Annotated in this window: 51 protein-coding genes and 1 pseudogene (1 of these 52 only partly in view); 27 read left to right on the forward strand and 25 right to left on the reverse strand. The window is 71.3% G+C overall.

Annotated elements, in window-relative coordinates:
* The first annotated feature begins 497 nt into the window (after positions 1-497).
* The 3 genes from ACH4VO_RS06265 (at position 498) to ACH4VO_RS06275 (ending at position 3048) form a co-directional block, all read left to right on the forward strand.
* Positions 498-1532, forward strand: a complete 1035-nt coding sequence (locus ACH4VO_RS06265) for an alkylhydroperoxidase (protein ID WP_360989381.1) — start codon at positions 498-500, stop codon at positions 1530-1532.
* A gap of 414 nt (positions 1533-1946) precedes the next feature.
* On the forward strand, positions 1947-2510 hold the full coding sequence (locus ACH4VO_RS06270) for a hypothetical protein (RefSeq protein WP_360989378.1): 564 nt from the start codon (positions 1947-1949) through the stop codon (positions 2508-2510).
* Between the two features lie 4 nt (positions 2511-2514).
* On the forward strand, positions 2515-3048 hold the full coding sequence (locus ACH4VO_RS06275; RefSeq protein ID WP_360989375.1) for a hypothetical protein: 534 nt from the start codon (positions 2515-2517) through the stop codon (positions 3046-3048).
* Between the two features lie 683 nt (positions 3049-3731).
* On the opposite strand, the gene ACH4VO_RS06280 is transcribed toward ACH4VO_RS06275, so the two are convergent.
* Positions 3732-4346 carry a dihydrofolate reductase family protein gene (locus ACH4VO_RS06280; RefSeq protein ID WP_360989373.1) on the reverse strand — a complete coding sequence of 205 codons (615 nt, stop codon included), beginning with the start codon at positions 4344-4346 and terminating at the stop codon, positions 3732-3734.
* Positions 4347-4777: 431 nt separating this feature from the next.
* Between ACH4VO_RS06280 and ACH4VO_RS06285 the strand changes: the two genes are divergently transcribed.
* Complete coding sequence (locus ACH4VO_RS06285; protein WP_360989370.1) at positions 4778-6667, forward strand: ABC transporter ATP-binding protein; 1890 nt, start codon at positions 4778-4780, stop codon at positions 6665-6667.
* Between the two features lie 462 nt (positions 6668-7129).
* On the opposite strand, the gene ACH4VO_RS06290 is transcribed toward ACH4VO_RS06285, so the two are convergent.
* Positions 7130-8674, reverse strand: coding sequence for an MFS transporter (locus ACH4VO_RS06290; RefSeq protein WP_360989367.1), 1545 nt, complete (start codon positions 8672-8674; stop codon positions 7130-7132).
* Complete coding sequence (locus ACH4VO_RS06295; protein ID WP_360989363.1) at positions 8671-9516, reverse strand: alpha/beta hydrolase; 846 nt, start codon at positions 9514-9516, stop codon at positions 8671-8673. The genes ACH4VO_RS06290 and ACH4VO_RS06295 overlap by 4 nt, the downstream gene beginning before the upstream one ends.
* Before the next feature lie 92 nt (positions 9517-9608).
* On the opposite strand from ACH4VO_RS06295, the gene ACH4VO_RS06300 reads away from it, so the two are divergent.
* From ACH4VO_RS06300 to ACH4VO_RS06315, 4 genes and pseudogenes are all read left to right on the forward strand, one after another.
* Entirely contained in the window at positions 9609-10586 is a 978-nt protein-coding gene (locus tag ACH4VO_RS06300) for a LysR family transcriptional regulator (protein WP_360989360.1), read from the forward strand.
* Between the two features lie 463 nt (positions 10587-11049).
* Positions 11050-11259, forward strand: coding sequence for a hypothetical protein (locus tag ACH4VO_RS06305; protein WP_360989357.1), 210 nt, complete (start codon positions 11050-11052; stop codon positions 11257-11259).
* Positions 11256-12023, forward strand: a complete 768-nt coding sequence (locus ACH4VO_RS06310) for a restriction endonuclease (protein WP_360989355.1) — start codon at positions 11256-11258, stop codon at positions 12021-12023. The genes ACH4VO_RS06305 and ACH4VO_RS06310 overlap by 4 nt, the downstream gene beginning before the upstream one ends.
* 1243 nt (positions 12024-13266) lie before the next feature.
* Positions 13267-13707: pseudogene (locus ACH4VO_RS06315) on the forward strand (dihydrofolate reductase family protein); the annotation flags it as partial.
* Positions 13708-13776: 69 nt separating this feature from the next.
* On the opposite strand, the gene ACH4VO_RS06320 reads toward ACH4VO_RS06315, so the two are convergent.
* A complete protein-coding gene (locus ACH4VO_RS06320; protein ID WP_360989352.1) occupies positions 13777-14079 on the reverse strand; it encodes a helix-turn-helix transcriptional regulator in 303 nt (100 codons plus the stop codon).
* A 65-nt stretch (positions 14080-14144) separates the two neighbouring features.
* Between ACH4VO_RS06320 and map the strand changes: the two genes are divergently transcribed.
* Positions 14145-14927 carry a type I methionyl aminopeptidase gene (gene map / locus ACH4VO_RS06325; RefSeq protein ID WP_360989350.1) on the forward strand — a complete coding sequence of 261 codons (783 nt, stop codon included), beginning with the start codon at positions 14145-14147 and terminating at the stop codon, positions 14925-14927.
* Positions 14928-15198: 271 nt separating this feature from the next.
* Here map and ACH4VO_RS06330 read toward each other — a convergent pair whose 3' ends face one another.
* Positions 15199-15633, reverse strand: coding sequence for a VOC family protein (locus ACH4VO_RS06330; RefSeq protein ID WP_360989347.1), 435 nt, complete (start codon positions 15631-15633; stop codon positions 15199-15201).
* A gap of 258 nt (positions 15634-15891) precedes the next feature.
* Entirely contained in the window at positions 15892-16290 is a 399-nt protein-coding gene (locus ACH4VO_RS06335) for a VOC family protein (RefSeq protein WP_360989345.1), read from the reverse strand.
* A gap of 90 nt (positions 16291-16380) precedes the next feature.
* On the opposite strand from ACH4VO_RS06335, the gene ACH4VO_RS06340 reads away from it, so the two are divergent.
* The 5 genes from ACH4VO_RS06340 to ACH4VO_RS06360 all read left to right on the forward strand — a co-directional run bounded on the left by ACH4VO_RS06340 (position 16381) and on the right by ACH4VO_RS06360 (position 23664).
* Positions 16381-17379, forward strand: coding sequence for a YafY family protein (locus tag ACH4VO_RS06340; RefSeq protein ID WP_360989342.1), 999 nt, complete (start codon positions 16381-16383; stop codon positions 17377-17379).
* A gap of 62 nt (positions 17380-17441) precedes the next feature.
* On the forward strand, positions 17442-18329 hold the full coding sequence (locus ACH4VO_RS06345) for an NAD-dependent protein deacetylase (protein WP_360989339.1): 888 nt from the start codon (positions 17442-17444) through the stop codon (positions 18327-18329).
* Between the two features lie 129 nt (positions 18330-18458).
* Positions 18459-20468, forward strand: coding sequence for a DUF4139 domain-containing protein (locus ACH4VO_RS06350; protein WP_360989336.1), 2010 nt, complete (start codon positions 18459-18461; stop codon positions 20466-20468).
* A gap of 7 nt (positions 20469-20475) precedes the next feature.
* Positions 20476-22056, forward strand: coding sequence for a mucoidy inhibitor MuiA family protein (locus ACH4VO_RS06355; RefSeq protein WP_360989334.1), 1581 nt, complete (start codon positions 20476-20478; stop codon positions 22054-22056).
* A 282-nt stretch (positions 22057-22338) separates the two neighbouring features.
* Entirely contained in the window at positions 22339-23664 is a 1326-nt protein-coding gene (locus tag ACH4VO_RS06360) for an ROK family protein (RefSeq protein ID WP_360989331.1), read from the forward strand.
* Positions 23665-24097: 433 nt separating this feature from the next.
* On the opposite strand, the gene ACH4VO_RS06365 is transcribed toward ACH4VO_RS06360, so the two are convergent.
* The 4 genes from ACH4VO_RS06365 to ACH4VO_RS06380 all read right to left on the reverse strand — a co-directional run bounded on the left by ACH4VO_RS06365 (position 24098) and on the right by ACH4VO_RS06380 (position 27090).
* Positions 24098-25138, reverse strand: coding sequence for an NAD(P)-dependent alcohol dehydrogenase (locus ACH4VO_RS06365; protein WP_360989328.1), 1041 nt, complete (start codon positions 25136-25138; stop codon positions 24098-24100).
* A 66-nt stretch (positions 25139-25204) separates the two neighbouring features.
* Positions 25205-25981: an SDR family NAD(P)-dependent oxidoreductase gene (locus tag ACH4VO_RS06370; RefSeq protein ID WP_360989325.1), complete on the reverse strand. Its 777-nt coding sequence runs from the start codon at positions 25979-25981 to the stop codon at positions 25205-25207.
* Positions 25978-26649 (reverse strand): TetR family transcriptional regulator, encoded by a 672-nt coding sequence (locus tag ACH4VO_RS06375; protein WP_360989322.1) that lies wholly within the window; start codon positions 26647-26649, stop codon positions 25978-25980. The genes ACH4VO_RS06370 and ACH4VO_RS06375 overlap by 4 nt, the downstream gene beginning before the upstream one ends.
* Before the next feature lie 123 nt (positions 26650-26772).
* Positions 26773-27090 carry a hypothetical protein gene (locus ACH4VO_RS06380; RefSeq protein WP_360989319.1) on the reverse strand — a complete coding sequence of 106 codons (318 nt, stop codon included), beginning with the start codon at positions 27088-27090 and terminating at the stop codon, positions 26773-26775.
* A 272-nt stretch (positions 27091-27362) separates the two neighbouring features.
* Between ACH4VO_RS06380 and ACH4VO_RS06385 the strand changes: the two genes are divergently transcribed.
* On the forward strand, positions 27363-27785 hold the full coding sequence (locus tag ACH4VO_RS06385; RefSeq protein ID WP_360989317.1) for a PPOX class F420-dependent oxidoreductase: 423 nt from the start codon (positions 27363-27365) through the stop codon (positions 27783-27785).
* Between the two features lie 256 nt (positions 27786-28041).
* Here the strand turns inward: ACH4VO_RS06385 and ACH4VO_RS06390 are convergent, their stop codons facing one another.
* The 4 genes from ACH4VO_RS06390 to ACH4VO_RS06405 form a co-directional block, all read right to left on the reverse strand.
* Positions 28042-28809: an NPP1 family protein gene (locus tag ACH4VO_RS06390; protein ID WP_360989315.1), complete on the reverse strand. Its 768-nt coding sequence runs from the start codon at positions 28807-28809 to the stop codon at positions 28042-28044.
* A 145-nt stretch (positions 28810-28954) separates the two neighbouring features.
* Complete coding sequence (locus ACH4VO_RS06395) at positions 28955-30091, reverse strand: hypothetical protein (protein WP_360989312.1); 1137 nt, start codon at positions 30089-30091, stop codon at positions 28955-28957.
* A gap of 225 nt (positions 30092-30316) precedes the next feature.
* Positions 30317-31138 carry a PepSY domain-containing protein gene (locus ACH4VO_RS06400; protein WP_360989309.1) on the reverse strand — a complete coding sequence of 274 codons (822 nt, stop codon included), beginning with the start codon at positions 31136-31138 and terminating at the stop codon, positions 30317-30319.
* 209 nt (positions 31139-31347) lie between these two features.
* Positions 31348-31599: a DUF5133 domain-containing protein gene (locus tag ACH4VO_RS06405; RefSeq protein ID WP_360989306.1), complete on the reverse strand. Its 252-nt coding sequence runs from the start codon at positions 31597-31599 to the stop codon at positions 31348-31350.
* A gap of 304 nt (positions 31600-31903) precedes the next feature.
* Here ACH4VO_RS06405 and ACH4VO_RS06410 point away from each other — a divergent pair, with 304 nt between their 5' ends.
* From ACH4VO_RS06410 to ACH4VO_RS06435, 6 genes are all read left to right on the forward strand, one after another.
* Positions 31904-32149 (forward strand): DUF6296 family protein, encoded by a 246-nt coding sequence (locus ACH4VO_RS06410; protein ID WP_069173790.1) that lies wholly within the window; start codon positions 31904-31906, stop codon positions 32147-32149.
* A 167-nt stretch (positions 32150-32316) separates the two neighbouring features.
* Positions 32317-33078: a DeoR/GlpR family DNA-binding transcription regulator gene (locus ACH4VO_RS06415; protein ID WP_360989412.1), complete on the forward strand. Its 762-nt coding sequence runs from the start codon at positions 32317-32319 to the stop codon at positions 33076-33078.
* A complete protein-coding gene (gene pfkB / locus ACH4VO_RS06420; protein WP_360989302.1) occupies positions 33075-34022 on the forward strand; it encodes a 1-phosphofructokinase in 948 nt (315 codons plus the stop codon). The genes ACH4VO_RS06415 and pfkB overlap by 4 nt, the downstream gene beginning before the upstream one ends.
* A 94-nt stretch (positions 34023-34116) precedes the next feature.
* Positions 34117-36162 carry a fructose-specific PTS transporter subunit EIIC gene (locus ACH4VO_RS06425; protein ID WP_360989299.1) on the forward strand — a complete coding sequence of 682 codons (2046 nt, stop codon included), beginning with the start codon at positions 34117-34119 and terminating at the stop codon, positions 36160-36162.
* A gap of 59 nt (positions 36163-36221) precedes the next feature.
* Entirely contained in the window at positions 36222-36494 is a 273-nt protein-coding gene (locus ACH4VO_RS06430; protein ID WP_360989297.1) for an HPr family phosphocarrier protein, read from the forward strand.
* Positions 36495-36496: 2 nt separating this feature from the next.
* Complete coding sequence (locus ACH4VO_RS06435; RefSeq protein WP_360989293.1) at positions 36497-36928, forward strand: protein phosphatase; 432 nt, start codon at positions 36497-36499, stop codon at positions 36926-36928.
* 111 nt (positions 36929-37039) lie between these two features.
* Here ACH4VO_RS06435 and ACH4VO_RS06440 read toward each other — a convergent pair whose 3' ends face one another.
* Positions 37040-37327 (reverse strand): hypothetical protein, encoded by a 288-nt coding sequence (locus ACH4VO_RS06440; RefSeq protein WP_360989291.1) that lies wholly within the window; start codon positions 37325-37327, stop codon positions 37040-37042.
* Between the two features lie 140 nt (positions 37328-37467).
* Positions 37468-37899 carry a DUF2000 domain-containing protein gene (locus ACH4VO_RS06445; protein ID WP_360989288.1) on the reverse strand — a complete coding sequence of 144 codons (432 nt, stop codon included), beginning with the start codon at positions 37897-37899 and terminating at the stop codon, positions 37468-37470.
* An 87-nt stretch (positions 37900-37986) separates the two neighbouring features.
* Between ACH4VO_RS06445 and ACH4VO_RS06450 the strand changes: the two genes are divergently transcribed.
* On the forward strand, positions 37987-38832 hold the full coding sequence (locus ACH4VO_RS06450) for an AraC family transcriptional regulator (protein WP_360989285.1): 846 nt from the start codon (positions 37987-37989) through the stop codon (positions 38830-38832).
* On the opposite strand, the gene ACH4VO_RS06455 is transcribed toward ACH4VO_RS06450, so the two are convergent.
* From ACH4VO_RS06455 to ACH4VO_RS06465, 3 genes are all read right to left on the reverse strand, one after another.
* Positions 38793-39302 carry a DUF664 domain-containing protein gene (locus tag ACH4VO_RS06455; RefSeq protein ID WP_360989283.1) on the reverse strand — a complete coding sequence of 170 codons (510 nt, stop codon included), beginning with the start codon at positions 39300-39302 and terminating at the stop codon, positions 38793-38795. The two genes, ACH4VO_RS06450 and ACH4VO_RS06455, sit on opposite strands and share 40 nt — an antisense overlap.
* 106 nt (positions 39303-39408) lie before the next feature.
* Entirely contained in the window at positions 39409-40128 is a 720-nt protein-coding gene (locus ACH4VO_RS06460) for a DUF4230 domain-containing protein (protein WP_360989281.1), read from the reverse strand.
* Between the two features lie 260 nt (positions 40129-40388).
* Complete coding sequence (locus tag ACH4VO_RS06465; RefSeq protein WP_360989279.1) at positions 40389-43334, reverse strand: glycoside hydrolase family 48 protein; 2946 nt, start codon at positions 43332-43334, stop codon at positions 40389-40391.
* Between the two features lie 597 nt (positions 43335-43931).
* Here ACH4VO_RS06465 and ACH4VO_RS06470 point away from each other — a divergent pair.
* A complete protein-coding gene (locus ACH4VO_RS06470) occupies positions 43932-44264 on the forward strand; it encodes a hypothetical protein (RefSeq protein ID WP_360989276.1) in 333 nt (110 codons plus the stop codon).
* Between the two features lie 13 nt (positions 44265-44277).
* Positions 44278-46020: a glycoside hydrolase family 6 protein gene (locus tag ACH4VO_RS06475; protein WP_360989273.1), complete on the forward strand. Its 1743-nt coding sequence runs from the start codon at positions 44278-44280 to the stop codon at positions 46018-46020.
* Positions 46021-46141: 121 nt separating this feature from the next.
* Here the strand turns inward: ACH4VO_RS06475 and ACH4VO_RS06480 are convergent, their stop codons facing one another.
* Positions 46142-46846, reverse strand: coding sequence for a VanZ family protein (locus ACH4VO_RS06480; RefSeq protein ID WP_360989409.1), 705 nt, complete (start codon positions 46844-46846; stop codon positions 46142-46144).
* Between the two features lie 99 nt (positions 46847-46945).
* Between ACH4VO_RS06480 and ACH4VO_RS06485 the strand changes: the two genes are divergently transcribed.
* Entirely contained in the window at positions 46946-47446 is a 501-nt protein-coding gene (locus tag ACH4VO_RS06485; RefSeq protein ID WP_360989271.1) for a tetratricopeptide repeat protein, read from the forward strand.
* 263 nt (positions 47447-47709) lie between these two features.
* On the opposite strand, the gene rpmG is transcribed toward ACH4VO_RS06485, so the two are convergent.
* A complete protein-coding gene (gene rpmG, locus ACH4VO_RS06490; RefSeq protein ID WP_360989268.1) occupies positions 47710-47874 on the reverse strand; it encodes a 50S ribosomal protein L33 in 165 nt (54 codons plus the stop codon).
* A gap of 513 nt (positions 47875-48387) precedes the next feature.
* On the opposite strand from rpmG, the gene ACH4VO_RS06495 reads away from it, so the two are divergent.
* Positions 48388-49833 carry a SpoIIE family protein phosphatase gene (locus ACH4VO_RS06495; RefSeq protein WP_360989266.1) on the forward strand — a complete coding sequence of 482 codons (1446 nt, stop codon included), beginning with the start codon at positions 48388-48390 and terminating at the stop codon, positions 49831-49833.
* Positions 49834-50000: 167 nt separating this feature from the next.
* Here ACH4VO_RS06495 and ACH4VO_RS06500 read toward each other — a convergent pair whose 3' ends face one another.
* Positions 50001-51494 carry a hypothetical protein gene (locus tag ACH4VO_RS06500; RefSeq protein ID WP_360989263.1) on the reverse strand — a complete coding sequence of 498 codons (1494 nt, stop codon included), beginning with the start codon at positions 51492-51494 and terminating at the stop codon, positions 50001-50003.
* A gap of 231 nt (positions 51495-51725) precedes the next feature.
* Between ACH4VO_RS06500 and ACH4VO_RS06505 the strand changes: the two genes are divergently transcribed.
* Positions 51726-52862 carry an aminoglycoside phosphotransferase family protein gene (locus ACH4VO_RS06505; RefSeq protein WP_360989260.1) on the forward strand — a complete coding sequence of 379 codons (1137 nt, stop codon included), beginning with the start codon at positions 51726-51728 and terminating at the stop codon, positions 52860-52862.
* Between the two features lie 105 nt (positions 52863-52967).
* On the opposite strand, the gene ACH4VO_RS06510 is transcribed toward ACH4VO_RS06505, so the two are convergent.
* The 3 genes from ACH4VO_RS06510 to ACH4VO_RS06520 all read right to left on the reverse strand — a co-directional run.
* Positions 52968-54302 carry a peptidoglycan recognition family protein gene (locus ACH4VO_RS06510; protein WP_360989257.1) on the reverse strand — a complete coding sequence of 445 codons (1335 nt, stop codon included), beginning with the start codon at positions 54300-54302 and terminating at the stop codon, positions 52968-52970.
* Positions 54303-55279: 977 nt separating this feature from the next.
* Positions 55280-55780: a hypothetical protein gene (locus ACH4VO_RS06515; protein WP_056787776.1), complete on the reverse strand. Its 501-nt coding sequence runs from the start codon at positions 55778-55780 to the stop codon at positions 55280-55282.
* 57 nt (positions 55781-55837) lie between these two features.
* On the reverse strand, positions 55838-56202 hold the 3' portion of the coding sequence (locus ACH4VO_RS06520) for an ACT domain-containing protein (protein WP_360989254.1). The gene runs 37 nt beyond the window's last position; only the last 365 of its 402 coding nucleotides appear in the window; the start codon falls outside the window, past its right edge; the stop codon is at positions 55838-55840.

Here is a 56202-nt window from a genome sequence, read left to right on the forward strand (position 1 = left end):
ACGGGACGGACTGGGCGGACCCCACGGGCCGCACCGACAGAAGAGACCACACGGAGCGCACCGGCCGGAGGGACCACACGGGGCGCACCGGCCGGGTGCACGGCCCAGAACGGAGAGACGGGGTGGGTCAAGGGACCGGCGCCGGCAAGAGGCAACCCACGGACGCCACCCGACATCTTCCCCGGACACCGGCCGCAACAGTTCCCATCCCGAAGCCGCCGGCCGGCACCGCCCCTGGTGTGCCACCCACGCCGCCCGGCCCATACACGGCCTCCAGCGCCCGCAAGACGGCCACCGCGCTGGCCGGTCTGCTGGCGCAGCAGCTGGGGCTGTCTCCCGCCAACCCCACGCCGGGCAACCACACCGAACCTCCCCCGGGCCGGGCCCGGGGCCCGGCCGGCGGACCGGGGCGCCCCGCACGGGCCGGACAGGAGAAACCCGAGACGAGCCGTCCATGGGAAGGAAACCCGCATGGAACAGGACAAGGAGCAATCACGATGAGGCCGCTCGTGCGGGCCGTACTGCGGGGCTCCCTGCGGCAGGTACGGTACGTGGACGTGATCCCCCCGCGCCGCGCCCGGGGCCTGGTGGCGCAGGTATATCACCACACCGAACGGGACTTCGGGGTGCTCGCACCGCCCGTGGCCCTGCACTCGCCGGCTCCCGCGTCCCTGGCTGCGACCTGGCTGATGCTGCGTGAAACACTGCTCGTGGACGGGTCGGTGAGCCGTACGGCGAAGGAAACAGTCGCCACCGAAGTCTCACGCGCCAACAACTGCCCGTACTGTGTCGGCGTGCACCAAGCGGTCCTGGGCACACTACCGCCTCAGGGGCCTCTCTCCCGGCTCGCCGAGTGGGCCGCGACGACCGGACGGCCGGACCCGGCCGGCTCCCCCCGCAGCGCTCCCGGTCTCCCGTTCACACACGCACAGGCACCCGAACTTTACGGCGTCGCGGTGACGTTCCACTACATCAACCGCATGGTGACCCTCTTCCTGGCCGACTCCCCCATGCCCGGCAGGACACCGGCCCCCCTACGCGGACCCATCATGCACACCACCGCCCTGGCCATGCGCCCCGCCACCCCGGGCCCGCTCCCGCCGGGCGGCTCGCTCGGCCTGCTACCCCCCGCACCCCTACCCCCCGCCCTACGGTGGGCCCAGAGCAGCCCCCACATCGCGCAAGCATTCGCGCGGGCCTACGCCGCCATCGAACACGGAGCGCGCTGGATACCACCCCTGGTACGAGAACGCGTACACACCCGCCTCACACACTGGGACGGGTCCGTACCCGCGCTCGGCCGGGGATGGCTCGACGAAGCCCTGACAGCCCTACCGGCCACAGACGTCCCCACCGCCCGCCTCGCGTTACTGACCGCCTTCGCACCCCATCAAACACTCCCCCAGGACATCACCGCGTTCACACACCGCTACCCCACCGACCGTGCCCTCATCGAGCTCACATCCTGGGCCGCACTGACCACCGCCCTCCACATCGGCACCCGCATCCACAGACCCCACCCACAGCAATGACACAACCACCCCACCGGCCTCACACCACGAAAACACACCCTGACAACACCCCCACCGGAGCCCAAGGGCCCGGGACCACGGAAGCACAGGGATACAGAAGTACGGGGTACGGGGGCCCGGGAGCACGGGGATACGGAAGTGCGGGGCACGGGAGGACGGGAGCACCCAGGGGGCGGTCAACCGCGGGCGGATGCCCCCCTCCGCGGGCCCCCGCCCGCAACCCACGTGAGCACCCCAAGAACCGGCCACACCAGCCCCTTTCACCCCCGACTCCAGACAACGGACACTCCCGGCACCACACCCCCAACACCCCACGAAAACCCGAACCCGCCCTCAAGAGCACGCAGGAAGAAGCCCCCACCCCCACATACCTGATGTGATGAGCCCCCGTTCCCTGACCGTGGAGGTCCCACCATGGCCACCAGCACGGCAACGCCACCACGCACACTCCGGCGCGGGATCGACTCCCTCAACAGCCGCCACCACCAACTCGGCCTGCGCATCTTCCTGCTCATCGTGATCGCACACTGGGCGGAACACCTCGTCCAGGCCTACCAGATCTACATCATGGGCTGGCCCATCCCCCAAGCCCGCGGCGTACTCGGCATCCCCTTCCCCTGGCTCATCACCTCGGAATGGATGCACTACGGCTACGCCCTGATCATGATGATCGGCCTGCTCCTCCTACGCCCCGCCTTCACCGGCCGCTCAGGCACCTGGTGGAAAACCTCACTCGCCATCCAGACATGGCACCACCTCGAACACCTCCTCCTCCTGATCCAAGCCCTCACCGGCGCCCACCTCCTCGGCAAAACCGCCCCCACCAGCCTGATCCAACTCCTCATACCCCGCGTAGAACTCCACCTCTTCTACAACACCCTCGTCACCATCCCCATGATCGCAGCGATGTACTACCACACCCGCACCAACCGGCCCGACAACACCACCGCACCCTGCACCTGCACACCCAAAAACTGAACCCATGACCACCCACACCCCACAACCCTCCAAATACATCACCCTCCTCCTCCTCCTCACCGGAATCCTGCTCTTCTGGACAACCGTGCCCAACCTCGGCGACGCCGCCCGAGCCGCCACCGCAGACGGGCCACGGGGCACCTTCACCGCAACCCGCCTCGTGTGCGCGGGTCACGCCGGGCACACCACCTGCGAGTGGTCGGGAACCTTCCGGTCCACCGACAACACCGTGTATGACAAGGACGTCAAGCTCTACGGCAGTGACCGGGACACATTCACAGCAGGACAGACAGCTCCCGCAGTCGACGTCGGCAATCCAGGACGGGTCTACGACCCCACCGGATCCCATACGTGGATCGTCACCGTGATACTGGTAATACTCGCCTACACACTCCTCGCAGTCACCGCCCACCGGCACCTCGTGCCCCCCGGGCAACGCACCCACCACAGCACCCGCGCCACCCCCACATCCTCGCCACCACCGACAACACCACCGGGTGTTGCTCCCGCAGCAGGTCGCGAACCAGGTCTGCGGTGATGTCGATCTCGGTGTCGGTCATGCGAAGCACAGTTCCGCGCCGGCAGGAGGCACGGCTGTCGCATTCCGGAACACTCGCTGTGATTCCCTCCGGCACCATCAATACGCTCACAGAGAGCAGCAGATCAGAGGCTCTGGGAGATCCAGCCTCCGTGTGCGGAGAAGTGCAGAGGAACCCGCATCCGCTACCCGATGCTCAGCGTCGACCCGAAGGCGCTGTCCCGTCCTGGCAGAGAGGCTCGGCATGTGGGGCTGAGCCCTCAAGCGACGAAGAGGGCCGCGAGATCGCCCGGCTCCGGTCCGAGCTCCACGAACTGTGCAATGCGGTATCGACGGTATCGACGCGCCCTACCGGGCGACGCTGAAGCGGGACGAGGTGGTGCGGGAGCGGAGGGGGCTCAAGCACGCCCTCGAGTACGCTCGAGGAGACGGCGGCCTCAGCCCGATGCCCGACCCCGGCGGGATGTCCACCCTCGAGAAAGGGCAGGTCATGTGCCGGGCGAGTGGGGCAACTCCGTCACGGACGGCAGCTTGCTGGAGGCCGCTGACACGGACGTCCCGGACTCACGAAGATCCGGCAGGCCGGCCGACCCCCGGCGGGACTCGCTCTTCACGCACCGCATCGGCGCAGCCCTTCCACAGGCGGCCACTACGGTGACGACACATGGCAGCAACGCTCGTTATCACTGCTCCTCATAACTGTCGTATGCGGGCTTCCCGTTCGGCCTGTAGACGCCGAGGATCGTGCCACCCTTCGTCGTCGTGACACTGACCGGCTCCAGCGCAGTGGGCATCGCTCCGTCGGCGAACAGGCGCTTGCCGGTGCCGATGATCACCGGATGGATGGTCAGCCGGTACTCGTCGACGAGGCCGTGCCGCATAAGGGTCTGGGCGAAGTCGCCGCTGCCGACGACGCTGATGTTGCCGCCGTCGGACACCTTCAGCTTGCGTACGGCGTCGACGGCGTCGCCCTCCAGCAGCGTGGAGTTCTGCCAAGGGACGGATGCCAGGGTCCGGGACGCCACGTACTTGCGCATGCTGTTCATCCGATCGGTGAACGGGTTGCCGGGATCGGCGGTCGGCCAGTACGACGCGAAGATCTCGTACGTCTTGCGGCCGAGCAGCATCGCGTCGGACCGCTCGTACCACCCGGCGACGGCCGTGCCGACCTCGTCGTCGGTCACCGGTTTCTGCCAGCCGCCGTACTCGAAACCGCTCTCGGTGTCCTCGTCCGGACCGCCCGGCGCCTGCATGACACCGTCCAGCGTCAGGAACGTGCACATGATGATCTCGCGCATGGTGCGCTCCCTTCGTCGACAGGTAGACCCCGCCGGCGCCAAGAACTCATCGGCGGTACTTTCTGCGGCGCGGGCCGCAGTGACTGGCTGCCGAGCCACTGTCCCTGCGGGAGAGGGCGGTCAGGAGGAAGGGCGGGCGGCGGGTGGCGCCCGGCACAGCCGACGGGTGGCTGGTCCCGCTCTCGCCCCCAGAGACCGGACCAGTCCGCTCCGGCGGCGGCCTCCGCGGCAGCCGCGAGCCTCGTCGTCGGCGTTTCGGCCAACCTCTCTTCCTCGCTCGCCCGTTGCGGCGGACGGGTCCATGCATCCCCCACCTGCCGACGCGCGCTCCATATCGGGATTCCGGACCCGACCGAAACACATGCGTTCGATACCGCGGCGTAATCGTTGAGCCTCACGACCACGCCGCACGACCGTCCAGGGGGACCACGTTGACCTCAGCCACGACGAACGAGCAGCAGCCCACCGCGCCGCCACCACCGCCTCCTGCGGAGATCACCTACAGCGGGCAGTACTCCGTCAATCCGCTCGCCGAGGTCTCCTTCCGGCGGATGTGCGCGCATATCCCTGCCGTGCTCGGACGGATCGCGCAGCTGTCGTGGCGGACCGACCGGCGGGCCGTTCAACTCCTGCTCGGCTGCCAGGTGGCCACAGGCGTTTCGGGCGCCGTCGTACTGGCCGCAACCGCCCGGGCCATGGCACCGGTCCTCGGCGACGGCACTGCCTCCGAGCGACTGCGCAGCGCCCTTCCGGCCCTGTTGGTGGTGGCGCTCGCTGCTGCGCTGGTACGGATGACGGGGGCGGTGGCCACGTACGCGGAGCGGCGGATCACTCCCCGGCTGACGACGGAGACGGACTCCGCGTTGGTCGCGGCGGTGTGCCGGGTGGAGGCATCGGCGTACGCGGAGGACGGCTTCTCGGACCGGCACGAGGCGGCCGAGATGGGGGTGATCCGCACGCACGTCATGGTCACCGACGCTCAGCGGTTCCTGTCCGCCCTGATCCGCATGGTCACCGCCGGTGGCGTGCTGTCGGTGCTGAACCCGTGGATGCTGCCTCCGCTGCTGCTCGCGGTGTTGCCTGCCGGTGTCGGCGCCGTGCTGACCGCCCGGGTCGACTACGAGATCCACTACGCCAACATCGCCGACCGCAACGTGCGCGGCATGATGCGCTGGTGGGCGACCGAGTCGAAGTACGGTGACGAGGTCCGCGCCAACTCGATGACGGACTACCTCATCTACTGGTACCGGGCCCTGTCCGACCGGTGTGACCGGCGCACCCTGGCCGCCGCGCCGCGAACCCTGCGGATCGCCCTGCTCTCCGCGCTGGCCGGTGGCGTCTTCCTCATCGCGACCTGGGGCGCGCTGGCGTGGCTGGTGGTGTCCGGCCGGATCGAGCTCGCGATCGCAGCCACGGCCGTCATCGCCGTGCAGACCACACTCGCCGCGCTGTCCCAGGTGGTCGTCAACGGCGCTGCGGTCTTCCACACCAGCCTGTACCTGAGCGACATGCAAGCCTTCCTCGACGACGCCGCCGCCCGCGCACCGAGACGCGGCCCCCGCGCGCACGCAGCGCCGACCGAGGAGATCCGGCTCGAGGAAGTCGCCTACCAGTACCCGGGCAAGGACAAGCCCGCCGTGGACGGTGTCTCCCTGACACTGCGGCGCGGCCAGATCCTCGCCATCGTCGGCGCGAACGGATCCGGGAAGTCCACGCTCACCCGGCTGCTGACCGGGATCTACCTGCCGGACAAGGGCAGCGTCACGTGGAACGGCACCGACCTCGCCGAGGTGGACCCCGCCACGGTGTGGGCGGACACCGGGCTCGTGCCGCAGATCTTCGCGCAGTGGCCGCTGCGGGTCCGCGAGAACGTCACCCTCGGCCAGCCCCGCACCCACGACGACGGTCCCGTGTGGGAGGCCATCGAAGCGGTCGGTCTGCGCGAGGCCGTCGACGACCTCCCCGCGGGCCTGGACACCCTGCTGGCCCGCGATGTCTTCGGCGGCTCGGAGCTTTCCGGCGGCCAGTGGCAGCGCGTGGCCTGTTCGAGGGCACTGTACCGTCGCCCGGGGCTATTGATCTTGGATGAGCCGACTTCTCAGATGGATCCGCGCGGTGAACACCAGATCTTCGAGCAGATCAAGGCCATCGCCGCGGACCGCATCACCATCGTGGTCACGCACCGCCTGGAGAACACCAAGATCGCCGACCACATCATCGTGATGGAGCACGGCCGCATCACCGAGCAGGGCCGCTACGATGACCTCGTCCACGCCGGCGGAACCTTCGCCGAACTCCTGGAACTTTCCCAGGACCGCTGATCTCTCGGCGGCATCGGGGACCGGTCGCTGGGCTCTGCGCCAAGCCGTATGCGGCCCCGCCTTCCAGAGCCGGACGCAGTCCATCGGCCCCGCGCTCACCGCCGGGCCCCTACCGCTCGCCACCGCGACCACCGGCGGCCTGGCCCCGCCCCTGACGTCCGGGCCGCCCTCGCCATCGGCGTGCTTCTCCATCACCCCCGCCCAAGCCGAGATCCTCACCGCGGGCTGATCGGCCACCCACACCGCTGAGCTCGGCGTACTACCGTGCTACACCCTGCGGCCCCTGACCCCACCCCCCTCCCCTCGGCGATCGCCGTCTGATGGAGAACCCGGTGACCACTGAGCATGCCGGTAGTTCCGGCTCTCGCGAGGTGCGCGACGGAGGCCCTACCGGCATCGTGGCGGGCGCGACTGACCGGGGAGAGGAGCAGAACCAGTGTCTGGGCGAGGCGTTCAGATCCCTCAGGGGGTGTCCGTTCGCGACGCAGGGGTCAACGTGCCCACATCGGCATCCTCAATCACGGCGGCGGCTTGTGATGTCACTCGCCGCTTTTCCTTCAACTCAAGGAAGACAGAAAGACGCCCTTGTCGGAGTTCCTTCATGCGTCTCACCTGGGTACCCCTTCCGCTGTGGCTGCTTCGGCCGGTTGTGGGCTCGGTGCCAGGCCGGTCCCGGAGCCGGAGGCTGATCAGTGCGGTGATCGTGAAGACTGCGACCTGGTAGAGCATGGCGTGCCGGAACGCGGTGTCCGCATCGACGGCGGGGGCGTAGTAGGCGAGTCCGGCCGCGGTCACTCCGACGGATCCGCCGAGCTGCTGTGCGGTGGGCAGCAGTCCGGAGACCGAACCGGCGGCGGGGCCGTGCACCTCGGCCAGGATCAGGGTGAACACCGAAGCGGTGAAGGCGCCGAACGCGGCTCCCCCGACGGCCAGCACGGGCAGTGCTGCCTGGCGTCCCGGCGCCGAGCCGACGAGCGAGGCCAACGCGAGGCACATGACGGCCAGGACCAGGGACGCGACGGTGAGCACCTTCGGCCCGTGCCGGCGGGTGAGAGCGGGCGCGGCTCTGCTGCCGCCCACGGCGGCGGCAGCGAACGGTGCCGACGTCAGCGCGGCCGCCAGGGCCGAGTACCCGACGGCGGACTGAAGGTGGAGGAAGAGGAGATAGGTGAAGGAGGGCACCCCCGTGTTGAACATGAACACCAGCAACGTGCCCCTCCGCGCCGGCCGATCACGCAGCACCGCGGGGTGGATCAGCGGGTCGGGCCGGTGGGGGAGGCTCCGGACGAAGTGAGCGACAGCGGCCACGGCCACGGCGAAACCGGCCCATGTCCACCAGGGCCAGCCTGCTTCCCGCCCCAGCGCCAGAGGGAGGACCAGCGCGCCGGCTCCCACGATGACGAGCGACGCACCCCACGTGTCGACACGTACGCCCTCCGTACCGCGGGTGCGAGGCAGCGCGGTCGCTCCGGCCAGCGAGGCGAGCGCCACCGGCACGGTGAGGAGCATCACCGGCCGCCAGCCGAGGCCGAAGAGATCGGCACTGAGTACGAGGCCGCCGAGCAGCGGCCCGGCCAGTGACGCGACGGCCATGGTGGCGCCGTACAGGCCGAGGGCACGCGGCCGGCGCGCCGCGGGGGTGACGGCCTGGATGAGCGACAGGACCTGAGGGGCGACCAGGCCGCTGCCCGCGCCCTGCACCAGCCGGGCCGTGATCAGCGATGCGGCGTCGGGGGCACACGCGCCGGCCACCGAGCCTGCGGTGAAGACCACGGTGCCCGCCATGAACAGCCGTCGGTAGCCGTACCGTTCGCCCAGCCGTGCGGCGGGGATGAGCAGGCACGCGTACGTCACGGTGTATCCGGCGAGAACCAGTTGCACGGCGCCCGGACCGGTGCCGAGGCCGGCCTGTATCGCCGGTGCGGCCACCTGGGCGACAGTGACGTTGAGCAGTTGCACGAAAGTCGCGCTGAGCACCACCGGCAGCACGAGGCGTCCGCCGCTCACGGCAGCAGAGCCGCGGCGAGCTCACGGGGCCGGGCGGCGAACGGGCTGTGGCTGCCCGGGAGGGTGCGCACGGTGAACGGGTTGCCGGGCATGGCCCGGTCGGCTTCCGCGATCATCAGATCCTGCACGGCCGTCGGCAGGGCCCGGTCGTCCGCGCAGCGCAGGAAGGTCCGCGGAATGCGCCCCCACCGCTGGGCAGTCAGGATGACCGGGGTGGTGGGGATCGCCAGCGGTAGATCGGGGCTCAGTGCCGAGCGCCAGCGGTCGAAGCGGTCCGGAGCGGTGTCGTGGTAGTGGGTCTGCCGCAGTTCCTCGATGTATGCGGGGTCCTGCGAGAGCGGGTTGATCCGCACGGCGCCCAGTTCCCCGGGGTCGCCGAGGTTCAGACTCCGGCCCCGTGCCGTGGCGTTCTCGGACGAGCCGAGGTAGTCGGAGAACCGGGGCCGTCCAGCGGGTACGAAGGCTGAGAGGTAGACGATCTCGTTGACGAGTTCGGGTGCGCGCTCGGCGGCCAGTGACGCGGGGCCGCCGCCCGCGCTGTGCGCGACGAGCACCACACGACGGTGGTGGCGGGCGTGGCGCAGCGTGTCCAGCACGGCCTCGGCGCTGTCGTCCATCGTCACGGTGGCGAGCGCGGACTTCTCGGTCACGAGGCCCGGCTGGCCCGGCTGGAGGTATCCGCTGGGCAGTGGAGCGTCGAAGCCGTGCCCCGGCAGGTCGGTTGCCATGCTCGCGGCGCCGAGTGCGGCGAGCGCGCGCTGCGTCGCCGCCCACTGCCCGGAGCCGTGCCAGGCTCCGTGCACGAAGACGAAGACGGTGTCGGTGGAGGAAGGAGCAGTCATGAGCGCATTCCATGCGACCAGGCCGCGATCATCCAGTGAAAGATCTGACAAGCTGGCCTGCGATACCTGTGAGATATGGCCGGGAGGCTGACATGGAGGCGCGGCACCTGCGGTACGCACTGACCCTCGCCGAGCACGCACACTTCGGCAGGGCGGCCGGTGCGCTGGGCATCGCGCAGCCTCCGCTGTCCAAGCAGATCGCCGACCTCGAACGGGAAGTCGGCGCCCGCTTGTTCGATCGCACGCGCCAAGGAGTGTTCCCGACAGCAGCGGGCGCGGCCTTCCTGTCCCGGGCGCGCAGAGCGCTCGACGAGATCGCGGCGGCCTCGGTCGACGCGGCCAGGGCAGCGCGTGGCGAGACGGGACGGCTGCGCCTGGGGTTCATTGCCTCGGCGCTGCTCGAACCCCTGCCGGACGTCCTCGGCCGGTTCGGCCGCGAACGGCCCGACGTACGGCTGGAACTGCACGAGATGGCGACCAGCCGCAGCACCGCCGCGCTCGTCGCCGGCGAACTGGACGTGGCGATCGGTCTCGGGCGGCCGGGGGGTGTCGGGGCCGAGAAGTTGGTATCGGTCCCGATCGGACACGACCACCTGGTCGCGGTCGTGAGCAGCACGCACCCGTACGCGGGTCAGCCGTCGGTGGCCGTGGACCGGCTGCGGCGACAGCCGCTGATCGTTGCGCCGGGGGAGGACGAACCCGCCGTCGTGACCGGTCTGCGGGCCCTTCTGGGCAAGGACTCCCCGGCACTCTCCGGCGCGACCGTCGCGAGGGACATCCACACCATCATCGGTCTCGCCGCCTGCGGGGTGGGCGTCGGTCTGGGGCCCTCCCGCATGCTGGCCGCTCCACGACGGGGCACGTGGTTCTGCGAGGTGACCCCGCGCACACCTCTTCCCGATCTGGTCCTGTCCTTCCTTGCCCGGGACCGTTCCCCGGCACTGAACGCTTTCCTCGATGTCATCCGCAAGAGCTGTCCCGAGGTCGGTGCCGCGCTCGACCACCGGCTCGGCCCACTCGGGCCACAAGAAGACGGCGCCCACGGCTCGCCCCCTACCGTCGAGCCGTAGTCGGCTCGACGGTTCTGCACGGTCTCGGCAGCCGCCTGCTCGGGCAGGTTCGGACAGAGCTGCTGGACGCCCGGCACAGCAGCCCAGTCACGCCGCCGCACGCTACGGGCGACGCCCCGCACCACTTCGGCAGCACTCGCCGGTCAGCCGGCCGAGGAGGCACGAGCGAGGGGCTGACCCACCGAGGACCTCCTGCCTCGCGACCTGGATGACCACGCTCCACCATCGCCCACCGGCTCCTCACCGCCTGATTCCAGGCCCGCTCTGCCCGGACGGGTCCGCTCGCCGGACCGGAGGGGGAACGGGTGTCCGGATCGTAACCGGACAGCGCCCGGCGAGGTTCTCGCCAAGGTTCGCCGACCGACTGCGGCCCGGGTGCGCAGTCGGTTGCACTGGTCTCCGGCCGCTTCGGAGAGGCCGGGCAGGTGTGCAGGACACGAGCGCGGGCGGGAGCGGATTTCGCATGATGACGATCAACGTGGGGGTGCTGCTCGCGGTCATCGTGGTGATGCGGCTACGCCGCAGAACCCAGGCCAGAAGCCGCGTCGAGGAACGCAACACCGCGCTCTTCGTCCTGGCCCTGGGCATCGTGATCGCGCCGACCCCGCTGGGCCAGGGCATCTTCGACGTGATCAAACAGCTGGTGAGCGGCGTCTCGCAGGCCGGCACATGAGCCCGCGCCCCCGGCCGGGCACGCGCCGCCCCCCTGCCACCCTCCGGCGCCGTACCTCCCCCGCCTCCCGACGCCGAGCCGCGCCGCGACGTCGTACGGCTCCCCACCGCCGCAGGCGGGCCTCCGGCTGGGAGCGGGCCGGCCTGCTCCTCCTGGTGCTCGCCGTGGTGTGGAGCCTGCTCGTCGGCACGCTGCGGTGGCTGGTCGCACACCCCTGGGCACCGATCGTGCTGCTGCTGATCGCGGCGACGGCCGGTGGGGTGTGGGCACACCGGCGCCGGGAGACCGCCCGCTGGAATCAGGTGCGGGAGCGAGGCCTGCGCTACGCGCTGCCGCAGATCGACGCCCTGCACCACCAGCAGTTCGAGGAAGCGGTACGGGATCTGATGCGCCGTGACGGCTGCCGTCGGGCTGTCCGGGTCGGTGGCGCCGGTGACAACGGCGCCGATGTGAAAGCCACGGATCCCTTCGGCCGCCTGTGGGTGATCCAATGCAAGCACCGCAAGGCCGGACTCGCCGGCTCTGCGGTCGGGACCCCGGATGTGCACGTCCTCAACGGCACCGGCAGGCCCGTCCACAACGGCGACGTCGTCGTGCTGGTCACCAACGGCCGCTTCACGGGCAAAGCCGTCGCCTTCGCCCGCTCCCAGGAACTCCAGCTGGTCGACCGCCACCTGCTCGCCCAGTGGGCCGCCGGCTCCACTCCGCTGTGGGAGCTCCTGGGCACGGTCCCCTCCCTTCGCCGTCCCGCTTCCGGATCCTGATCCTGATCCCTGCCGGGCACGGCGGCGTCAGGTGGCCCGACGTGCCGGCGCCACGGCCCGACAGCTGATGTGTTCAGCCGAGCACCGACCACACCATCAGGACCCCTACCGACTCCACAAGCAACACGAGTGACCCGTATCCGAGGATCTGACCGGCAGACCAGACACGATGACCCGCGTCCGCGCGCACAACCACTCCGTGCGCAGCGAGCAGCGCCGGTAAGGCGAGGCAGTAGCAGGCTGACGCGTACAGCAACCAGTCACGGACGCCCTGCCACGAACTGACCACGGGTGTGCGTTGGCAGAAGGCCACGACCAACAGCGACAGACTCCCGCATCGCGGCGTCCGTCAGGTCGCCGTCCTGGACCCGGGAGCATCAAAACCCGGCCTTCTCTGTGCGGCGCCCGGGTCCGGCAGGAAGGGCCCGCCCGGCCGCACCCTCCCTGTTTCGTTCGACGACGAATACCTCACCATCGAACACGCAAGAATCTACGGTGACGGGAGTAGACATTGGGGAGTGGTGTGGTTATGGTTTCTCTCGTAACGGAGATCGAGCAAGGCCCGGCAGAGATGAACTGCCGTCCAGCAGTGCGCAGTTGAAGTGTGCAGGACGGTGCGGTGGTGGAGTTCCGAAGCCATAGCGGTTGCAGGACGGCGACGGAGCTGACGACCGGACCGGGGGCCCCGTAGTCATCAGGGGGCCCCACGAGCAGTACGGCAGTACCAGCAGCGCGGTTCTCAGCGGCACCCCCGGTAAAGGCGTTCGACCGCGTGCGCGCGTACCGGGAAGTTCGGCAGTGGGGTTCCAAGCCAGAGCAGACGCAGGACGGGCAACGGGGCTGGCTGCCGGAAGTGGCGCCGTACGAGATGTACGAAGCCACCAGCAGTGCGCAGTTCCCCTTCGGTAAGTGATCAGTACAGAGGGAAGAACGGAGGAAGTGAGCGCCATCAGGATCGCCCGGACGGAATACTGAGTCCGGGTACCGCAGGACATCGATAGCGAGGTGGTCTCCGGTCACGCAACCGCGATCCCCGCACCCCCGACAGCCAGCCGGTCGGGTCTGCGGAAACAGAAGGCCGGCGCAGCAACGGGGCCGGCAGATGGTGTAGCAGTTCCTTCGGGGCCCTGGTGCCGACACGGCGCCAGGGCCCCTCCATGTGTCCCGCGACGCACGTCAGCCTGCGGCTGCACTCGGCGGGCAGGATCACCCGAGGGGACCGCCCGCTCGAGCGCCGTAGTCCTCGGGCGCCGTAGTCCTCGGCCGCCGGCTCTTCGACGGGCCGGGCAGCTGGGACGACACGACCGGCTACGGCGCAGGCGAGGCCGCCAAGCCCCCCTTCGCCGTAGTGACGAGTTCGCCACCCGAAACGGTACGGCTCACCGGCCTCGACTGGACGTTCGTCACCACCGGCCTGGCCGATGCCGTCAGCGCCGCACGGCTGCGCGCCGAGGCGGCGTCGCCGAACGGCGGTGAGGATCTCGACGTCGTCCTCATGGGCGGCGGCGCCACGGTCGGCTCCGCGCTCGACGCCGGACTGGTCGACGTACTGTCCCTGCACCTCGCGCCCGTCGTGCTGGGCGCCGGGACGCCGCTGTTCACCGACGCGACACGCCGCACGCTGGTGCAGCGGAGCGTCACCTCGACATCGACCACGACGCACCTGACCTACGACGTCCTCTGACGGCCCCTGCCCCCGGACCCGCACTCCGAGTCCGGGGCAACGCGTTCCGTCACTGAGCAGGAGGCAAGCCTACGAAGCCACCCGCTCGGGTGCGCGGCGACGAGACCGGGCCGGCTCGACGCCCTGTTCGGGGCGGCTGATCTCGGTCCACACCGTGTCGAGGGAGAGGCCGAGGACATCAGCGATCGCCGCGATGGTCGGGAAGGCGGGGGTGGCCACGCGTCCGGACTCGATCTTTCGGAGGGTCTCCGGCGAGACCCTTGCGTCGAGCGCGACATCGAGCATCGAGCGCTCTCCTCTGGCGCGCCGTAGAAGGGCGCCGAGGCGCTGTCCGCGCTCGACCTCTGCTGGAGTGAGCGGCAACCTGACCATGAACCCAATTCTAGTACCGGTATAGTATGGCCGGTATAGTTATTGGTCAGTAAGAAGGGCGCCGCATGATCGAGATCCTCAACCCCACCTTGGTGGCCCGAGCCAAGGACACAGGCGCCTTGGTCGCTGAGATCCTGCAGACGCTGAGGACCCGCAGTACGACCGGCACGAACCTTCTGGACATCGACCGGTGGGCCAAGGCCATGATCGTCGAGGCGGGAGCGCTGTCCTGTTACGTCGATTACGAGCCGTCCTTCGGGCGCGGCCCGTTCGGCCACTACATCTGCACGGCCGTCAACGACGCCGTGCTCCACGGGCGGCCGCACGACTACACGCTCGCCGACGGAGATCTGCTGACACTCGACCTCGCCGTCTCCAAAGGCGGAGTCGCGGCGGACGCCGCCATCAGCTTCGTCGTGGGCGACGCGAAGCCCGCGGAGAGCCTTGCGTTGATCGACGCGACGGAACGCGCGCTGGCCGCGGGGATCGCGGCTGCCGGGCCCGGGGCCCGCATCGGTGACATCTCCCATGCCATCGGCACGGTCCTCAGGGAGGCCGGATACCCGATCAACACCGAGTTCGGAGGTCATGGCATCGGGTCGACGATGCACCAGGACCCCCACGTGTCGAACACCGGACGGCCGGGGCGCGGATACACCCTGCGTCCTGGGCTGCTGCTTGCCCTGGAACCGTGGGTCATGGCGGACACGGCTGAACTCGTCACCGATGCCGATGGATGGACGCTCCGGAGCGCGACAGGCTGCCGGACGGCACACACCGAGCACACCATTGCCATCACCGACGACGGAGCCGAGATCCTCACCCTGCCGAAGCAGGCGCGACCGTAGGGTCGGATCCCTCGCGCCCGGGCGGGGCGGCGGCAGGTGAGGACTGCACCGCGCTCCGGTCGCCGCCCGGCAGCGGCGGGGGCGGGCAGCCGGCGAGCGCCTGCCTGGAAGGGCAGGCGAGGCAGGTGGCCCGCCCGCCCCGCACGCCCACCCGCCACGCCGGCTCCGGGGAACTGCGCCGCAGCAAGCTGACGGGCCGGGGCGGCTCCTCGTCCTGCCCGTCGAGAACGCGATGAGGAAGCGCGCACTCCCGTCAGTCCCGTCAGTCCCGTCAGTCGAGACAGAACTCGTTGCCTTCGACGTCCTGCATCCCGAGGCACGACTCGTTTTCTTCGTCGGCAAGGAGCAGTTGTCCGCGTACCGCTCCGAGCGGGATCAGCCGTGCGCACTCGGCCTCGAGTGCGGCGAGGCGCTCCTCACCCACGAGTCCGGTGCCGACCCGCACGTCGAGATGCACCCGGTTCTTGACGGCCTTCCCTTCGGGCACGCGCTGGAAGTGCAGCCGCGGCCCCCCACCTGACGGATCGACGCAGGCAGCCCACCTGTCCCGTTCCTCGGGCGGCAGCGAGCGCTCGTGATCGCCCCATGTGGCGAACCCCTCCGGCGGCGGAGGTGCTACATACCCCAGCACCTCACACCAGAAACGAGCGACGCGCTGAGGGCTTTCGCAGTCGAAGGTGACCTGGAACTGCTTGATCGACGGCATCGGGCCACCATAGGGGCGCTTGCTGGTGCGGTGCATCCCGATTTCGCATCCGCGGACCCGGGGGCCCCGCACTCCACAAGTGGGCGACGGGCCGGGGCGCTTCGCGTCGGCGCGGGCGTTCTCGCCGGGATCCGGTGAGAACGCCCCGTTCGATGAGAAACGACAGCCGTCAGGAGGAGAACGTTCCGGTCCGAGCCGGCCGTACCGGCCCCTCGGCACCGGACTCGGGCCGGCGGGGAGCCGGATGGCTGCGCTCCGTCAGCGAGCGAACTTGGCGATCGCGGCCGGGGTGACGGGCGTGAAGAAGTTGACGAGGTTGCCGTCCGGGTCGCGGAACAGGAGCGAGCGGTTGCCCCAGGGCATCGTGGTGGGCTCCTGGACGATGTCCGCCACGAAGTCCTTCAGGTTCCCGTGTACGCGGTCCACGTCCTCGACCAGGAACTCGATGACGACACTGCGGTTGTCCGCCGGCCGGGCAGCGCCGGGCGCGAACATCGGCACGGTGCGGGTGCCGGCGATCGCGAGCGTGGCGGACGCGGTTTCGACCTCGGCGAAGTCCTCGGTGGACCAGTTCGCCGCCACTCCGGTGGCGCGCTCGTAGAAGTCGACGAGGCGGGCGACATCACCCGTGATGATACGGATCGAAACGAAATTCATGCGTTGCTCCAGATCGGTCGGTGCCTGTGACCTCACGTTAGGACGGATACCGGACAGAACCCGCCCGGTATCTGCGAGAGACTTGCCCCCATGTCCCGACCCATCGCGCGCGTCCTCATCCTGCTGGAACTCCTGCAGTCGGGCGGCCTGCGGACCGTGGCCGAACTCGCCGACCGGCTCGGCGTCGACGAACGCACGGTGCGCCGGTACGCCGATCACCTCCTCGATCTGGACGTGCCCGTCGAGTCCGTGCGCGGCCGCTACGGCGGTTACCGGCTCGCTTCCGGCTACCGCATGCCCCCGCTCATGCTCAGCGACGACGAAGCCCTCGCCGTGCTGCTCGGCCTGCTCGCGGGCCGCCGCGCGGGCCTGTTGACCGCCGCGGGCACGGCGAGCGACACCGCGGCCGCCAAGATCCGGCGGGTCCTGCCCGACCGGTTGGGCCGCAGGCTCGACGCCGTGCTCGACTCCCTCGCCTTCACGACTCCGCCCGGCACGTCGACAGCCCCCGAGACCGGAATCCTGCTTCCGATCGCCGACGCGGTGCGCCATCACCGGCCGGTCGCCATCCGGTACGTCGCAGTCGACGGACGGCGCAGCGAACGCACGGTGCACCCGTACGGGCTCGTCGCCCACTCCGGCAAGTGGTACGTCACCGGGGCGGACCTCACAGTCGGCGAGGACCGTACGTTCCGGCTGGACCGCATCACCCACGCGAGGACCCTGCCCGGCTCGTTCGACCCGCCCGCCTCCTTCGATCCGGCGGAGCGCGTCCTGTCGGTGCTCGCCACCGCCCCGTACCGGCACGAGGTGGCCGTGCTGGTCCGGGGGACGGCCGACGAGGTCCGGGACCGGCTTCCGGCCGGCATCGCCGTCGTGGTGGACGTCGCACCGCAGGACCGCCCCGGACCGGAGCCGGGACGCTGGTCCCGCGTCGAGATGCGTGTGGAGCGGCTCGACTGGGTACCCGCCGTACTCGCTTCGGTCGACCGTCCGTTCGTGATCGAGCGGCCGGACGAGCTCCGTGAACGCGTCATCGCATTCGCCGCTCGGCTGGCGGACTCGGCCAGGAGTGCACCGCCCGCGTAGAGGCGGGTCATCGGCGACCTGGAGCCCGGCAGACAGGCCCGCCGGTTCCGTACCCTGGGTGGATGCGCATGCGCCCCACTTTGAGCTGGACCCCTGCCGAGGACCTGTCGCCGGGCACGACCGACCTGCAGCCGGTCATCGAGGCGCTGGGCGCCGGCGGTGTACTCGTACTCAGCGGCGCGGGCATGTCCACGGAGTCGGGTATCCCCGACTACCGGGGGGAGGGCGGGAGCCTGAGCCGGCACACGCCGATGACCTACCAGGACTTCACCGCCGACGCCCAGGCCCGCCGCCGTTACTGGGCGCGCAGTCACCTCGGCTGGCGTACGTTCGGCCGTGCCCGGCCCAACGCCGGGCACCGGGCGGTGGCCGCGTTCGGACAGCACGGCCTGCTTTCCGGCGTGATCACCCAGAACGTCGACGGTCTGCACCAGTCCGCCGGCAGCGCCGGTGTCGTGGAACTCCACGGAGGCCTGGACCGGGTCGTCTGCCTTTCCTGCGGCGCCCTCAGCACGCGCCGCGAGCTCGCCGGGCGACTGGAGGAGGCCAACCCGGGTTTCGGGCCGGTGGCCGCCGCGATGAATCCGGACGGTGACGCCGACCTCACCGACAAGCAGGTCGGCGATTTCCGCGTGATGCCCTGTGCCCTGTGCGGCGGCATCCTCAAACCGGACGTGGTGTTCTTCGGCGAAGCGGTGCCTCCCGCGCGGGTCGAGCAGTGCCGGGCACTGGTCGGCGAGGCGTCCTCGCTGGTGGTCCTGGGATCCTCGCTGACTGTGATGTCCGGGCTTCGCTTCGTCCGCCAGGCGGCGCAGGCGGGAAAGCCGGTACTGATCGTCAACCGTGATCCGACGCGGGGCGACCGTCACGCCGTCACGCGCGTCGCACTGCCCCTGGGAGCGGCCCTCACCACCGTGGCCGGGCGGCTGGGTGTCCCCGTCGCTGACTGAGGGCTGTCCGCCGGCCCCGCACGCGGCACCCCGCGTCGGCCGTACGTGGTGCCCGGGCAACGTCGCACACGCCCACCCGGCGCGTGCCGGGCGTAGGCTTCTGCCCGTCACGGACAGGGGGCGGAACAGATGACGGCCGAGGCAGTGCAGAGGTGGGGCTCGACCCTCGATTCTGTAGTGGTGTACGAGCAGGGGGCGGTCTGCCGCCGCCTGGCCCGGGGCAGCGTGCCGCCGGACGGCAGGGTGCGGGTCACGGGCCTCCCCCGCTCCCTGGATCCCGGTTCGCTGCGGGCCCGTGTCACGGGCGTCAGCGGGATGCGCGTCGGTGAGGCCCGGGTGGAGGTCGAAGCGGAGCCGCTCGGCGGTCCCCCGCCCGACGGTCTGCCGCAGGAGGTCGAGCGACTTCGCGACGGGGCCGCGGCGGCGCGGTCCCGCCGGGACCGTCTGCTGGGCCTGATCGAGGAGGTCGGGGCCCTGCGCCCGGTGCCGCCCTCCCGTCGGCGTGAGGATCCGCACCGCCGGACCCCGGTCGGGGCATGGCTGGAGTTGGCCGAATTCGTGGACGAGCGGCTGGCGGGCCTGCACACCCGCCTGGTCGAGGCGGAGAAAGAACTGCTCACGGCCGAGCACCGGCTCGCCGTCGCCGTGGACCGGCTCACCCGCGCGTCCACGGACGCCCCCTCGGCGCACGTGGAGACCACGGTCTCCGCCCTGCTGGTCATCGACTCCTCCGGCACCGAGCACCCGGAGGCGGCGGAGGCAGAGGTGGAACTCGAGGTGGAGTACGGGGTGCCGGGCGCCGTCTGGGTGCCCACTTACCGGCTCTCCCACCGCCAGGGCGAGAGCAGCGGCCGGCTGGTGCTGCGTGCCTCGGTCGCCCAGCGGACCGGCGAGGACTGGACCGGTGTGTCCCTCGCCCTGTCCACGGCTGATCTGCGCCGCGACACCGATCTGCCGAGACTCCGCTCGGTCCGGATCGGACGCCGGCAACCCGCCTCGGTGCCCACAGGCTGGCGCGAACCTCCGGCGGGCCTCGCCGACCTGTTCGCCGGGTACGACGCGGCAGGCCCTCGCCCGGCCACCGCCGCCGCCGCGCCCGTGGCCGCCGGATCCGTACGCGTTCCCCCACCGACCTCCGCGCCGCAGGGTTACGGCGGGGCTCCCGTCGGGAGCGGGGACTCCCCGGAGCCTTCCAGGGCCGCCTCGCCCGTGCGGGCACGTACCGGCGCCCCCGCGCCGATGGCGCCCGCGGCTCCAGGGGGAGTCGTACCACCGCCGGTGACCGAGGTACCGGCGGTCGGGCCGCCGCAGCCGAGCGGCGATGAACTCGACTACGCCGCCCTCGTCCTGTGCGGCCCCGACGAACAGGGCGGCCGCAGGGGCCGGTTGTTCCCCGGCTCCCCCTTCGACCCGGTGGCGGCCGAACACCGCCGCCGCGCCGAGTCGGTGGCCGCGCTGCCGCTGCCCGGGCACGCCGTGCGGCCCCGCGAGTCGGCAGGCTCGTTCGACCACCGTTTCGACACCGCCACCCGCGCCGACATCCCCTCGGACGGCACCTGGCACACCGTCACCATCGGCGACATTCCGGTCGGCGCGGACACCGAGTACCTGTGCATACCGTCCCTGGAACAGACCGTGTACGCGACACTGGTCCTCTCCAACGCCACCGACCAGGCCCTGCTCGCCGGTCCGGTGGACGTCACCGTCGACGACGACTTCCTGCTGAGCACCGCACTGCCCACGCTCGCCCCCGGCGCGGTACGCCGCGTCGGGCTCGGGCCGGCCGAGGGAGTCCGGGTCACCCGCCGTACGCATCTGCGGGAGTCCACTTCGGGGCTGCGCAACAACACCGCCGTGCTCGACCACCGCGTCCGCATAGAGCTGGCCAACCGGCTCTCCACCGCCGTCGACCTGGAGGTACGCGAGCGGGTGCCCGTCACCTCCGACCCCGATGTCCGGATCGAGGAGCGGGCGGGCTGGACGGAGCCCGAGAACGGCCCGGGGCCCGACCGCCACGCACCGGGCACCCGCGTCCGGCGGGTGGTTCTGCCTCCCGGCGGCACCGCCGAGCTCGACGGCGGCTACGAGATCCGTATCCCGGCCGGCAAGGCCGTCGTCGGCGGCAACCGCAGGAGCTGACCACACCATGACCACACCCCCGAACCCGATCCCCCTCCCCGTCACCGCTGTCACCTGCCTGGAGGACCGCGCGCACGTCGAGCGTGCCGTCGTAGTGGACCTGGAGGCAGGGGTGCGGCGACTGCTCCTGGGACCGGTCACCGCGCTGGCCGTCGACCGTACGCTGCACGCGGAAGTGACCGACGGCCATCCGGCGACCGTGCTCGACGTGCGGATCGTCCGCAGCTGGACGCCGCGCGGGCCGCTTCCGCGCACCGGCGAGGACTCCCCCCTGCGCCTGCGGATACACGCCCTCGAGGAGGAGCGGCGCGCCCTGGAACAGCGGCGCGACCGGCTGGAGGCCCGCCAGGACCTCCTCGGCCGTCTCGCCGCCGATTTCCTGCGGGAGATCGGTGAGGGGGCCGGCTCGGGAGAGACCGACAGGCCCCGCTGGGCCCGTGAGCTGGACCGGATCGACGACGAGCGCGCTGCGTGCGCCGAGTCGCTGCGGACCGTACGGGCGCGGTCGACCGAACTGGCGGCCGAGCTCTCCCAGGCGGAGCAGGCCCTGTACGCGGCCGAGGAGGAGTCCGCCGACCTCGTCGGCCACGTCGAGTTGACCGTGGAAACCGAGGTCGCCGGACGAGTCGGCCTGCGGCTGAGCCATCTCGCCCCGTGTGCACTGTGGCGGCCCGCCTACCGGGCCGTTCTCGACGACGGCTCCCTGACTTGCGACGGTTCGCTGACGCTGGAGACCGACGCGATGGTCTGGCAGCGCACGGGCGAGGACTGGCACGACGTGCGGCTGACGCTGTCGACGGCGAGGTCGGCGCTCGCCGCGGATCCGCCGCGCCTGAGCGAGGACCGGCTGACGCTCACGGACCGTACCGGTGCGGAGCGCCGTTCCGTCGACGTCGAACTCCGCGAGGAGGAGATCGGGACCCTGGGGCCGGCGCCGGTCCTCGGCCTGCCGGGAGTGGACGACGGCGGTGAGGCGCGGGTGCTGCGGTCCCCGGCACCGGTCTCCGTACCGGGCGACGGCAGGGCGCACCGCGTGCCGCTGTCCGTCTTCACCACGCCCGCGCGCAGTGAGTACGCCTGCTCGCCCGAGCTTTCTCCCCTGGTCACCCGAGTGGTACGGGGTGACAACCTGGCCGGGCACGCCCTGCTCGCCGGCCCGGTGGACCTCGTCCGCGACAGCGGTTTCAGCGGCCGGGGCACCATGGACTTCACCGCCCCCGGTGCCCCCTTCGAGCTCTCCTTCGGCAGCTGCGACGACCACCGGGTGGTACGGCGTGCCGAGGAGTCGCGCTCCTCCGCCGGGCTCACGCAGCGGACCCTCATCACCCGTACGGTCCAGCTGCACCTGTCCCGGTTCGGCGCACCCGGTGAGCGGGACGACCGAGTGGTCGTCCTGCGGGAGCGTCTCCCGGTCTCGGAGGTCTCGGCGGTGGACGTACGACTGCGGGAGGATGCCTGCTCCCCCGCGCCCGACATGGTCGACGCCGACGGCATCCTCCGGTGGGACGTCGCCCTTCGGCCCGGCGGCCATCGCACGGTGACCCTGGTCTACGAGCTGTCGGCGAGCGGCAGGGTCACCGGCCTCTGAGCTCGGGGACCGTCAACGCCGTGGAGGGAACGCTGCTCGGAGAGCACGCTGCCGACCGTGGTGCGTGGTGACCCCGTGGGGTGACCGCGAGACCAGCCACCGCCGCCCGCAACCACTCCGGGGCGAGCGAACGGGCCGCACGCCGAACAGATCGCCGCGTGCGCCGGGGCCGCGGCGTGAGGGACGCCCGATCATTACTTGACTTAACCCGTGAAGGAAGCCCCGCCCGACGAGTGTCCGGGCGGTATGTTGCTCGGGTGAGCCCGGAGGAGAGGGGGCAGGGTGAAAGTACGCAGCGGCCGGACGGTGCGTGACCTGCGGCGCGAGAACCGCACCACCGTGTTGCAGCGTCTGTATTTCGACGGCCCGTTGAGCCGTTTCTCGCTCGGTCCGCTGACCGGGCTGAGTTCCGGGTCCGTGAGCAACGTGGTGGCCGAACTGGTCGCCGAAGGCCTGGTCGAAGAGGCCGGCAGTGTCGACTCGGCGGGCGGCCGCCCCCGCACTCTGCTCCGTGTCCGGCCCCGGAGCCGGTACATGATCGGTGTGGACATCGGCGAGACCCGGGTGCGGGTCGAGCTCTTCGACCTCGCCCTCACCGAACTGGCCCGGGCCGAGAGGCCGTTGTCGCCTGACGGGCCGACGCGGGTCGACCGCTACGACGTCGGTGTCGTGGTGGGGCATCTGCGCGCGGGCATCGCCGAGGTGCTGGACCGCGCGGGCATCGAGGCCGAGCGGCTCCTCGGGGTCGGCGTCGGTGTACCGGGCATCGTCTCCAGGACCCCGGAGGACGGCGCCGTGGTGCACGGCCAGACCATCGGGTGGGACGCCGTGCCGCTGGAGCGACTGCTGCGTGAGTCCGTGCCGGCACCCGCGAACGTGCCGTACTACATCGACAACGGCGCCAAGACGCTCGGCCAGGCCGAGATGTGGTTCGGTGCCGGGCGGGGAGCGCAGAGCGCGGTGGTCGTGCTGTTCGGTTCCGGTGTGGGCGCCTGCGTGGTCACCGACGACATGAGCCCCGGTCGGGCCGTCGAGTGGGGGCATCTGACCGTACGGGTACGAGGGCGCCGCTGCCGCTGCGGTGCGCTGGGCTGTCTGGAGGCCTATGCGGGCGCGGAGGCGCTCCTGGAGCGCTGGCGGGAGGCGGGCGGAAATCCGCTCCCGGACGCCGACGAGGAGGCCGCGCTCACGGCCATGCTCGCCGCGGCGTACCCGGCCGGGCGGGACGGCGGGAGCGGACCGGAGCCCGACGCCACCGCCCTGGCCGTCCTGGAAGAGACGGCGGAGTACCTCGGCGCGGGGTTCTCCGACCTGATCAACCTCTTCCAGCCGGAGCGCATCCTCGTCGGGGGCTGGGCGGGTCTCCAGCTCGGCACGCGGTTCCTGGACTCCGTGCGGGCCCATGCCACGTCGTACGCGCTCGCGTACCCGGCCTCGCACGTGCGGATCCAACTCGGCACCCTGGGGCCGGACGCCGTCACCGTCGGGGCGGCCGCCCTGCCGCTCGCCGACTTCTTCGAGCGGGGCGGCCGGCCGCAGGAGGCAGGGCCCGAGGAGCAGGTGCCCGCGTGGCAGACGACTCTGCGGGACCGGGCGGCGCAGGGATGAGCCGACGTGCCGCCCGGGGCGCCTCCGCCCGTACGTCGCAGTCCGGCGTCAGCGCCCCGGCCTGAGGGAACGCCGACACGGGCGACGGCCCCGCCACCGCCCGGGCCGTGCTGGCGGCCCGGGGTTTCGCCCGGCCCGGCGGCCGAGACGACGACCTCGTCCACGCCGCCGTCGCGCACGACGGCATCATCGGCGCCAGCGGTCTGCGGCACGGCTTGCCGGCCCCTGTCCTCCCTCACCCGGGGGCAGGTCATGCGCTATGACGCTCCCGCACAGCTCAGGAAGGACCACGGCGTCTCCCGGGCTGTTCCGCGCACCCGGCGCTGGACTCCCCCGCCCCCGGCCGTGCCGCTCCGACCCGGACGCGCGCGGGGCGGGGAGGCGGGCCGCCCCCCGCGGAGGGGTGGCGGCCCGCCTCCGGGTTCCGCCGGGGTCAGCCGTTGGGCAGGATGACGGCCCGGCCGTTGACCTTCCCGGCGTGGAGCCGTTCGTAGGCGTGCGGGGCCTCGTCGATGGAGTACGTCTCCACGTGGACCTCCACGGCTCCCGAGTGGGCGAGTTCGATCACTTCGGCGAGTTCCCGGCGCGTGCCCCAGTACGGCGCGGTGACCGACGTGGAGAACGGCAGGACGCCGAAGCCGACCGGGAGCAGGCCCCCGCCGATGCCGACGATGGTGACATCGCTGTCGATGGAGGCGGCCGCGCCGGCCGTCCTCACGGTCGGCTCCGCCCCGACGAAGTCGAACACGACCCGGGCGCCGATGCCGCCGGTGAGCTCGCGGATCTTCGCGGCGGCGTTCTCGTCGGAGATCACCGTCTCGTGGGCGCCCACCGTCCGTGCGAGGGCCAGCTTCTCCTCGGAGACGTCGAGCGCGATGACGCGGACCGCCGTCATGGCGCGCAGCAGCTGGATGGCCACGTGCCCGAGGCCACCGGCGCCGATGACCACCGCGGTGGTGCCGGGCAGGAGCTTCGGCAGTGACCGCTTGATCGCGTGGTACGGCGTGAGACCGGCGTCGGTGAGGGACACGGTCCTGACCGGGTCGAGGTCGCCGATCGGCACGAGATGACGGACGTCGTCGACGATCATGTACTCGGCCATGGCGCCGGGGTTGCCGAGCCCCGGCGGGTTGATGCCGAGGTCGGCGGCACGCAGACAGTAGTTCTCCCGGCCCTCCGCGCAGTTCACGCAGGTGCCGCAGCCCCAGGGGCCGTAGACGGCGACGGAGTCGCCCACCGAGAGGCCCTCGGCGCCCTCACCGAGCGCTGCGACGGTTCCGACGCCCTCGTGGCCGAGGGTGAGCGGCAGGGGGTAGGGGAAACCCTCTGCGGGCCAGCTCATCACCACGGAGTCGGAGTGGCAGACACCGGCGGCACTGACCTTGAGGAGGACCTGCCCGGGTCCCGGTTCGGGTTCGGGTATCTCGACGACTTCGGGTGCGGCGCCGATGGTGCGGTACTGGACGGCTTTCATGGCTCTCCTTCACTCCCCCCGCTTCCTTTGTGAGCCCCCCGCCGGCCGTGCGCCACTCGGGCGCGGTCACGAGGCCGAGTAGCCGCCGTCCACCAGGTGGTAGCTGCCGTGGACGAAGGAGGCACGGTCGGAGAGGAGGAAGGCGATGAGTTCGGCGACCTCCTCCGACGTACCGAGGCGGCCTGCCGGGTGCAGCGAGATCAGGTGGTCACGGGCCGGGCCGTCGGTCTCGCGGAGCAGCGGGGTGTCGATGAAGCCGGGACCGACCGCGTTGACGCGGATGTTCCTGTCCGCGTATTCGAGTGCGGCGCTCTTGGTGAGGCCGACGACGCCGTGCTTGGCGGCGACGTACGCCGGGGAGCCCGCGAAGCCGTTGGTGCCGAGGATCGAGGAGACGTTGACGATGGCTCCGCCGCCCGCGGCGAGGATGGCCGGGAGTTCGAAGCGCAGGGAGTAGAACACGCCGCTGAGGTTTGTGGCGACGACCTTGTCCCAGGCCTCGACGTCGTACTCGCCCGTGGGGCGGGAGGGGCCTCCGATGCCGGCGTTGTTCACGGCGAGGTGCAGGGCGCCGAACGTGTCGACGGCGTGCCGCACACCGGCTTCGACGGAGGCGGGGTCGGTGACGTCCAGGGCGACGGCGGCGGCGCGGGCGCCACCGGACGCCAGTTCGGCTACGGCCTCGCGGGCGGCTTCCTCGTTGTAGTCGGCGACGACGACGGTCGCGCCGCCCGCGGCGAGGCGCCGGGAGAGGGCGAGACCGATGCCGGACGCACCGCCGGTGACGAGGGCGGTCCTGCCGGCGAACTCCGCCTCGGGGGCGGTGGGGAGGTGGGTGCTCATGGTGATGCGCTTCCTTGCGTGGTGCTGTGGGGCGCCGGTCCGTCCTGCCGGGATCGCAGCAGGTCTGCGGAGAGGGCGTCGAAGGCGTGTACGACGTATTCGGGGAGGGCGGCGGGTCGGCCGCCCCGCACCCATGCTGCCTGGGCGGCGAGCAGCGCTCCGGCTCCCGCGGCCACGGCCACGGCGGGACGGAGGTCCTGACGAGGGTCGACGCCGAGCCGTTCCGCGAGGATCGCGACCGACTCCTCCTGGGCGTCGACACGGATGTGGTGGTAGGCGGCGTACAGGGCCGGTTCCTCTTCGGCCAGCAGGAGCAGGTCGAAGATGCGCGGCCGCAGGTGCCACGGCTCGGCCTCCGGGTCGTCGAGCCAGTCGAGGACGGCCCGGCGGTAGGCGAGGAGCGGCGGTTCGGCGGCGGGCCGTGCGCGAAGCGCCCGGTTGATCCTGTCACCGTCGCCCCGGACCGCGTCGAGCACGGCTGCTTCCTTGTTCGGGAAGTAGCGGCTGAAGGTACGGCGGTCGACGTCGGCCGCCTGCGCGATCTCCTCGACGGTCACCTCGCGCAGCCCGCGTTCGAGCACCAGCTCGAACGCGGATCGCGCCAGGGTGTCCCGGGTCCTGAGCGCCTTGCGGCTGCGTCGCTCGGGGGGGTTCCCTACCGGATCCATGAGCACACCGTACACCCTTGAATGTCCCAGTGGGACATCTGTCGCATCGGGACATCAGAAGGGGCCGACCCGGGTGCGTCACCGCGCACGCCGCCGGCGACCGGGGCGGAGGGGGGCCAGCCGTCAGTACTCGCTGTCGATCCCCGTGACCACGGGCGCCCCCAGCGGCGCGTCGGCCTCCGCCACTCCGCTCGCCCGCAGCGCGGCCGTGGCCAGGCGGACCGCCCGGGCCTCCGCTCCGGCGCGGTCGTCGGCGTCGACCTCCAGCCGGATGGAGAAGGTGCCACCGTCCTGCACCGTCAGGAGGTCCAGATCCTCGGTCGTACCGAACTCGGTGTTCTGCGGATCCCGGGGGCGCAGCCTTCGTTCCACCTCCGAGCGCGTCGCGTCGGTGACGCCGTGGACGAACGTGCCGGGGACGGTGATGACGTACGTGGTCACAGGTACTCCTCACGTGGCGGCCCTCGCCGTACCGGCCGGGCTCCGGTTGTCAGGGGCTGCTCCCGGAAGGGCCTTGACTCTCCCCTACCCCCGACCGCGGGGCCTGTCGCCTCGTTCGGCCGACCGAATCGGAAAGGCCCGGCCACGTCACGCCGGGGACAGGTGGTGCGGGATGGCTGTCGCGGGATGTGGCAGCGTGGAATCGCGGCCGGGCCGGCCGCCGCGCCCGGGCTCCCCGGGCCGGGCGCGCAGCACCGGAAAGAGGAGAGAACATGTCGAAGCCGCCGCTTCCCGACGCCGCGATCGCCCTGCTGCGGAAGGCCAATCCGGCCGTCATCGCCACCCTCCGCGCGGACGGCCAGCCGGTCTCCACGGCCACCTGGTACCTCTGGGACGACGGCCGGGTACTCGTCAACATGGACGAGGGCCGCAAGCGCCTCGACCATGTGCGCGGGGACGCCCGGGTCACCCTGACCGTGCTGGACGCCGCCGACTGGTACACCCACGTCACCCTGATCGGACGCGTCGTCGAGATGCGCGACGACGAGGGCCTCGCCGACATCGACAGGCTGTCCCGTCACTATCTCGGCCAGCCGTACGGGCAGCGTGACCGCGGCCGGGTCAGCGCGTGGATCGAGATCGACCGCTGGCACGGCTGGGGCGGCCTCCGGGACAGCGGCCAGGCCGCGGGCTGATCGGGTCCGGCCCCAGGTCTTCCTCCGGGGCCGGATCCGAACCGCCGGGTGAGGGAGCGAGCCGAGGAGTAACTCCGCTCCTCCCAAGGCGAGTTGGCCGACACGGGGAGCGGGCCGGTCTCGTTCGGCCCCGTGTCGGGCCGCCTGAACGCTCTCGCCGCGGGGCTCGGGAGGGGCTGAACGGCCACGGCTCGCCGGGAAGTCATCCGCACCGCGGGCCGGGCCTCGCCGGGAAGAGGCCCGGCCCGCGGTGCGCTCAGGCGTTGGGGTCGAAGGGGATGCCCGCCGGCAGGGCCTTCGCCAGGTGCGCCTTGAAGCTGCCGTCCTTGATGCCGAGGAGGGCGCTGCCGAAGTCGGCCTGGGTCAGCTTGTCCCGCAGGCCCTCCGGGTATCCGTTCCAGCCGACGAGGGCGGGGAACTGCCACGTGTGGCGGTGGTTCTCCGGGGGCTCGTCGCCCGAGTTCGCGGGACGGAAGCAGTGCGTGCCCAGCCCGTCCTTGTGGTAGACGACCTTGGGGTGGCTCCCCTCCCACCGGATGCTGTCCCGGCCGTAGACGTCGAAGTCGCCGTGGGCGGAGGTGGACACGTACCGTGCCTCGTCGTTCTGCACCCACACGACCACGTGTTCCCAGTCGTGCCGGTGTCCGCCGAGGCCGCTGCCGGCCACGGCCTGGTCCTTCTCGAAGTAGAGGCCGTACATGACGGCGCACCAGCCGTTGTTGCACATGTGGCGGGAGTAGCTGTTGGTGTTGTCCAGGTCCCACGCGTCGCGGCAACTGCCGTTGACCGCGCCGGTGGTCTTCAGACCCGGGGCGATCGTCCCGTCGGGGCCGATGGCGGGGGTGGGATAACAGCCGTCCGTGTCGTAGTCGAAGGCGGGCTGGAAGGTCTGCTCGATCGCGTCCGCCCGCGCGGGTAACGCGGTCGGTGGGTCCGCGAGGGCGGTGCCGGCGGAGGTCATGACCAGCACCAGGGCACCGGCGGCGGCGAGGGGGATCCTGCGGATCGACGGACTGCGAAGCATCGGGGTCCTCCCGGTCGGCGCGTGTGGGGGGCACGCGACTAGCCTTGGCATGCCCACCGCAAGCGGATCGAACCCTCGGCCGCACACCGGGACGGGGGGCGCCCCGGCCGCCGGCCCGCACCGGGCCGGGGCGCCCCGGCCCACCTCAGCCCGCGCCGGCGGTCGCCGCGGCCTCCGCGCCGTCCCGCACAGCCCTGCCCGGACGCAGCGTCCACGGCACCGGGTCGGTGTTGGTCAGCCATCCCCCGGCGATCAGGCGTCGTACGACCAGGACGCGCAGCTCACGACGCTGCTTGCCCCAGCCCACGCCCAGGCAGAGCTGCTTCACGGACGGGCCGTGGCCGTGCGACGCGCGGAAGGCGGCGGCGAACCGCGCGGCACGCGGCCCCTCGTCGGGGTGGGCGGCCTCCCACGCCGCACAGGCGGCCCGCACCTTCTCGTCGGCCTGCACGGGAACGGCCACGCGCATGAAGGCCTCCGCGACCTTCTCCGTGGACAGCGCGCACTGCGGGCAGTTCTCCACGGCCTCCGCGTGCCGGCGCAGCGCGGCGCTCGCCCGCCCCTTCCACTCCTCCCAGGTCGGCGCGGGTGTGGCCGTCGTGCCGTCCGCCCGGCACGCGACGGGAGGCGGGGGGCGCATCCCCGACAGGTGGCGCACCGGATCCGCGAGACGGTAGCGATGGCCGTCCGCGTCAAGGAGGAACCCCTTGGCCAGGAGTTCGGGCAGTGCGTCCCGGCACCACTCGGGCAGTTCGTCGGGGATCGGGCCGTACGCGTCGGAGGGGCCGTGGGCGGCCAGGAAGAGGGCGGCCAGCCGCGCTTCGGGCGAGGTCTTCCTGAGGGGCTTGGCCGCCAGGGTGCGGGTGGTCCACCCGGACACACGGGACCGCATCAGCTTGCCGAACGGCAGCCGCCCCTCCGGTCCGGCCCCTAGATCCGGCACGGTGACGGCGACGGGGACGTCCGGACTGCCGCCGAAGAGGGCGTCCTGCCCCCGCCATCCCAGGACGGCCACAGCGGCGACGGCACCTTCCGCGTCGGACAGGCGCAGCGAACGCAGGTCCTGGGCGGTGAGGTTGCCGATTCCTGTGCGGGCGGCACGGATGGCGACGACCGTGGCGAGGAGCTGCGCGTCGGCCGTGTGCAGTGGTAGTGAGGCCACGTAGCCGAGGAGCCGGCGGGCGGCGACTCCCTGCTGGTGGGTCAGCAGGAACGGTCGCGGAGCGCTCGCCGTGACGGAGGTGGCCGGGGCAGGATGGGGGCTGGAGGAAGAGTGGGGCACATCACCTACAACGTGCCGACGGGGCCGAGGTCACCGCTCGCACTCCAGTGCGACCACAGGTGCGGTCCCGTAGGACGGCCGTCCGGGCCTGTGTTTCACCCGGTCTCCGGGCAGCGGGACCACCTGACCGGAGACCGGGGCCGGGTGCGGGTGCGGGTGCGGCGGGATACGCGTCGGTGGCGAACCGCGAGGCGGTCCGCCACCGATGTACGAGGCCGGGAGGGGTCAGTTGTCGCTGACTTCCGCCTTGACGACGGTGCCGGTGGCCGCGTCCACCTCGAAGTCGGTCTTGTTCCAGTCCTGGCCGACCACCTCGACCTTCCAGACCAGGACCTGGCTGGAGTTCTCGTCGAGGTCCGCCGAGGTGACCGTGCCCTTCGTCTTGTCGGTGGCCGTCTTGGCAGCCTGCTGCGGGGTCACCTTCGCCTTGGCGATCCACTCGGACATCTGCTGCTTCTCGGCGTCGGTCTGATCGGTGACCGGCTTGGAGTCGAGTACGGCGCCGGAGACCGCGTCGATGGTCACCACGTGCGCGGTACCGTCCTTCTCGACGACCTCCGCGACCCACTTGGCGCCCGCGGAGCTGCCGCTCGGACTGGGGCTGCCGCTCGGGCTCGGGCTCATGCTCCCGCTGGGACTGCTGCTCTCGCTGCCGCCCGGGCTCGGGCTCATGCTCGCCTGGCTGCCGTCATCCAGGCCCTTGAGGTCGAGCTCGGCCAGCTTCCCCCCGGACACCGCACCCAGGGCGGTGGTGGCCGCCTTGTCGAAGGTGACCTTGACGGTCGAGAGGAAGCTCTTGCGCGCCATCTGGTCCTGGGTCAGCTGAGCCGTGCTGGACGGGCTGCCGGAGACGCTCCCGGACGGGCTGGCCGTCTGGTTCGGCATGACCTTCGCAGCTTCCGAGGTCGCAGCGGTGGTCCGGTCTCCGCTGTCCTGTCCGCAGCCGGTCACCAGGGCGGAGGCAAGGACGGCGCACAGGGCGCCGGCGACGCGGAGCCGACGGGTGCGCGGGGAAACGTGTCTGTTGCGTCGGGGCTGAAGTCTCATACCGCATGACTAGCCGCGCCCGCGAACAGTCATGTTGCGCGACCGGCGGCTGTCACCCGATCGACGGCGTGGTCCCCCCGTTCGCCGTCGCCGTGTGCCTCGGCCCCGCACGGTGACCGTTCCGGGGCCCGGCGCCGCCGTTTCGCCCCGCACGCCGAATGACGCCGGTCCGCGCGAACCGGCGTCATTCTCCGAGGTCGCGAGCGGCGTCAGGCGGTGAGCTGCACCTCGGACGGAACCGCCGCCCCCACCCGTCCCGCCGGCGGAACGGCACGCAACTGCGCCTCCGCGGCGAGCAGGGCGTCCGCGACCGTCCGGGTTCCCGTGGTGACGCAGAGGGTGTAGGAGACGTCGTCGAGACGACGGCTGCTCTCGGAGGTCCCGAGCCGTGCGTGGGCGCTCCGCAGTGATTCGTAGCGCTTGACGAGATTCCACAGCGTTGCGGGATTGGCCATCAGCACGGCAGTTCCTCTCCACAGGGCGGCCGGGAGCCAGGGCCCCGCACCGACGGTGTCCGATCGCGCCGGCGGTCCGCCTGGCGTCACGGGCGCGGCCGTGCGAAGTGGTCAGCACGCGTCCGGTCCCTTGCAGATGATGGTCGCCCCGCCTTACGAAAAGCGCATCCGGAATCAAGAACGGTGACGCGTCCGCTCCCGCGGAGCTGTGGTTGCTCCATCTGCGCCATGTGCGCCCCGTGCGCCGGTGCGAAACAATAGAAGACGTCGGGTGGCCCGCCGCTGCCCGCGCCCCGGTCAGGAGGCGGTCATGGATTACCCGGAGAGTTACGAGCTGATATTCCAGGCGACGGGCGCAGCGGACGATGTCGTCGTCGTCCACCTCACAGCCCGGTCGGGCGCGGGTGGTTACCCGATCTACGAGGACGAGACCGGCATCGTGCGCGCCGAGATCAGCGAACGGGGCGAGGTCCGGATGCAGGCCAGCGGGGGCCATCAGGTCCTGCGGGTTCCGCTGCTGGCGAGGCCGCTGAGCCACGGCCGCCGCACCGGCTGAGAAACCCGGCCGGGAGAGCCACCTGAGAGGACCACCTGAGAGAAGCGGACGTCGGCGCACAGTCCACCCGGTGCCCATTCATGCCCGAACATGTTTACATTCCCGCCATGGGACCGTAGTCTGCCGCTCAAACCACAGACTCGGACATGGAACGGATACGTAACCACATGTACGCACCGGAGCGGCAGCAGGAGATCCTGCGCCTCGCAGGCGAAAGCGGCCGCGTCGACGTCCTCTCGCTGGCCGAGCAGTTCCAGGTGACCGCCGAGACCGTCCGGCGCGACCTGAAGGCTCTCGACAGGGCGGGGCTCCTGCGCAGGGTCCACGGTGGTGCGATCCCGGCCGGACGGCTCGGTTTCGAGCCGGATCTCGCCGAGCGGGACTCCGTGGCCGCCGACGAGAAGGACCGCATCGCCGCCGCGGCGCTGGGGGAACTGCCCGCTCAGGGCAACATCGTCATCGACGCCGGTACGACGACCGCCAGACTGGCGGCCGTGGTACCGATCGACTCCTGCGTCACCGTCGTGACCCATGCGCTGCCTGTGGCGGCGCGCCTCTCCGACCACCCGGGCATCTCCCTGCACCTGGTCGGCGGGCGGGTCCGGCACCGCACCCGCGCCGCCGTCGACGCCTGGGCCCTGCGCGCGTACGGCGAGATCAACGCCGACGTGGTCTTCCTCGCTACGAACGGCTTCTCGCCCGACGGCGGGCTGACGACCCCGGACCTGGCCGAGGCTGCTGTCAAGCGTGCGGTGATCGCGGCGGCCCGCAGGGTCGTGCTCCTCGCCGACTCCGGCAAGGCGGGCCAGGAACACTTCGCCCGCTTCGGCGACCTCTCCGACGTCGACCTGCTCATCACGGACACCGGGCTCAGCCCCGAGGACGCCCGGGCCATCGAGAGCCTGGGCACGGAAGTAGTACGCGCATGATTCTGACCGTCACCCCCAATCCCAGCCTGGACCGGACCTACGAACTGCCGGGCCTCACCCGGGGTGCCGTCCTGCGGGCCACCACGGATCGTGTCGACCCCGGCGGCAAGGGCGTCAACGTCTCCCGCGCCGTCGCCGCCGCCGGACACCGAACGGTCGCCGTGGCACCGCTGGGCGGACCCGAAGGAGCGTTGCTGGCCCGGCTGCTGGGTGAGCACGGTATCGAGGCCGCAGGGGTCCCGATCGCCGGCAGTACCCGCGTCAACGTCACCCTGGTCGAGCCGGACGGCACGCTCACCAAGGTCAACGCGGCCGGACCCGAGATCGGGCCGGCCGAGGCGGAAGCCCTCCTGGACGCAGTGCGCGCACGGTCGGCGGGTGCGGACTGGATCGCCTGCTGCGGCAGTCTGCCCCGTGGGCTGCCGCCGCGGTGGTACGCGGAACTGGTGGCCCGCAGTCACCGCGCTGGGACCCGGATCGCCCTCGACACCTCGGGCGCGGCGCTGGTAGCGGCGTTGCCGCAGCGGCCGGACGTCGTCAAGCCGAACACCGAGGAGCTCGCCGAGGCCGTCGGCCGTCCGCTCGTGACGGTCGGTGACGCCGTCAAGGCGGCGCAGGAGCTGTGCGAGCGGGGGGCGCGATCCGTACTGGCCAGCCTGGGCGCCACCGGGCAAGTGCTGGTGGAGGAGGCCGGAGCGTACTTCGCCTCCGCCCGGGTGGACGCGGTCCGCAGCAACGTAGGCGCCGGGGACGCGTCCCTGGCGGGCTTCCTGACCGCGGGCGGAACGGGCCGGGCGGCCCTGGCCTCCGCCGTGGCGCACGGCGCTGCCGCGGTCCAGCTCGCCGGAAGCGTCATGCCGACCCCGGACGGCCTCGACCACTCCGCGGTCGTGACGACCGCGGACATCCCCGTGGACCTCGCTCTGAGCGAGCCGGCTCCATGACCGCCACAGTTCCGTACTGCCTTCCCGCAGCCCCTTTCCCCCGAACCGCCACCCGGACCCGTCCCCGGACGGGCCACGAGCAAGGAGCCCCGCGATGAGTGAGCTGATCACCGCGGACCTGGTCGACCTCGATCTGTCCGCCGAGACGAAGAGCGCAGCAAGCCGTTCCCTGGCCGAACGGATGGTCGCGGCCGGCCGCGTCACCGACCTCGACGGCTTTCTCGCCGACGTGGCGGCCCGTGAGGCCCAGATGCCGACCGGTCTGGACGGAGGCATCGGCATTCCGCACTGCAGGAGTGCGCACGTGACCGCGCCGACGCTGGCCTTCGGCCGCAGCGCTCACGGAATCGACTTCGGCGCACCTGACGGGCCCGCGGACCTGGTGTTCCTGATCGCCGCGCCGGCCGGCGCGGACGACGATCACCTCACCATCCTGTCGGCCCTGGCGCGGCGGCTGATGGACCCGGCGTTCACGGACGCGCTGCGGGCGGAGAGCGACCCGGCCGCCGCCGCGGCCCTGGTCCGCGGGGAGCGGATCCCGGCGCCGACCGCTCCTGGGGCCACCGCTCCGGGGGCGACCGCGGATGCCCCGGAGGCGGCCGAGGCCTCGCTTCCGGCGGGCGCCTCGAGTACGGCGGATGCCTCGGGGATCTCCGGGACCGCCGGGGAACCGTTCCGGATCGTGGCCGTGACGTCGTGCCCCACCGGCATCGCGCACACCTACATGGCCGCCGAGTCGCTGGAGGCGGCCGCCCGCGCGGAAGGGGTCGTCCTCAGCGTCGAGACGCAGGGATCGGCCGGGTTCGAGCGGCTCGACCCGGCCCTCATCGCCTCCGCCGACGCGGTCATCTGGGCGCACGACGTCGAGGTGCGGGAGAAGGCGCGGTTCGGCGGCAAACCGGTGGTGGACGTCGGGGTGAAGGCGGGGATCAACCGCCCTGCGGAGCTCATAGCCGAGGCCCGCCGCAAGGCGGAGCGCGGCGAGATCGGCCGGTTCTCCGACGGCAGCGACGGCACGGAGAAGGACACGGGCGGCGCCTCGGCGCACTTCGGCGTCCGGCTGCGGACGTATCTGATGTCCGGTGTCAGCTACATGGTGCCGTTCGTCGCGGCCGGCGGCCTCCTCATCGCGCTGTCCTTCGCCATCGGGGGCTACGAGATCGCGAGCGCGAAGTCGGTCGCCGATCACTTCGTCTGGGGCGAGGCGGACAGCTGGGCCGCCCTGCTCAACCAGATCGGTACGGCCGCGTTCGGTTTCCTGGTCCCGGTGCTGGCCGGGTACATCGCGTACGGGATGGCGGACAGGCCGGCGCTCGTCCCCGGCTTCGTCGGCGGTGCCATCGCGCTCACCGTCGACGCGGGCTTCCTGGGCGGACTGGTCGCGGGGCTGCTGGCGGGTGCGGTGGTGATGGCGATCCAGCGGGTGAAGGTGCACCGCACCCTGCGGGGCATCATGCCGGTGCTCGTGATCCCGCTGCTCGCCTCGATCGCCGTCGGCTTTTTGATGTTCATCGTGGTCGGCAAGCCGATCGCCTCGCTGCAGAGTGCCCTCACCGACTGGCTGAACGGGCTGTCGGGCTCCAACGCGGTCGTGCTCGGCGTCGTCCTCGGCCTGATGATGTGCTTCGACATGGGAGGCCCGCTGAACAAGGTGGCGTACGCCTTCGCCGTCGGCGGTCTGGCCGACCCTACGCCCGGCAGCCTCAAGGTGATGGCGGCGGTCATGGCCGCGGGTATGGTCCCCCCGCTGGCGATGGCACTGGCGACGACGGTACGGGGCGGGCTGTTCACCCGTACCGAGCGGGAGAACGGCCGGGCCGCGTGGGTGCTGGGGGCCTCCTTCATCAGTGAGGGCGCCATCCCCTTCGCCGCCGCCGACCCCATGCGGGTGATCCCGTCCGTGATGGCCGGCGGAGCCGTCACCGGCGCTCTGTCCATGGCCTTCGGCTGCACGCTCCGGGCCCCGCACGGCGGCGTCTTCGTCGTCCCGCTGATCGGTGAGCCGTTCCTGTATCTGGTGGCGGTCGCGGCGGGCACCGCGGTGGCCGCCGGCCTGGTCGTCACCCTCAAGGGCCTGCGGCGCAGCCCGAAGGCTTCCGCCGTGGCAGCGGGACAGCCCGAAGTGCCCGTGACCGTCTGAGCGTTGCGGAGCGATCCGCGAACACGTCCGTACCCCACCCGTCCCACAGGAGGAACCCCATGTACCAGCGCACCGTCTCCGTCGGCTCCCCCGGCGGGCTGCACGCCCGGCCGGCTTCCCTGTTCGTCCGGGCGGCCACGCGCCAGCCGGTCCCGGTGACCGTCGCACGTGACGGCCGCGACCCGGTCGACGCGCGCAGCATGCTGTCGGTGCTCACCCTGGCGGCCCAGCACGGCGACTCCCTGGTGCTGTCCGCCGCCGGGGAGGGTGCGCGGGAGGCGGTGGACGAACTGGCCGACCTGCTCGCCCAGGACCTCGACGCCACGGTGTGAGCGTGGAGCTCTGGGACCCGGCGGGCGTGGGGGTTCTGCGGCTGCCCTCCGGACGTACGGTCCGCGGTCGGGGTCTGCGGCGCCCACTGCCGGCGGGCCTCGCCCCGACCTTCGCGGTCCACCTGCTGGGCAGGCAACCTCCCCCGGCTGCCTGGGAGTCACGGTGGCTTCGCTGGCCGGACTTCCGGCTTCCGGCCGACCGCCGGGTGGCTCGCAGCGTGCTCGTGGAGGCCTGGCGCCGGGCCGCGGAGGAGCGGGTGGAGGTCGCCTGCGGAGGTGGCCGGGGGCGCACGGGCACGGCTCTGGCGTGTCTGGCGGTGCTGGACGGTGTGCCGCCGCAGGAGGCGGTCGGTTTCGTACGGCGCGGGTATCACCCCGGCGCCGTGGAGACCCCCTGGCAGCGCCGGTACGTTCTGCGCTTCGCGCAGCCGTGACCGGCTGACGGCGTACGCGCGTTCACGGGCGAGCGCCGCCGTCACGGCCGTCGAGACCGCGCCGGGGACGGCCCCGGCCAGGCCGGCTGCCCCCGGAAGGCCTGCCGGGGGTCACTTCGCCGCCTGGGGGGTGGGGACGGTCGCCCCGCCCCCCGCGCGGATCGCCTCGACGACGCTCTGGTGGAAGGAACGGCTGGCTTCCTCGGAGGGGCACGGCACCGGACTGCCTGCCAGCGTGAACCAGTCGGAGGCACCGCTGAACTGCACGGCCACCTCGGCCTGCCCCTCGGACCATGTCGTGTGTACGGTCAGATCGCCGTTCACGACGCCTACCTCTTCGGTGCGCACTCCGCCTGATCCCGCGAAGACACCGCAGGTAGTCCACGATGCCCAGTTCATGACGCGTCGCCTTTCGGGACGTTACGAGCCTGTCGAGCGGACTGATTCGATTATGGCACCGCACACCGCCAATCGCACACATGTGCCCGCAAGTATCCGTTCGGTGACGCCGTGATGTCATCGGGGCGGCCGGGCGCATGTCAGGGGTGCATCGACGCGCCCTTGAGGATCTTGTCCACGGCATTGCGCGGCCCGTGGACCGCGAGGCCCACCAGATCCATCGCGTCCCGTCCCACGGCACGGACGGCCGCCCGGTTCGCCTTGTCGTGACCGGTGGCGAAGAGATCGGACGTGAACACGGCCATGGTCGTGCCCCGGCCGACCGCCCGGGTGTGGGCCGTGGTCAGCAGCTCCTTCGGCCCGGCGAAGACGAGGACGGGCTGGCGGAACATCGGCAGGTAGGGCGTGCCGTCCGCGTCGGCGTACGGCTCTCCGATCACCTCCGGCACCTGCGTCCCGAGGCCGCTGACCAGGAAAGCGGTCACGTTGAGCCGCTGCCAGGCCTCGAGGTCGTCACGGAGCAGGACAGCGATCTTGGTGTCGAAGCGTACGGGCGTGAGGTCATCGGTCATACGGAAAGCCTGCCGGGCCGCGCGCCGGCCGTCTTGTACGAACTTTGCACGCCCGTCGGCCGCAGGCGCCTCTTGTACGCTTCCCCCATGGGTGCACGTCCGGACATCATCGCGTGGCGTCCGCGCGTCGAGGGGATCGACGAGGTCTTCCACGCGCACTTCGCCGACCACGCCTACCCCATGCACACACACGACGCGTGGACACTGCTGATCGTCGACGAGGGCATGGTCCGCTACGACCTCGACCGCCACGAGCACGGGGCGCCGAGTTCGGTGGTCACGCTGCTGCCTCCGCACATCCCGCACAACGGGGACGCCGCGACTCCGGAGGGCTTCCGCAAGCGTGTCCTGTACCTCGGCACCCGGCAGATCGACCCCGCCCTCGTCGGACGGGCGGTGGACCGCCCGGTGCTCAGCGACCAGCGGCTGCGCCACCGCGTGCACCAGCTGCACCGTACGCTCGAGCGGCGCGGTGACGAGATGGAGGCCCAGAGCCGGCTCGCGCTCGTCTGCGAGCGCCTCGCGCGGCATCTGCGCGGCCAGGTGGACGCGGCGCCGCCGGTGCGTGACGGCAGGCTCGCGCGCGAGCTGCGGGAACTGATCGACCAGCGGTTCGTGGAGGGGCTCTCGCTCGGGGAGGCGGCGGACCGCCTGCACGCCCACCAGGCCCACCTGGTGCGGGCCTTCAGCCGTGAGTTCGGCATGGCTCCGCACCAGTACCTGACGAGCCGCCGCATCGACCTGTCCCGGCGTCTGCTGCTCGGGGGCATGCGGCCCCCCGACGTGGCGGCGTCGGTCGGCTTCTACGACCAGTCGCACTTCTCGCGGCACTTCAAGCGGGTGGTCGGCACGAGCCCGGGCCACTACGCCCGCGCCGGGAAAGACGTCACCGGCTACCCGCGCTCGAGCGCCCCGCGGACGAACGCCGCCTGACCCACGTGCTGCAGGTCGTCGGAGAGGACGCTGATCAGCCGTACGCCGAGGGTCACGGGCGGCGACCAGGACTCGTCCACGATCCTGTCCAGGGCGCGGCCGTCGAGCCCCGCCACGAAACCGACGGTCCGCTCGTGCACGGCGTCGTGGTAGCCGAGGAGGAGACCGGCCGAGGAGACCCGTACGGACGCCGCCTCCTCGCTGCTGTGCCCGTAGCCGGTCGAGCCCTTCGCCAGCGGCAGTTCGAAGCGGGAGGCCCAGTCCTGCGAGAACCAGACCTGCTCCCTCCCCTCGGCGTCGGCCAGGTGGTCGTCCTGGACACGCGTGAGGTGCCATACGAGCCAGGCGATCGAGTTGGCCCCGTCGTCGAGCCTGGCGTTGAGCATGTGCGGCGACACTCCTTCGACGGTGGCGTGCACTTCTTCCTGGATGCGCGAGAACGCTTCGGTGAGCAAGCCTGCACTGTTCATACGACCACCATGGCCGGTCGGCGGCCAGGGCCCCGGCTGCGACACGGCGGGGGTCCGGGCCCCCGCCCGGCGTCATCACCGTGCACGGGCGGGCGCACCGTACGGCTCAGGGGCGCGGGCCCACGTAGGTCACGGTGACCTTCTCGAAACCCAGCGATCCGAGAAGTCCCGTGAGCATCGCGGTGGTGTTCTTCTCCGCCCGCTCGGTGAGGCCGCTCTCCTCTGCCGCCTTCCCGATGTGCTCGGCGGCCAGCTTGTTGACCGCCTGTTCGCCGGCGGGGTTGTCGGAGAAGAGGTCGCCGAGCCGGTCCAGCAGGCCGCGCTGCTTGGACACCGCGTAGGAGCGTTCCGGGTCCAGGGCCGGCTTGCCCAGTACGGCGTGCGGCAGGCGGAGTTCGGCCGTCGTGCGGTCCTCGTCGACGACGACCCCGTTCTCGGCCACCTTGCCGAGGTCGACGGATGCCTGCACCGTGCCGGCGCCCACGTAGAGGGTTCGGGTACCGCGGATGGCGTCCGGGAGGAACTTCGCGTCCTTCTCCAGGTCGACGACGACCTGGAAGTTGCCGGAGGCCGCCTCGTACGCGCTCATGTCCTGGATCGACTTGAGCACCGCGGGACCGGAGCGGTCCGTGGTCTCCTCGCCGAAGAGACCCCCCAGTCCGGGCAGGAGGCTGATCCTGCTGCCCAGGAGCAGGAGGACGAGGCCGGCGGCGCACACGCCGGCGAAGGGCAGGCATCCTCGCGTACGGGAACGGGGGCGCGAGCGGGGCCTGTCGCCGTCGCCGGGTTCTCCGGCGCTGTCTGTCCTTACGTCAGTGGACGTCATACCTTCCGTGTGACCCCGCCCGGCGATTTCAGTCCGCCGTAGACGCCGATTACGCCAGATCCTGTACGGGCGGGTGCGCTACGCCCCCGTCGCACCGTCCGGGCGTTCCCTCGCGGGGTCGGCGTGGCACGCGTACGGGGCGATCATGTGGACGTGTACCGGCCGCGGGGAGTGTGGTGCCGGCCGCTGCCCGAGTGGGCGGGACACCCGGCCGCCGGCGAAGGGCCGCGGCCGGGTGTCCCTGGCGTACGCTCACTCACTCACTCGAGGAGATCGGCATAGGCCCCCAGAGCGAGCGCGATGTCGGCCTGCGCCCAGAACCGGTGGTAGGTGAAGACCGGTGCGGCTCCGCCGTCCAGGTAGCTCTGCACCTTCGGCCAGTTCGGGTCGTCCTTGTAGAACGAGCGGATGGACAGGAACGTCGCGTTCTTGTCGACGGTGTCGCCGTTGGGCATCGTGCCCGTCCAGCCGCTGGGTACGTAGACCGGGTCGTCGAACCGGTTGTAGTCGGCGCGGGTCTCGGGGACCGCCACTCCGGCGTCGTCCTGGTAGTGGCTCCACATGCCGTCGAGCAGTGCCTCGGCCGTGGCCTTGGCCTGCGTGTCACCGGACTTGGCTGCGTAGTAGGTCAGCGTCCTGGCGTAGGCACCGGCCACCCCGACGTCGTTGGTGTAGTCCGCGACGGTGACGTGGAGTGCCGCGTTGGACCCGGGGTTCGACGCGTTCCAGGTGTCCGGCGCGCCGGACCACTTGAGGGTGGAGGGCACGAGGTAGGTGCCGTCCGGGTTGACGGTGGTCTCGGACAGGGCCCAGTCGACCCACTTGTCGAGCACCGCCTTGGCCTGCGCGTCGCCCGATTCGTGGTAGTACTCGGCGACGCGCTCCATCGACCACGCCTGGAAGCCGAACCACTGGTTGGACGGCGGGTCGTGGTAGACGGGCTTCTCGTCGTAGTACATGCCGTAGAAGGTCGGTGTGCCGGCCGGCGGCTGGGCGTAACTTCCCTTCCAGCTGTTGGTGGCACCGCCCGCGATGGCTCCCTCGTCGGACTGGAGCCACTGGTAGAAGTCCAGCTGCCGGTCCAGGCTCTTGGCCCAGTCCTGCTGCCCGGTGGCCGACTTGGGCTTGAGGTCGGCGACCGAACTCAGCGCGTAGGCCGCCATCGGGTTCTGGTACCCGCCGTGGGCGTGGCTGGAGCCGATGCGCCAGGACCAGCCCGCCGAGGTGTCGGTGGCACCGCCCCAGGCGTAGTACCAGGACATCAGGTAGTGCGCGCTGTCCTTGCCGGAACCCGCCGGGCAGGTGGTCGGGCCGACGCAGTTGCCGACCTTCTTGAAGTACTTGTCGAACATGGAGTAGCGCAGGTAGTCGCCCATCTTCGCGGCCTTGCCGACGGTCGCGGCGACCTCGCCCGACTTGCCCTGCTCCTTCGCCCAGACGTCCGCCCAGTAGGCGGCCTGGACGGCACGGGCGTCGGCGTCGGGCGCGTTGGTGAACTTCCACTGCTTGGCGTACGAGGAGTCCCCGGTGAACAGGTCGAGGTATCCGTTGCGGCCGCCGTAGGAGAAGTTGTCACAGGTCGGGTGGGTGACGGTCTCCCAGACCGACTCCTGCGGCCCGCGCTGGAAGGTGTTGATGTAGGACGGCCCGGTCTCGGCGGGGCCGGCCGAGCACTTCCCGGGCGTGTTGCCGTATCCGTAGACGTTGTCGACGTCCTGTATCCAGTGCATGCCGTAGATGTCGTCGGTGCCGTACGCGCTCTTCAGCTCCGCGGCGATCGGGTCCGAGCCGGAGGACACCGAGCCGTCGAGGACCGCGGGGTACTCGTTCGGGGTGTCGTGTTCGGGCGCGTAGGTGGCGGGCTTCGACGCGTTGTAGAAGGAGGTGGTCGGCTGGTCGGCGTGAGTGGGGATCATGTACTTCTCCATGGTCGCCCACGCACCGTTGAACTTCGTCCAGTCACCGGTGATCTTGCCGTACATCGCCTGCAGCCAGATGAGGTAGCTGTACGCCTCCGAGGTCGTCTCGTGGCCCTGGTCGGGGGCTTCGACGATCAGCGTCTCGACGGAGTGGTAGGGGATGCCCTCCGGTGAGAAGTAGCCGTTCGCCGGGTCGGTGATCTTCCCGTAGAGGCCGAGGAAGCGTGCGTCGTACTCCTTCGCACCGGCCAGCTGGGTGACGACGACCTCCGCCTTGCCGTGGCCGGGGGCCATGGCGGTGAAGGTGGCGGCGCCCGTACCGGAGCTGTCGGCCGCGACGGTCACCTTCTGTGCGGTGGACCAGTTCGCCGGGGTGAACGTGAGGCTCGCCCCGCCCGTGACGCTCAGCCCGGTGTTGCCCGCGGTGCGGGCAACGGTGACGGTGACGTTCGCCGGCGGGGCGGTGGACAGTTTCACGTCGAAAGTGCCCGACGTGCCTTGCCGCAGGGCCAGTTGCGCGGGCGTGGCGACCACGGCGGGGCCCGCCATGACGGTGATGCCCGAGGGTGTCGACTCCGCCGAGGCACCGAGGCTGTCGTACGCCCGGGCGTACACCGAGTGGTTGCCTGCGGCCAGGCCCTGGGCGCTGAGGCTGTAGGGGGCTGTGGTGTCCGTGCCGAGCAGAGTCGTGTCGTCGTAGAACTCGACCTTGCTGATTCCCGCTCCGTCCGCGGCCGCCGCCGTGGCGGCCAGCGGGACCGCGTCCCCGGTGGAGAAGACGCTGCCCGCGGCGGGGCTGGTGAGGACGGTGATCGGCGGCTGGTGTGCGCCCGCGCAGACCGTGCCGTTGACGGCGAAGGCGGTGGGGGCGGTGTTGGTGCCGCTGTACGAGAACTGGGCGCCGGCCGTCACCGCGGCTCCGGCGGCGACAGTCCCGTTCCAGGCGGCGTTCTTGACGGTGACGGTCCTGCCGGCCTGCGACCAGGTGCCGTTCCAGCCGTTGGTGAGCTTCTGCGTGCCGGCGTAGTCGTACGTCAGGGTCCAGCCGTCGATCGCGGCCGAACCCCGATTGGTGAGAGTCAGCTCGGCGGTGAAGCCCGAACCCCAGTCGTCGGTCCGGTAGTCGACGCTGCACTGCACCGCGGCGGCCTGGGCCGGCGTGCCGGCTGCGGCGGTCATCCCCAGGGGGAGGGCGAACGCGGCCACGGACGCGGTCCACAGCCGTCTGCTTCCGAATCGGCGGAGTCTCTTCGGTAACCAGGTTCTTCGTACGGTTCCCGTCGGCATGCGCGGGTACCTCCTCGCGGCTCGGCGACATGGGGGGCGTGCGGGGGCTGAGCACAAGCCTTGAACCAGTGGGAGCGCTCCCAGCATGAGGATGGGGAAAATCGGAGTCAAGAGAGGTGAAGAGTCGAATAATTTCGATGACAGGAGATCTCAACTGGCCTGTTGACCGACACCACTTGACGCTCTAACGTCAAGCCACACCAGTGGGAGCGGTTCCATCAGTGGACGTGCCGTAGGGGGCGCGTCCTAACTGGAAGGGGTCGCTCATGCATCACCCCCCGCACGTGTGGCAACCGACCGCCGCGTTCACCGACCTGGGTCGTGTCACCAGGAGGTGGAGCTCCTTCGGACGCGAACTGCCGGACGAACGGACGGTGGACACAGGGCGAAAACGCCCGGTGGTCCCGGTCCGGCAGAGGTCGTCGCGACGAGCCGGAGCCGCGACGGAAGGCGTCCGCACGGCGCGGGAATCATCGCCGGCCTGCCGGCGTCCGGGTCGGCCCCGGGCTCCTTACCCACGCGTACGGTCCCGACGGCACGCCCAGCACCACGGATCCCGAACCGGATCCGACCGACCCGACGGACCTCACGGCTCCGGTGGACCCGACCGACCATGTCGGCCGCGTCGGCCCGGTCCCTGACGTCCACGACTCCCACGTCCGCGCGGACGGGCACTCCCGTGTCCGCCCGTTCGCCCCGGTCCTCGCCGAAGCCCCGCTCCTCGTGGGCCGCGACGGCGTGAACACCTGCTCCCACGGCCTCGCCGACCGGGTCACGCAGAGGTTCGAGGACCGCGGACACGTCTTTCCCGGACGGACCCGCACGACCTGGAACCCCTCCTCAGGTCCGTCCACGGCCAGCGACTACGACGGTACCCCCACCCCGTACGAAATCGGGCTGCGTGGACATCCGCGCGCCCTCGACAGCTGAGGAAGACATTCGTATGAGCCGCACGAGCCGCACAACCCTGCGCCGATCAAGAACAGCACTCATGGCGGCGGGAGCACTCGTCGCCGCCGCCGCGGGTTCCGCCGCCGCGGTGGCGCCCTTCACGGCCTCCGCCACCGCGGCTGCCGGATGCACCGTCGACTACAAGATCGACAACCAGTGGAACGGCGGACTCACCGCCTCGGTGAGCGTCAAGAACCTGGGCGCCGCCCTGTCCGGCTGGCAGCTGGAGTGGTCGTTCGCCGGCGGCGAGAAAGTCAGCCAGGGCTGGAACGCCACCCTCACCCAGAGCGGCTCGGCCGTCACCGCGAAGGACGCCGGCTACAACGCCGCCCTGGCCACCGGAGCCTCCACCTCCTTCGGTTTCAACGCGACCGGGAACGGCAGCAGCACCGTCCCCGCCACGTTCAAGCTGAACGGAGTCACCTGCAACGGTGACACCACCGGTCCCACCGATCCCCCGGACCCCACCGACCCGCCCGCGGGCAGCAAGGTGGACAACCCGTACGCGGGCGCGAAGGTCTACGTGAACCCGGAGTGGTCGGCGAACGCCGCCGCCGAGCCGGGAGGCAGCCGGGTCGCCAACCAGCCGACCGGCGTCTGGCTCGACCGGATCGCCGCGATCGAGGGCGCGAACGGCGGCATGGGGCTGCGCGACCACCTGGACGCGGCCCTGGCGCAGAAGGGCTCCGGCGAGCTCGTCGTCCAGCTCGTCATCTACAACCTGCCCGGACGCGACTGCTCGGCCCTGGCCTCCAACGGTGAACTCGGCCCCACCGAGATCGACCGCTACAAGACGGAGTACATCGACCCGATCGCGGCGATCCTCGCCGACCCGAAGTACGCGGGTCTGCGCATCGTCAACACGGTCGAGATCGACTCGCTCCCGAACCTGGTCACCAACGCCGGCAGTCGCCCGACCGCCGTACCGGCCTGTGACGTCATGAAGGCGAACGGCAACTACGTCAAGGGCGTCGGCTACGCGCTCAACAAGCTCGGTGACGCGCCCAACGTCTACAACTACATCGACGCGGGACACCACGGGTGGCTCGGCTGGGACGACAACTTCGGCCCCTCCGCCGACATCTTCCACCAGGCCGCGACCGCCGAAGGCGCGACGGTGAACGACGTGCAGGGCTTCATCACCAACACGGCCAACTACAGCGCGCTGAAGGAGAACAACTTCTCCATCGGCGACAGCGTGAACGGTACGTCCGTGCGTCAGTCCAAGTGGGTCGACTGGAACCGCTACACGGACGAGCTGTCCTTCGCGCAGGCGTTCCGCACCAAGCTCGTCTCCGTCGGCTTCAACTCCGGCATCGGCATGCTCATCGACACCTCACGCAACGGCTGGGGCGGCGCGAACCGGCCGAGCGGACCGGGCGCGACCACCAGCGTCGACACCTATGTGGACGGCGGCCGTTACGACCGTCGCATCCACCTGGGGAACTGGTGCAACCAGTCCGGGGCGGGCCTCGGCGAACGGCCGAAGGCGGCACCCGAAGCCGGGATCGACGCGTACGTCTGGATCAAGCCTCCGGGTGAGTCCGACGGCTCCAGCAAGGAGATCCCGAACAACGAGGGCAAGGGCTTCGACCGGATGTGCGATCCGACCTACACGGGCAACCCCCGGAACAACAACCACATGTCCGGTGCTCTGCCCGACGCGCCGATCTCGGGTAAGTGGTTCTCCGCCCAGTTCCAGGAGCTCATGAAGAACGCCTACCCGGCGCTCTAGGGTCCGTCCTCTGTCCGGACCGCGTGAACAGGGCGGTCCGGACGGAACACCGGGAGTCTTCCGTCCGGACCATGCCGGGCCCGTGGGGTCCGGGACCCCGGCACGGTCCGGACGGGAGGCCCTAAGGCCGGGCTCCGGGTGCTCCACCGCCCGGTCCCGGCCGCCGGCCGCGCCACCGGTCGACGAGAGCGCGTCCGCGGTCAGCCGGCGCGGGCGTGCTCCGGCGCGCCGCCGCCGTCTTCCCCGCCGGCCCCCCGGTTCCGGCGGTGGCCTTCCCGCCCGGCCGCCAGGTCCTGGTCCCGGCGCGGGACCCGGAGCCCGCCGCGGGCTCCGGGGTGTCCGGCCCCGGGGTCCCCGCCGCCTTCTCCGGTACCGGCTGGTCCGAGAGGGTGTGGTAGCGGTGGCTGATCCGCCGCCCCACCAGCAGGTACCCCAGCAGGGCTCCGCCGGTGTTGAGGATCACGTCGTCGATGTCGAAGGCCCGCCCGGTGACGAGGGCTCCCTGCGTCAGTTCGACGACCACCATGACCAGCGCCGTGAGGACGGTCATGCGGATCATGCGCAGCCGCCGGGGGACGAGAATCGGCAGCAGCACGCCGAACGGCATACCGAGGACGATGTTGCCGCCCGCCTGTTTGCAGGCGGCGAGGAAGGTGTACTGCTCCGCGTACTGGCGCAGCGAGCGACCTGGCCTCAGATTGGACGTCACGATGTCCTCCGAGGCGGGGGACGGTGTGAGCGTCACCTTGGCCAGGACGTAGGAGAACACCACCAGGCCTGCCGACGCCGCGGTCAACACCGCCACTCGCAACAGGAGACGACCCATACGTCTGCGTCGCGCACCGGATTCCACCTCTGCAGTCATGGCCAACGGATGCCCCCACCCCTGGCGATCACACCCGGGCGCGGGTGCGAACATGTGGTGATGAGCTCACAGAACAAGGACCTGCTGCTGGCGGAGGCCGTCGCCCTTCGGGAGCAGGGCCATCCCGAACAGGCAAGGGAGCGCCTCCTCTCGCTGACCGCCGCCTTTCCGGACGCCTCGGACGTGGCCTACCAGACCGCCTGGGTCCACGACGTTCTCGGCCTGGAGGCCGAGGCCGTCCCGTACTACGAGCGGAGCCTGCAGGGCGACGGCCTGGGTGACGAGGACCGCAGGGGTGCGCTGCTCGGGCTCGGCAGCACCTACCGGGTGCTCGGGAGATTCGGGCAGGCGGTCGAGACGCTGCGCCGCGGCGTGGCGGAGTTCCCGGACGACGGCGCACTGCGGGCGTTCCTGTCCATGGCGCTCTTCAACACGGGCGAGCACCACGAGGCGATGCAGCTCCTGTTGCGGCTGCTCGCCGCGACCAGCGACAGCCCTCAGGTCCAGCGGTACCGGGCGCCCATCGAGCACTACGCGGACGACCTCACGCAGACCATGTGAGCCGTGGCGACCCACGCCTCGCACGCCGGAACGGTGCTCCTGCGGTCGGCAGGACCGGTGGCGGAGAGGGGGAGCCCGGAGCAAGGGGAAGCCCCGGCCGGATCGGGGGAATCCAGCCGGGGCGGCTCGTGCGGGGGGTGCCGCGAGCGCTCGCCCGCTCACCTCCACGTATAGATGAACGATAAACCACTGATGCCTCTTCCGCGGAACCGGCACCCTCCCATGTGATTCACGCCATGCCGGTACGCCACGTCCGGCTCGGGTCAGCGAGTCTCGCGGAACAGCACGTGCTGCCCGGCCGCCGGGTCGTACTTGCGCAGCACCAGCCGGTCGGGGTCGTTGCGGCGGTTCTTGCGGGTGACGTAGGTGTGCCCGGTTCCGGCGGTCGACCGGAGGAGAACGACGGGCCTTGTCTCACTGCGTGCCATGGGTGCCTCCAGGGGGACGGCGACCCTCCCCTGATGGGGATGGGTATCGTTTTCGTTCCGGTGGCGTAACGTCGGCAGGGGCCCGGCCATTCCCGGCCCCACCGCCCGTGTGGCCGGCCGCGCCGCGGCCGGGCGCAGCACCGATCACACGGGCGACCCACACACCCGTTCCATGGATCGGACCATGCATCGACGCACTGTCCGGCGTCGCCTCCCGCCCAGTGATCCACAGGCGCCCACGGGTCCCACATATGCCTCGACCCACGGGAGAGTGCGCCGCCCGAGGGGCTCATGCGCGGGCGCGCACCCGGGCCAGCACACCGGCCCACGTGCGTCAACTACGCACAAGGGCACGGGCGTTCGATGGAAGGGCAATCCCGACCGGCCGAAGACATATGCCAGAGGCAACAACGGATCGAGTGTTGCCAAATGCCTTACGGGCTTCCGCACCCTGTGCGACAGTCATGTTCGGTCCACCCCCACGAACCGGCCGCGCCTGTATCGGAGTACGAGATGCCGTCCCACCTGTTTGCGGAGCGCTCCGGCCCACGACCCCCCGCGCAGGACGCCGTCGACGCGCTGATCACCCTGGCGCACCGGCTGCGCGGAGACGTGGATGCCGTGCGGCGGAACACGTCGGTGATCGACGAGGACGATCCCCGGCTGCGCTGGCAGCGGGCGCTCTGCGAGCTCGCGGTCCACCAGCTCGACGATCTGGGCGAGCACCTGGGACAGCTCAGGAACGGCATCCCGGCACAGGCGACCGCCGAACCGGCGGCGCGGCGCTCACCGGATCCGCGCACCCCGCCGGGGTCCTCGTCACCGCCTGCGACGGGCACACTGGTCAGCAGGGTCGGCAGCGCCGAGTGGAATCTGCTCACCGACGAGGTCAGCTGGTCGGACGAGCTGTTCCGCATCTTCGGCAGGGACCCCGGGGCCGGCGCGCTGTCCCTGGACGAGCTGCCGTCCATGCTCCTCGTCGAGGACCAGCCGCTGCTCACCTCGATGGTGACGGGCTGCCTGGTGGACGGCAGGCCGATAGACGGCGAGTTCCGGATCCTGAGGCCCGACGGCGACATGCGGACGCTCCACATGACGGGCGAACCCGTACTCGACGCGAACGGCTGCACCGCTTCCATGTGGGCGGTGCTGCGGGACGTGAGCACCCTGCGGCGCAGCGAGCACGTCGTGGGCAGCGCCCGTGACGTGCTGGCGCGCCGGGAGCACCAGGCGCGGGCCGAGCGCCGGATCGCGGTGGAGCTCCAGGAGTCCGTGCTGCAGCCGGGCTCGCTGTCCGTGCCGGGCCCGGATACGGGTGGGCTGGACGTGGCCGCCCACTACCTGCCGGCGGGGTCGAGCGACCTGATCGGCGGCACCTGGTACGACGCTCTGCGACTCCCGGACGGACAGACGCTGCTCACCGTCGGGGAACTGACCGGCCACGGGATCCCCGCCACGTCGGCCATGGCCACACTGCTCGGCGCATTGCGCGGGATGGCCGTGGCCGGCATCGGGCCCGGTGCCGTGATGGGCCATCTCAACCAGCTGATCGAATGCTCGGCCCAGCCCGCTCTCGGCAGCGCGGTGTGCTGCCGCTTCGATCCGGCGACCGCCACCCTCACCTGGGCACAGGCGGGGCACCCCGCGCCGTTGCTGTTCCGCGACGGAGTGGGGCGCCCGCTACCCGCGGTGGACGGGGTACTGCTCGGTGCGGCCTCCAACGTCCTCTACGAACAGGACCGGGTGGCCCTGCTGCCGGGCGATGTGCTGATGCTGCGGACCGACGGACTGACACGGCAGGACGATCGGACCACCGGACCGGAAGGCCTCCTGAACCTCGCACCGGAACTCGCGCGGGCCCGCACCGCGCAGGACTGCGTGCGCACCGTCGTGGAGGAGTTCGGCGCGGCCGAAAGGCTCGACGACGCCTGTGTGCTGGTGGTCCGTATCGGGGAGTGATGCCTCGCCGGGCCAACGGGGTACCAGGCTTCCGGGGGTCGACCCGCGGGAGGATGCGCCGGACCGTCCGGTGACCCTCGGCCGATCGCTCTGCGGGCAGGTGGAAGAGGGGGACCAGCCCTGAGGCCCGACGGCGGGCCGCTCCGTGCCCGGTGGCTGCGCCCGGTTCAGATGCGGGAACCTCCGGACTTCTTGAAGGTGCCCTGCGGCAGCGCGAGTTCGATCTCCTCCCGCAGGTCCTCGATCCTGGCGTAACCAGCGAACTGACCGGTGAGCCGGTACATTTCACGCAGCCTGTCCCACGTGCGGTGCGAGGAGGTCTCCCCCATCGACACCAGGGCAAGCCGTGCGTAGCGGTCGGCCTGCTCCGGGTCGTCGGCGATGAAGCACGCCGAGGCGAGCGAGATGTAGTCGAAGATCTTGGACCGCTGGCGGCCGTTCACACGCAGGTCCAGCGCCCGCTTCGCATGATGCTGCGCCGTGGTGGCCGCGGCCGGTTCGTGCTCGGCCAGCGTGCGGAAGGCCAGGGCCTGCATGCCGTGCATGTCCGCCTCGTCGAACATCTGCATCCAACTGGGTGGCGGTACGTCGCCCTTGTCCGAGACGAAGAGCTCCTCGGCCTCGCCGAGTGTGCGGCGCATGGCCTGCCCGCGGCCCATCGACGCCTGTGCCCATGCCTCGATGGTCCGCAGCATCGCCTGCGTACGTGGCAGCGTCTCCTCGCCCGAGCCGGACTTGGCGAGCTTCATGAGGTCCAGGGCGTCGTCCGGGCGGCCCAGGTGGACCATCTGGCGGGCCGCGCGGGAGAGCGCCTCGCCCGCACGGGGGCGGTCGCCGCCCTCGCGCGCCGCGTGGGCGGCGATAACGAAGTACTTCTGGGCGGTGGGCTCGAGGCCGACGTCATGGGACATCCAGCCCGCCAGGACCGCGAGGTTGGCGGCGACGCCCCAGAGGCGCCGCTGCAGATGGTCGGGGTGACGGTAGGCGAGCATGCCGCCCACCTCGTTGAGCTGGCCCACCACGGCCTTGCGCTGGAGCCCACCGCCCCGTGAGGCGTCCCAGGCCCGGAAGACCTCGACCGAGCGCTCGAGCGCCTCGATCTCCTCGGACCCGATGGGGGCGGCCTCGTAACGGTCGTGACCCGCGTTGTCCGCGTGGAGGGGGTCGTCGGGGCGCACGGTCCGTGCCGCCGGAGCGGGCTCGGACCGCAGCCAGTCGTTCATGGCACCGGTCAGTACGGAGCCGGCGGTGAGCGCGGCACCCGCGCCCACCAAGCCGCGTCGGTTGAGCATGAGGTCCATTCCCGTGAATTCGGTGAGGACCGCTGCCGTCCGCTCGGGCGCCCACGGCAGGCCGTCGGGATTGTTCTCCGTCCCGCTCTCCCGCCGTTTCCCCACACGCCCGCGCCGGCCGAACCCGAGGTCCTCGATGGTCACGACACGGCCGAGCCGCTCGGTGAACAGAGCTGCCAGCACTTCGGGCACCGGGTCGCGGGGCGACTCCCCCATGTCGATCCAGCGCCGGACCCGCGAGGTGTCGGTCGCCAGCTGGTGGTGGCCCATGGCCGCCGCCTGCCGGTTCACCCTTCTCGCGAGCTCGCCCTTGGACCAGCCGACCATGCCGAACAGGTCCGAAAGGCGGGTGTTGGGTTCTCCGGTCACGTCAAGCCCCCAGGTTCTCGGCTGACTTGACACTAACCCCCGGTCAGATGCGGAGCGACTATTCGCCAGGGTTCGCCAGGGTGCGCCAGATAGTCCGCCACCGGCATTCCGGTGTCAGGTAGGAAAGCGCCACCCCGCCCGGCAGCCCTCGGTACTCCCCAGGGTGCCGGACGGCCGCCGGCCGGGGCGGTGCACGCAACTTGTCGGCGCACGAAGGGATCTGTCTCGCTCATGTACACAGCATCGTCCTCCGTGTCCGCGCCGCCCCGGCCGCTTCGTCCCGTGGGTACGGGCGGCGGTCCGTATCTCGGCCCCCGCGCCGCGTCACCGGCGCCCGGCACGGGTCGGACCCGGCGGACGGCGGGGCCGGGCATCCAACCGCCCAGCGGCCGACTCGACCTGTCGGGCCCTCAGGGCGCGCAGCTGAGAATGGCCGTCGCGTCCGTCCACCGCATCTGCCCCGAGTTCAATCCGGTCCAGGTGCTCCGGCGCAGCGGGCGGTCGGTGCTCATCGTCGGCACGACCGGCCGCGTCACCGTGGTGGCCAAGTGCTTACTGGACCACTCCCCCGCGTGGACCGAACGGTTCCGCCACGAAATAGCTGCCTACCGGGCCTTCGTCAGGCACCGCCCGCCGGTGCGGGTCCCCCGGCTCGTCGCCGCCGACCCGGAGAACTGCGCCCTGGTGATCGAGCGGATGCCCGGCCGGGTCGCGGCGCTGACGAGGCACCCGGCGGAGGCCCCGCCTCGCGCGGACCTGCGCGCCGCGCTGGGAGCGATCAGCCGGGTCAACTCCTGGCGGCCCCCGGCCGGTCTGTTCGACGCCCCGCTGGACTACGCCTCGCGCATCGCCCGCTACCACGAGCTGGGCCTCTTCACCGACCGTGACCTGGGCGACCTGCAGAAGCTTCTGCACGGGCTGGCCCACGCGGGCGGCAGGCAGGGGATGGGCCAGTTCTGCCACGGTGACGCGCTGCTCTCCAACATCCTGCTGCCCCCCACCGGCCCCGTACTGGTCGACTGGGAGCACGCCGGCTGGTATCTGCCGGGTTACGACCTCGCGACGCTCTGGGCCGTGCTCGGGGACGCGCCGGTGGCCCGGCGGCAGATCAGCCAGCTGGCACAGGCCGCGGGTGCCGCGGCGCGCGACGCCTTCCTGGTCAACCTCATGCTCGTGCTCACGCGGGAGATCCGGATGTACGAGACGGCCGTGCAGCGGGCCATACGCGAGGGCGCGCCGTCCGGAGGCGGACCGGTACGGCAGGGAGCGCTCCCCTCGGGCGAGGAGCAGCGGTTGCTGCTGCGCAGGCTGCACGACGACTGCGCGATGGCCCGGCGGGCCGTGCGCGCCGCGGTGGGCACACGCTGACCTCCCGGGCGCTTCCGGCCCGACCGACGGGGGACGCGCGCTGCGGGACCGGTGCCGACACACGGGTCCCGCAGCACGCCGTGAGCGGCGGTGCCGTCCTCCGGGCTACGAGCCGGCCCGCACCACATCCACGTCGGACGCCCTGACGAAGCCGATCCGGTGCCCGATCTGGACCGTGACGTACTTCTCGCCACCCGGGAAGTACGTGTGGTCGTACGGCTTGGACGCGTCGATCGTCGGCGCGTAGTAGTACCCGGTGGGCGCCTCTCCACCGCCTGGGAACGCCTGGCCTGCCTTGATGGTGTAGACGAGCGGACTGCCCACGGCGGGCTTGGCGAAGTCCGAGGGGTACTCGCTCCTCTCCGGGTAGGCCACCCCGTACACCGGCACCTGCGCCCTGCCTTCCTTCGGCTTCACCACGAGGCCCGACGTCGGGACGGTCATCCTGGTCCCGGGAGGGGTGCGGAACCACGCCTTCTGCCCGTACCACCAGATCGCCGTCCAGCCGGGCACCCGGTCCGCGACGACGGCCTGCTGGGTGGCGCTGATCTTACTGCCCCAGTCCGCCGCGCAGTTCGTGCCTGGCGCGCCGTCCGGGTGCAGCCCCGGGTCGGAGAAGAGCGGGGCACCGGCGGACGGCTCCGTGTGCAGCGGGACGGCGCTGCTCCCCTGCGGCGGCAGGTCGGCCCCCTTCTCGCAGTCGCGGAACGCCTGCTCGTTCCGGGCGAAGTCGACGCTGACGGTGACCAGTTCGCCGGTCGGCGGTGCACTGGGCACGGTGGGTCTGCCGAGCAGTGCCATGAAGCGGTTCCAGTCCCAGTACGGCCCCGGGTCCCAGTGCATGTTCTTCGTCCCGGCAGCGCTGGTGGGCGGCACGCCGTCATGGCCGAGGATGTGCTGCCGGTCCAGCGGGATGTCGTACTTCGCCGCCAGGTGACGCACCAGCTTCGCGGTCGAGCGGTACATCTCGGGTGTGTACCACGTGGCGCCCTCCGCGGCGACGCCTTCCTGTTCGATGCCGATGGAGTGGGTGTTGAGGTACCAGTTGCCGGCCTGCCAGGCGATGTCCTTGTTCTTCACCATCTGGGTGACGTGGCCGTCGGCGGACCGCACGACGTAGTGGGCGGAGGACTGGTTGCGAGGGTTCTGGAAGATCTTCAGGGTGGTGTCGTAGTCGACCTCGGTGTCGTGCAGGACGATGAACTTGATCGCGTTGCTGTCCGGCCGGTCCGCCGTGTCGTAGTTGCCGTACGTGTCTTTGTCCGCCGGGTCGCCCGTCTGCTGGTAGGCGGCAGGCACCCAGTCGCACGTGAGGCTGTGGGGGCATTCGGGCCGTACCTCGTCCGCGTCGGCCTGCGCCGTCGGGCTGAGCAGGGCCGCGCCCAGCGCTCCCGCCGCGGTGAGTGCGAGCGTGAGTCTGGTCCTCTGCTTCGACGTCATGGCAACCCTTCTTGGGCCGGGCGGGCCCGAGCCGATCCTGGGTGATCTCAGCTTCCGTGTCGGCGCACACTCTGGGACGTGGGGTGAGGGTGAGTCAACGGTGCCGTGTCCCAGCATTTTTGAGCTTGTCTGACTATTTCGCGCGGTGCGTGTGTCCTGCGTCGAACAGCCCAGGAACGTCCGCCGAGGCTGCCGACGACCGGCTGAACCTCCCGCCTCCAGCAGTACGGTTCACCACGCTCCCCGCACTGCCGCCGCTCTGCGCCGAGAAGGGACTCGCCCCGCAGGCGACGGGCGCCGTCCTGGCGTACGCCGCAGGGTTGTGGGCCTGGCAGCGCGGCGGCCACGCATGGCACATGCACTCAAGCCCTCCACGAACAACGGGGCCGCCCCGGGAGCCTGCCCGGTTTCCGGGCCATGGCGGCGCCTGTCCGCCCTCACACCGCGCTCGGAGTCGGCACGGCTGCGGAGCCATCTTCCTGGACGTCGGCTCTTCCCCGCTCCAGGAGGGCCGGATGCCGTTCCCGACGGCGCTGCGCCCGCGTCCGGACGGGCACGGGTGCGTCTCGTGGAGTGGTCCCGCCGGACGGCAATCCTGGAGGGGCGGCCGGGGGTCCCCGGTGAGCAGAGCAGCGACGAGCGGCGGCTCGTCGCTACGGACGTCCGGCTCTGCGCGGCGGGACTCCGGCCTGGCGCCGCTCCGGAGGAGCTCGATCCGGCCCCCGGCACCTCGCCGAGCGGCAACTACCCGTCCTGGACGAGGACTTCGCACAGAACAGGGAAGACAGGAAGGTCCGGCTCTGTCCTGGAACTCCGCCCCCGGTCGGCCGTCATCCTGATCCGGCACCCGTACGGCCGGGGCCTCCGCGAGCAGGTCCCGCGGCCGGGCTCCGGCGCCCCGCGGCACCTCGCCGGCCTCACCGGACTCGGCACCGCCGCGGCACGGGTGACGCGGCGGATGACGGTGCGGGGACGTTTCAGCCCTGTTGGAACAGCTCTGCGGGAAGTGGCTTCAGCAGGGCGTACAGATCGTCGGTGATCGGCCGGTCCCAGCTGGCGATCGTGACGAGCACGCCGTCGCTCCGGTCGAACTGCACGCACGAGATGCGGCTCTCGGAGAGCTTGACGCGGCGCACGATCAGCAGGCTGTCACCCTGCATGACGGGCACGTCCTCGCTCCCGGTGACCTCGACCGGCTCGTCGTTCTCGAGCGCGAGGAGGAGCTGAGCGACCTCGAAGGGTACCTGGCCCTCCTCGGTCTCCCGGGCGGGCGAGCCCTCGGGCAGATTGCCGATGATCATCGCCGGGCCGCGGCCGCCGAACAGGTCGTAGCGGAGGAAGACACCCTGGCAGCTCCCGTCGGGAGCGGGGAGCAGGCCGGCGCCGAGGTTGCCGGGCCAGTCTCCCGGGTCCATGGCCAGGACGTCGAAGTCCGGGCCCGCGGGTGTGGCGGCGCTACGGCGGCGGAGGAAGGACATGCGGCCATGGTACGTGTCCCGGCTCACGTCGTGGAGCCGGGCACTCCCCTGCGGGACTCAGCCGGACTCCGCCGCCAGCCTTCTCAGTACCTCGACAGCCTCACTCGCACGCGCGTACGGGACGAACAGGTGGTCGTGGTGGTATCCGGCGACCACGTTGCAGCTCATCCCCACATCGGTGAGGGCCAGGGCCACGGCAGCGGTCAGCCCCACGGTGTCCAGGACGGAGCGGACGCGCAGGGTGATCCAGCCCGCGACGAAGTCGTACTCCAGCCCCGAAACCGCCGCCTGCCTTTCAGGGAGCACGAGGGTCGTCCCTTCGCTCTCGGTGACGGTGACCACCGGGGTGACGCCGGCGGGTACCGCCCCGTGCGCCACGGTCGCGAAGACGTAGCGGCCCGGGTGCAGCTCCGGTCCCATGA

This window comes from Streptomyces sp. NPDC020780 (assembly GCF_044334475.1).
Taxonomy (GTDB): Bacteria; Actinomycetota; Actinomycetes; order Streptomycetales; family Streptomycetaceae; genus Streptomyces.

Coding starts and splice junctions, on each gene's coding strand:
- ACH4VO_RS06265 (WP_360989381.1), top strand. CDS start 498: ATGAGGCCGCTCGTGCGGGCCGTACTGCGGGGCTCCCTGCGGCAGGTA.
- ACH4VO_RS06270 (WP_360989378.1), top strand. CDS start 1,947: ATGGCCACCAGCACGGCAACGCCACCACGCACACTCCGGCGCGGGATC.
- ACH4VO_RS06275 (WP_360989375.1), top strand. CDS start 2,515: ATGACCACCCACACCCCACAACCCTCCAAATACATCACCCTCCTCCTC.
- ACH4VO_RS06280 (WP_360989373.1), bottom strand. CDS start 4,346: ATGCGCGAGATCATCATGTGCACGTTCCTGACGCTGGACGGTGTCATG.
- ACH4VO_RS06295 (WP_360989363.1), bottom strand. CDS start 9,516: ATGACTGCTCCTTCCTCCACCGACACCGTCTTCGTCTTCGTGCACGGA.
- ACH4VO_RS06300 (WP_360989360.1), top strand. CDS start 9,609: ATGGAGGCGCGGCACCTGCGGTACGCACTGACCCTCGCCGAGCACGCA.
- ACH4VO_RS06305 (WP_360989357.1), top strand. CDS start 11,050: ATGATGACGATCAACGTGGGGGTGCTGCTCGCGGTCATCGTGGTGATG.
- ACH4VO_RS06310 (WP_360989355.1), top strand. CDS start 11,256: ATGAGCCCGCGCCCCCGGCCGGGCACGCGCCGCCCCCCTGCCACCCTC.
- ACH4VO_RS06320 (WP_360989352.1), bottom strand. CDS start 14,079: ATGGTCAGGTTGCCGCTCACTCCAGCAGAGGTCGAGCGCGGACAGCGC.
- map (WP_360989350.1), top strand. CDS start 14,145: ATGATCGAGATCCTCAACCCCACCTTGGTGGCCCGAGCCAAGGACACA.
- ACH4VO_RS06330 (WP_360989347.1), bottom strand. CDS start 15,633: ATGCCGTCGATCAAGCAGTTCCAGGTCACCTTCGACTGCGAAAGCCCT.
- ACH4VO_RS06335 (WP_360989345.1), bottom strand. CDS start 16,290: ATGAATTTCGTTTCGATCCGTATCATCACGGGTGATGTCGCCCGCCTC.
- ACH4VO_RS06340 (WP_360989342.1), top strand. CDS start 16,381: ATGTCCCGACCCATCGCGCGCGTCCTCATCCTGCTGGAACTCCTGCAG.
- ACH4VO_RS06345 (WP_360989339.1), top strand. CDS start 17,442: ATGCGCATGCGCCCCACTTTGAGCTGGACCCCTGCCGAGGACCTGTCG.
- ACH4VO_RS06350 (WP_360989336.1), top strand. CDS start 18,459: ATGACGGCCGAGGCAGTGCAGAGGTGGGGCTCGACCCTCGATTCTGTA.
- ACH4VO_RS06355 (WP_360989334.1), top strand. CDS start 20,476: ATGACCACACCCCCGAACCCGATCCCCCTCCCCGTCACCGCTGTCACC.
- ACH4VO_RS06365 (WP_360989328.1), bottom strand. CDS start 25,138: ATGAAAGCCGTCCAGTACCGCACCATCGGCGCCGCACCCGAAGTCGTC.
- ACH4VO_RS06370 (WP_360989325.1), bottom strand. CDS start 25,981: ATGAGCACCCACCTCCCCACCGCCCCCGAGGCGGAGTTCGCCGGCAGG.
- ACH4VO_RS06375 (WP_360989322.1), bottom strand. CDS start 26,649: ATGGATCCGGTAGGGAACCCCCCCGAGCGACGCAGCCGCAAGGCGCTC.
- ACH4VO_RS06385 (WP_360989317.1), top strand. CDS start 27,363: ATGTCGAAGCCGCCGCTTCCCGACGCCGCGATCGCCCTGCTGCGGAAG.
- ACH4VO_RS06390 (WP_360989315.1), bottom strand. CDS start 28,809: ATGCTTCGCAGTCCGTCGATCCGCAGGATCCCCCTCGCCGCCGCCGGT.
- ACH4VO_RS06400 (WP_360989309.1), bottom strand. CDS start 31,138: ATGAGACTTCAGCCCCGACGCAACAGACACGTTTCCCCGCGCACCCGT.
- ACH4VO_RS06410 (WP_069173790.1), top strand. CDS start 31,904: ATGGATTACCCGGAGAGTTACGAGCTGATATTCCAGGCGACGGGCGCA.
- ACH4VO_RS06415 (WP_360989412.1), top strand. CDS start 32,317: ATGTACGCACCGGAGCGGCAGCAGGAGATCCTGCGCCTCGCAGGCGAA.
- pfkB (WP_360989302.1), top strand. CDS start 33,075: ATGATTCTGACCGTCACCCCCAATCCCAGCCTGGACCGGACCTACGAA.
- ACH4VO_RS06425 (WP_360989299.1), top strand. CDS start 34,117: ATGAGTGAGCTGATCACCGCGGACCTGGTCGACCTCGATCTGTCCGCC.
- ACH4VO_RS06430 (WP_360989297.1), top strand. CDS start 36,222: ATGTACCAGCGCACCGTCTCCGTCGGCTCCCCCGGCGGGCTGCACGCC.
- ACH4VO_RS06440 (WP_360989291.1), bottom strand. CDS start 37,327: ATGAACTGGGCATCGTGGACTACCTGCGGTGTCTTCGCGGGATCAGGC.
- ACH4VO_RS06445 (WP_360989288.1), bottom strand. CDS start 37,899: ATGACCGATGACCTCACGCCCGTACGCTTCGACACCAAGATCGCTGTC.
- ACH4VO_RS06450 (WP_360989285.1), top strand. CDS start 37,987: ATGGGTGCACGTCCGGACATCATCGCGTGGCGTCCGCGCGTCGAGGGG.
- ACH4VO_RS06455 (WP_360989283.1), bottom strand. CDS start 39,302: ATGAACAGTGCAGGCTTGCTCACCGAAGCGTTCTCGCGCATCCAGGAA.
- ACH4VO_RS06460 (WP_360989281.1), bottom strand. CDS start 40,128: ATGACGTCCACTGACGTAAGGACAGACAGCGCCGGAGAACCCGGCGAC.
- ACH4VO_RS06465 (WP_360989279.1), bottom strand. CDS start 43,334: ATGCCGACGGGAACCGTACGAAGAACCTGGTTACCGAAGAGACTCCGC.
- ACH4VO_RS06475 (WP_360989273.1), top strand. CDS start 44,278: ATGAGCCGCACGAGCCGCACAACCCTGCGCCGATCAAGAACAGCACTC.
- ACH4VO_RS06480 (WP_360989409.1), bottom strand. CDS start 46,846: ATGGGTCGTCTCCTGTTGCGAGTGGCGGTGTTGACCGCGGCGTCGGCA.
- ACH4VO_RS06485 (WP_360989271.1), top strand. CDS start 46,946: ATGAGCTCACAGAACAAGGACCTGCTGCTGGCGGAGGCCGTCGCCCTT.
- rpmG (WP_360989268.1), bottom strand. CDS start 47,874: ATGGCACGCAGTGAGACAAGGCCCGTCGTTCTCCTCCGGTCGACCGCC.
- ACH4VO_RS06495 (WP_360989266.1), top strand. CDS start 48,388: ATGCCGTCCCACCTGTTTGCGGAGCGCTCCGGCCCACGACCCCCCGCG.
- ACH4VO_RS06505 (WP_360989260.1), top strand. CDS start 51,726: ATGTACACAGCATCGTCCTCCGTGTCCGCGCCGCCCCGGCCGCTTCGT.
- ACH4VO_RS06510 (WP_360989257.1), bottom strand. CDS start 54,302: ATGACGTCGAAGCAGAGGACCAGACTCACGCTCGCACTCACCGCGGCG.
- ACH4VO_RS06515 (WP_056787776.1), bottom strand. CDS start 55,780: ATGTCCTTCCTCCGCCGCCGTAGCGCCGCCACACCCGCGGGCCCGGAC.